Annotated in this window: 53 protein-coding genes and 1 tRNA gene (1 of these 54 only partly in view); 32 read left to right on the plus strand and 22 right to left on the minus strand. The window is 61.8% G+C overall.

The window, feature by feature from the left end; genetic code table 11:
* Positions 1–364, minus strand: partial view of an SIMPL domain-containing protein gene (locus P0Y65_03080; GenBank protein ID WEK05259.1) — the 5' portion only. It extends 359 nt beyond the left edge of the window; 364 of the gene's 723 nt are visible here — the first part of the coding sequence; the start codon lies at positions 362–364; its stop codon lies off the left edge, out of view.
* A 394-nt stretch (positions 365–758) separates the two neighbouring features.
* Here P0Y65_03080 and P0Y65_03085 point away from each other — a divergent pair, with 394 nt between their 5' ends.
* The 4 genes from P0Y65_03085 to P0Y65_03100 all read left to right on the plus strand — a co-directional run bounded on the left by P0Y65_03085 (position 759) and on the right by P0Y65_03100 (position 4133).
* Positions 759–1910 carry a fumarylacetoacetate hydrolase family protein gene (locus P0Y65_03085; GenBank protein ID WEK05260.1) on the plus strand — a complete coding sequence of 384 codons (1152 nt, stop codon included), beginning with the start codon at positions 759–761 and terminating at the stop codon, positions 1908–1910.
* Positions 1911–1937: 27 nt separating this feature from the next.
* Complete coding sequence (locus P0Y65_03090) at positions 1938–3377, plus strand: aldehyde dehydrogenase family protein (protein ID WEK05261.1); 1440 nt, start codon at positions 1938–1940, stop codon at positions 3375–3377.
* 127 nt (positions 3378–3504) lie between these two features.
* A complete protein-coding gene (locus P0Y65_03095) occupies positions 3505–3741 on the plus strand; it encodes a type II toxin-antitoxin system VapB family antitoxin (protein WEK05262.1) in 237 nt (78 codons plus the stop codon).
* Positions 3741–4133 carry a type II toxin-antitoxin system VapC family toxin gene (locus tag P0Y65_03100; GenBank protein ID WEK05263.1) on the plus strand — a complete coding sequence of 131 codons (393 nt, stop codon included), beginning with the start codon at positions 3741–3743 and terminating at the stop codon, positions 4131–4133. The genes P0Y65_03095 and P0Y65_03100 overlap by 1 nt, the downstream gene beginning before the upstream one ends.
* Positions 4134–4139: 6 nt before the next feature.
* On the opposite strand, the gene P0Y65_03105 is transcribed toward P0Y65_03100, so the two are convergent.
* From P0Y65_03105 to P0Y65_03115, 3 genes are read right to left on the minus strand one after another with little or no spacing between them, the layout of a single operon-like run.
* Positions 4140–4559, minus strand: a complete 420-nt coding sequence (locus P0Y65_03105) for a DMT family transporter (protein ID WEK05264.1) — start codon at positions 4557–4559, stop codon at positions 4140–4142.
* Entirely contained in the window at positions 4556–5047 is a 492-nt protein-coding gene (locus tag P0Y65_03110) for a DMT family transporter (protein ID WEK05265.1), read from the minus strand. The genes P0Y65_03105 and P0Y65_03110 overlap by 4 nt, the downstream gene beginning before the upstream one ends.
* An 18-nt stretch (positions 5048–5065) precedes the next feature.
* Positions 5066–6010 (minus strand): AraC family transcriptional regulator, encoded by a 945-nt coding sequence (locus tag P0Y65_03115; protein WEK05266.1) that lies wholly within the window; start codon positions 6008–6010, stop codon positions 5066–5068.
* Between the two features lie 90 nt (positions 6011–6100).
* On the opposite strand from P0Y65_03115, the gene P0Y65_03120 reads away from it, so the two are divergent.
* Both P0Y65_03120 and P0Y65_03125 read left to right on the plus strand, forming a co-directional pair.
* The gene (locus tag P0Y65_03120) at positions 6101–7054 is read left to right on the plus strand and encodes an SDR family NAD(P)-dependent oxidoreductase (GenBank protein WEK05267.1); all 954 of its coding nucleotides are present in this window, start codon (positions 6101–6103) and stop codon (positions 7052–7054) included.
* A gap of 133 nt (positions 7055–7187) precedes the next feature.
* Positions 7188–8813: an MFS transporter gene (locus P0Y65_03125; GenBank protein ID WEK05268.1), complete on the plus strand. Its 1626-nt coding sequence runs from the start codon at positions 7188–7190 to the stop codon at positions 8811–8813.
* 81 nt (positions 8814–8894) lie between these two features.
* On the opposite strand, the gene phoB is transcribed toward P0Y65_03125, so the two are convergent.
* From phoB to P0Y65_03160, 7 genes are all read right to left on the minus strand, one after another.
* The gene (gene phoB, locus P0Y65_03130) at positions 8895–9596 is read right to left on the minus strand and encodes a phosphate regulon transcriptional regulator PhoB (GenBank protein WEK05269.1); all 702 of its coding nucleotides are present in this window, start codon (positions 9594–9596) and stop codon (positions 8895–8897) included.
* A 115-nt stretch (positions 9597–9711) separates the two neighbouring features.
* Positions 9712–10413, minus strand: a complete 702-nt coding sequence (phoU, locus tag P0Y65_03135; GenBank protein WEK05270.1) for a phosphate signaling complex protein PhoU — start codon at positions 10411–10413, stop codon at positions 9712–9714.
* Positions 10414–10429: 16 nt separating this feature from the next.
* Positions 10430–11212, minus strand: a complete 783-nt coding sequence (pstB, locus tag P0Y65_03140) for a phosphate ABC transporter ATP-binding protein PstB (protein ID WEK05271.1) — start codon at positions 11210–11212, stop codon at positions 10430–10432.
* A 68-nt stretch (positions 11213–11280) separates the two neighbouring features.
* A complete protein-coding gene (pstA, locus tag P0Y65_03145) occupies positions 11281–12645 on the minus strand; it encodes a phosphate ABC transporter permease PstA (GenBank protein WEK05272.1) in 1365 nt (454 codons plus the stop codon).
* Entirely contained in the window at positions 12642–14027 is a 1386-nt protein-coding gene (gene pstC, locus P0Y65_03150; GenBank protein ID WEK05273.1) for a phosphate ABC transporter permease subunit PstC, read from the minus strand. The genes pstA and pstC overlap by 4 nt, the downstream gene beginning before the upstream one ends.
* Before the next feature lie 71 nt (positions 14028–14098).
* On the minus strand, positions 14099–15112 hold the full coding sequence (locus tag P0Y65_03155) for a substrate-binding domain-containing protein (GenBank protein ID WEK05274.1): 1014 nt from the start codon (positions 15110–15112) through the stop codon (positions 14099–14101).
* 325 nt (positions 15113–15437) lie between these two features.
* Complete coding sequence (locus P0Y65_03160; protein WEK05275.1) at positions 15438–16193, minus strand: IclR family transcriptional regulator C-terminal domain-containing protein; 756 nt, start codon at positions 16191–16193, stop codon at positions 15438–15440.
* Positions 16194–16319: 126 nt separating this feature from the next.
* Between P0Y65_03160 and P0Y65_03165 the strand changes: the two genes are divergently transcribed.
* The 6 genes from P0Y65_03165 (at position 16320) to P0Y65_03190 (ending at position 21079) form a co-directional block, all read left to right on the plus strand.
* Positions 16320–16395 (plus strand) — tRNA-Ile (locus P0Y65_03165).
* 187 nt (positions 16396–16582) lie between these two features.
* Positions 16583–17680 carry a pyrimidine utilization protein A gene (gene rutA, locus P0Y65_03170; GenBank protein WEK05276.1) on the plus strand — a complete coding sequence of 366 codons (1098 nt, stop codon included), beginning with the start codon at positions 16583–16585 and terminating at the stop codon, positions 17678–17680.
* 53 nt (positions 17681–17733) lie between these two features.
* Positions 17734–18858: a pyrimidine utilization protein A gene (gene rutA / locus P0Y65_03175; protein WEK05277.1), complete on the plus strand. Its 1125-nt coding sequence runs from the start codon at positions 17734–17736 to the stop codon at positions 18856–18858.
* A 31-nt stretch (positions 18859–18889) separates the two neighbouring features.
* Positions 18890–20005, plus strand: coding sequence for a pyrimidine utilization protein A (rutA, locus tag P0Y65_03180; GenBank protein ID WEK05278.1), 1116 nt, complete (start codon positions 18890–18892; stop codon positions 20003–20005).
* A 28-nt stretch (positions 20006–20033) separates the two neighbouring features.
* Positions 20034–20534: a flavin reductase family protein gene (locus tag P0Y65_03185; protein WEK05279.1), complete on the plus strand. Its 501-nt coding sequence runs from the start codon at positions 20034–20036 to the stop codon at positions 20532–20534.
* Positions 20531–21079 (plus strand): cysteine hydrolase, encoded by a 549-nt coding sequence (locus P0Y65_03190; protein ID WEK05280.1) that lies wholly within the window; start codon positions 20531–20533, stop codon positions 21077–21079. The genes P0Y65_03185 and P0Y65_03190 overlap by 4 nt, the downstream gene beginning before the upstream one ends.
* 63 nt (positions 21080–21142) lie before the next feature.
* Here P0Y65_03190 and P0Y65_03195 read toward each other — a convergent pair whose 3' ends face one another.
* On the minus strand, positions 21143–22135 hold the full coding sequence (locus tag P0Y65_03195; protein ID WEK05281.1) for an asparaginase: 993 nt from the start codon (positions 22133–22135) through the stop codon (positions 21143–21145).
* 175 nt (positions 22136–22310) lie between these two features.
* Here P0Y65_03195 and P0Y65_03200 point away from each other — a divergent pair, with 175 nt between their 5' ends.
* The 5 genes from P0Y65_03200 (at position 22311) to P0Y65_03220 (ending at position 27230) form a co-directional block, all read left to right on the plus strand.
* A complete protein-coding gene (locus P0Y65_03200; GenBank protein ID WEK05282.1) occupies positions 22311–22817 on the plus strand; it encodes a flavin reductase in 507 nt (168 codons plus the stop codon).
* Positions 22818–23058: 241 nt separating this feature from the next.
* Positions 23059–24360, plus strand: coding sequence for a PotD/PotF family extracellular solute-binding protein (locus tag P0Y65_03205; GenBank protein WEK05283.1), 1302 nt, complete (start codon positions 23059–23061; stop codon positions 24358–24360).
* Between the two features lie 66 nt (positions 24361–24426).
* On the plus strand, positions 24427–25293 hold the full coding sequence (locus tag P0Y65_03210; protein WEK05284.1) for an ABC transporter permease: 867 nt from the start codon (positions 24427–24429) through the stop codon (positions 25291–25293).
* Positions 25294–25304: 11 nt separating this feature from the next.
* A complete protein-coding gene (locus P0Y65_03215) occupies positions 25305–26144 on the plus strand; it encodes an ABC transporter permease subunit (GenBank protein WEK05285.1) in 840 nt (279 codons plus the stop codon).
* 57 nt (positions 26145–26201) lie between these two features.
* The gene (locus tag P0Y65_03220) at positions 26202–27230 is read left to right on the plus strand and encodes an ABC transporter ATP-binding protein (GenBank protein ID WEK06714.1); all 1029 of its coding nucleotides are present in this window, start codon (positions 26202–26204) and stop codon (positions 27228–27230) included.
* A 136-nt stretch (positions 27231–27366) separates the two neighbouring features.
* Here the strand turns inward: P0Y65_03220 and P0Y65_03225 are convergent, their stop codons facing one another.
* The 5 genes from P0Y65_03225 to P0Y65_03245 form a co-directional block, all read right to left on the minus strand.
* Positions 27367–28296: a LysR substrate-binding domain-containing protein gene (locus tag P0Y65_03225; protein WEK05286.1), complete on the minus strand. Its 930-nt coding sequence runs from the start codon at positions 28294–28296 to the stop codon at positions 27367–27369.
* Between the two features lie 134 nt (positions 28297–28430).
* On the minus strand, positions 28431–29759 hold the full coding sequence (locus tag P0Y65_03230; GenBank protein ID WEK05287.1) for an MFS transporter: 1329 nt from the start codon (positions 29757–29759) through the stop codon (positions 28431–28433).
* 2 nt (positions 29760–29761) lie between these two features.
* Positions 29762–30625 (minus strand): D-N-carbamoylase, encoded by an 864-nt coding sequence (locus P0Y65_03235; protein WEK05288.1) that lies wholly within the window; start codon positions 30623–30625, stop codon positions 29762–29764.
* Positions 30626–30700: 75 nt separating this feature from the next.
* Positions 30701–31387 carry an isochorismatase family protein gene (locus P0Y65_03240; GenBank protein WEK05289.1) on the minus strand — a complete coding sequence of 229 codons (687 nt, stop codon included), beginning with the start codon at positions 31385–31387 and terminating at the stop codon, positions 30701–30703.
* Positions 31388–31479: 92 nt separating this feature from the next.
* Positions 31480–32514 carry a DMT family transporter gene (locus tag P0Y65_03245; protein ID WEK05290.1) on the minus strand — a complete coding sequence of 345 codons (1035 nt, stop codon included), beginning with the start codon at positions 32512–32514 and terminating at the stop codon, positions 31480–31482.
* Between the two features lie 65 nt (positions 32515–32579).
* Between P0Y65_03245 and P0Y65_03250 the strand changes: the two genes are divergently transcribed.
* The 5 genes from P0Y65_03250 (at position 32580) to P0Y65_03270 (ending at position 39271) form a co-directional block, all read left to right on the plus strand.
* Positions 32580–32795, plus strand: a complete 216-nt coding sequence (locus tag P0Y65_03250) for a hypothetical protein (protein ID WEK05291.1) — start codon at positions 32580–32582, stop codon at positions 32793–32795.
* Positions 32792–34099 (plus strand): amidase, encoded by a 1308-nt coding sequence (locus P0Y65_03255; protein ID WEK05292.1) that lies wholly within the window; start codon positions 32792–32794, stop codon positions 34097–34099. Before P0Y65_03250 ends, P0Y65_03255 begins: the two co-directional genes overlap by 4 nt.
* A gap of 8 nt (positions 34100–34107) precedes the next feature.
* Positions 34108–35013, plus strand: a complete 906-nt coding sequence (locus P0Y65_03260; protein WEK05293.1) for a polysaccharide deacetylase family protein — start codon at positions 34108–34110, stop codon at positions 35011–35013.
* Between the two features lie 10 nt (positions 35014–35023).
* Entirely contained in the window at positions 35024–35911 is an 888-nt protein-coding gene (locus tag P0Y65_03265; GenBank protein ID WEK05294.1) for a polysaccharide deacetylase family protein, read from the plus strand.
* A 228-nt stretch (positions 35912–36139) separates the two neighbouring features.
* Positions 36140–39271 carry an EAL domain-containing protein gene (locus P0Y65_03270; protein ID WEK05295.1) on the plus strand — a complete coding sequence of 1044 codons (3132 nt, stop codon included), beginning with the start codon at positions 36140–36142 and terminating at the stop codon, positions 39269–39271.
* Here P0Y65_03270 and P0Y65_03275 read toward each other — a convergent pair.
* On the minus strand, positions 39268–40299 hold the full coding sequence (locus tag P0Y65_03275; GenBank protein WEK05296.1) for a LacI family DNA-binding transcriptional regulator: 1032 nt from the start codon (positions 40297–40299) through the stop codon (positions 39268–39270). The genes P0Y65_03270 and P0Y65_03275 overlap by 4 nt on opposite strands.
* 199 nt (positions 40300–40498) lie before the next feature.
* Between P0Y65_03275 and P0Y65_03280 the strand changes: the two genes are divergently transcribed.
* The 5 genes from P0Y65_03280 to ugpC all read left to right on the plus strand — a co-directional run bounded on the left by P0Y65_03280 (position 40499) and on the right by ugpC (position 47029).
* Positions 40499–42808: a family 78 glycoside hydrolase catalytic domain gene (locus P0Y65_03280; GenBank protein WEK06715.1), complete on the plus strand. Its 2310-nt coding sequence runs from the start codon at positions 40499–40501 to the stop codon at positions 42806–42808.
* Positions 42809–42866: 58 nt separating this feature from the next.
* Entirely contained in the window at positions 42867–44156 is a 1290-nt protein-coding gene (locus P0Y65_03285; GenBank protein WEK05297.1) for an extracellular solute-binding protein, read from the plus strand.
* A 69-nt stretch (positions 44157–44225) separates the two neighbouring features.
* Positions 44226–45116, plus strand: coding sequence for a sugar ABC transporter permease (locus tag P0Y65_03290; protein ID WEK05298.1), 891 nt, complete (start codon positions 44226–44228; stop codon positions 45114–45116).
* Positions 45113–45940, plus strand: coding sequence for a carbohydrate ABC transporter permease (locus P0Y65_03295; GenBank protein WEK05299.1), 828 nt, complete (start codon positions 45113–45115; stop codon positions 45938–45940). Before P0Y65_03290 ends, P0Y65_03295 begins: the two co-directional genes overlap by 4 nt.
* Before the next feature lie 6 nt (positions 45941–45946).
* Positions 45947–47029: a sn-glycerol-3-phosphate ABC transporter ATP-binding protein UgpC gene (gene ugpC / locus P0Y65_03300; protein ID WEK05300.1), complete on the plus strand. Its 1083-nt coding sequence runs from the start codon at positions 45947–45949 to the stop codon at positions 47027–47029.
* 74 nt (positions 47030–47103) lie between these two features.
* Here ugpC and P0Y65_03305 read toward each other — a convergent pair whose 3' ends face one another.
* From P0Y65_03305 to P0Y65_03320, 4 genes are read right to left on the minus strand one after another with little or no spacing between them, the layout of a single operon-like run.
* Entirely contained in the window at positions 47104–48084 is a 981-nt protein-coding gene (locus tag P0Y65_03305; protein WEK05301.1) for a TIM barrel protein, read from the minus strand.
* Positions 48081–49556 carry an FGGY family carbohydrate kinase gene (locus P0Y65_03310; protein ID WEK05302.1) on the minus strand — a complete coding sequence of 492 codons (1476 nt, stop codon included), beginning with the start codon at positions 49554–49556 and terminating at the stop codon, positions 48081–48083. The genes P0Y65_03305 and P0Y65_03310 overlap by 4 nt, the downstream gene beginning before the upstream one ends.
* Complete coding sequence (locus P0Y65_03315) at positions 49553–50509, minus strand: transketolase C-terminal domain-containing protein (GenBank protein ID WEK05303.1); 957 nt, start codon at positions 50507–50509, stop codon at positions 49553–49555. Before P0Y65_03315 ends, P0Y65_03310 begins: the two co-directional genes overlap by 4 nt.
* On the minus strand, positions 50509–51261 hold the full coding sequence (locus P0Y65_03320) for a transketolase (GenBank protein WEK06716.1): 753 nt from the start codon (positions 51259–51261) through the stop codon (positions 50509–50511). Before P0Y65_03320 ends, P0Y65_03315 begins: the two co-directional genes overlap by 1 nt.
* Before the next feature lie 354 nt (positions 51262–51615).
* Between P0Y65_03320 and P0Y65_03325 the strand changes: the two genes are divergently transcribed.
* The 5 genes from P0Y65_03325 to P0Y65_03345 all read left to right on the plus strand — a co-directional run bounded on the left by P0Y65_03325 (position 51616) and on the right by P0Y65_03345 (position 56939).
* Positions 51616–52248, plus strand: a complete 633-nt coding sequence (locus P0Y65_03325) for a DUF2291 domain-containing protein (GenBank protein WEK05304.1) — start codon at positions 51616–51618, stop codon at positions 52246–52248.
* Positions 52245–53762 (plus strand): sugar ABC transporter ATP-binding protein, encoded by a 1518-nt coding sequence (locus P0Y65_03330; GenBank protein WEK05305.1) that lies wholly within the window; start codon positions 52245–52247, stop codon positions 53760–53762. Before P0Y65_03325 ends, P0Y65_03330 begins: the two co-directional genes overlap by 4 nt.
* A gap of 9 nt (positions 53763–53771) precedes the next feature.
* The gene (locus P0Y65_03335; protein WEK05306.1) at positions 53772–54821 is read left to right on the plus strand and encodes an ABC transporter permease; all 1050 of its coding nucleotides are present in this window, start codon (positions 53772–53774) and stop codon (positions 54819–54821) included.
* 29 nt (positions 54822–54850) lie between these two features.
* Positions 54851–55690: a DeoR/GlpR family DNA-binding transcription regulator gene (locus tag P0Y65_03340; GenBank protein WEK05307.1), complete on the plus strand. Its 840-nt coding sequence runs from the start codon at positions 54851–54853 to the stop codon at positions 55688–55690.
* Between the two features lie 307 nt (positions 55691–55997).
* On the plus strand, positions 55998–56939 hold the full coding sequence (locus tag P0Y65_03345) for a D-ribose ABC transporter substrate-binding protein (GenBank protein WEK05308.1): 942 nt from the start codon (positions 55998–56000) through the stop codon (positions 56937–56939).
* The last annotated feature ends 77 nt before the right edge of the window (positions 56940–57016 follow it).

Raw genomic sequence — 57016 nt, forward strand, 5'->3', positions numbered from 1 at the left:
CGGTGACGGTCACGGTGTTGTTGACCTGATAGCCTTCGACCTTGGGCGGCTTGGTATAGCCGTTCTCGTCGCGCTCATCGGTATAGACATAGTTGGGATTGACCGAGAAGCCGGAGGTCTGGATGTCGCGGGCTTCGATGCCCGAGGCCTTGAGCTCGGCAATCAGATCGGCCATGGCGGTAGAATTGGCGTCCAGCGCTTCGCGGGCGGTAGCGCCCTGCGTGGTCACGCCGGAATTGATCTGCGCCATATCGGGCGCGGCCGTCACTTCACCGCGGCCTTCGATCGAGATGCTGCCGGCAAGGGCAGGCATCGAGAGGCTGGCGAGAAGGGCAAAGGGAACGATGGCAGCGAAACGACGCATCTGGAAACTCCTAAATCAGCGGGGCCTGTTTCCCCGTCTATTGCGTCAGTAATGGGGCGTAGCTGAACTGGAGTTGAACAGGGCTGTGGACATCGGTTCACCTTCAACTCTCGGACAAAAGTATGACTTTTGAGGGTTGCGTTGGCCGCTGCCCGTGCGGTACTCACAGACTGAGTTTTGCGGAATGTTTGCTACAGAGCTGCCGCACACTCGGTGTCACCCCGGCCTTGAGCCGGGACCCATCCTGAGATGGTTGACTTGCCGCCAGGTTGTTGTGCTCATCACATCGACCTTGCGGATGCGGCGCGATCTCGAGATGGGCCCCGGCTCAAGGCCGGGGTGACACCGTGGGTGTGGACATTTCCGAGCATGAACACGGTTTGCGGGGGACGGCATGGGCGACAGGCATTATCCAGATGGTCTTCTGCTTGGCCGGGCCCGTGTTCCGGGACATGCCCATCCGCGCGTGGTGACCGTGCGCAACGGTGATCTCTACGATATCACGGTCAAGAGCTTCGCCACCGTGCGCGACATTGCCGAGAGCGGCAGGGCTGCGGACCATGTGCGCGCGGCGGAGGGCATCAAGCTCGGGTCGGCCGATGCGATGCTTGCCAATTCCGTCGCCGGGCAGATCGACCTGGCGCTGCCAAGCCTACTGTCGCCGATCGACCTGCAGGCCATCAAGGCGTCGGGGGTGACCTTCGTCGTTTCCCTGCTCGAACGCGTTATCGAAGAGCAGGCACGGGGCGACAAGTCTCGGGCCGATGCGCTGCGCGGCGAAATCCTTGAGCTGATCGGCACCGATCTCAGCCAGCTGGTGCCGGGCTCGGATGGCGCTATGAAGGTCAAGGCGGCGCTGATCGAGAAGGGCGTGTGGAGCCAGTATCTCGAAGTCGGCATCGGGCCGGACGCGGAAATCTTCACCAAGGGCCAGCCCATGAGCTCGGTGGGCTATGGCGCCGAAGTGGGGCTGCATCCTGTGTCGAGCTGGAACAATCCCGAGCCAGAAGTGGCGCTGCTGGTGACCTCAAAGGGGGAGATCATCGGCGCGACGCTCGGCAATGATGTCAACCTGCGCGATGTGGAAGGCCGTTCGGCGCTGTTGCTGGGCAAGGCCAAGGACAACAATGCTTCGGCATCGCTCGGGCCGTTCATCCGCCTGTTCGATGGCAGCTTTACGCTCGACACGGTCAAGCAATCCGAACTGTCGCTGCGCGTCGAGGGCGAGGATGGCTTCGTGCTCGATGGTCATTCCTCGATGAGCCAGATTTCGCGCACGCCAGAATCACTGGTGGCTGCGACCATCGGCAGCCATCACCAATATCCCGACGGGCTGGTGCTTTACCTCGGCACAATGTTTGCCCCGGTCAAGGACCGCGACGGCGAAGGCAAAGGCTTTACCCACAAGCTGGGCGATGTGGTCGCGATATCGACATCTGATCTGGGCACCCTATCTAACAGGGTGAACCTCTCCACCAAATGTCCGCCCTGGACCTATGGCGCCAGCAGCCTGCTGCGTGACCTGGCCAAGGCCGATTTGCTCTAACTATCTCCCCTTCTGAAAGGCACTAAAATGGCAGAACTGCACAAAAACCTCATCAACGGGGAATGGGTCGGCTCGGACGGCGTGGAAAATATCAACCCGTCCAATACCGCCGAAGTAGTGGGCGTCTACGCCCGCGCCACCGCCGAAGAAACCAAGCAGGCCATTGCCGCGGCCAAGGCGGCTTTCCCGGCCTGGTCGCGTTCGGGCATTCTCGAGCGCCATGCCATTCTCTCCAAGGCCAGCCAGGAAATCCTCGCCCGCAAGGCCGAGCTGGGCGAGCTGCTGAGCCGCGAAGAGGGCAAGACGCTTCCCGAGGGCATTGGCGAAGTGACCCGCGCCGCGCAGATTTTCGACTTTTTCGCTGGTGAAGTGCTGCGCCTAGCTGGCGAAGTGCTGCCGTCGGTGCGTCCCGGCGTCGGCGTCGAAATCACCCGTGAGCCGATCGGCGTCATCGGCATCATCACGCCGTGGAACTTCCCGATCGCCATCCCGACCTGGAAGATCGCCCCGGCCCTGGCCTATGGCAATACGGTCGTGATCAAGCCGGCTGACCTGGTCCCCGGCTCGACCTGGGCGATCGTCGACATTCTCGTCCGTGCCGGCCTGCCCAAGGGCGTGCTGAACCTCGTCATGGGCAAGGGTTCGGTCGTCGGCCAGACCATGCTCGACAGCAAGGACGTCAATGCCGTTTCCTTCACCGGCTCGGTGGGCACCGGCAAGCGCGTCGCTGCCGCCTCGATCGAAGTCGGCCGCAAGTTCCAGCTCGAAATGGGCGGCAAGAACCCCACCATCGTGCTCGACGACGCCGACCTCAAGGTCGCCGTTGAATCGGTTGCCCAGTCTGCCTTCTTCTCGACCGGCCAGCGCTGCACGGCGTCTTCGCGCGTTATCGTCACCGCAGGCATCCACGACGCTTTCGTCGAGGCCCTGGCCGAGCGGACGCGTAACCTGCGCGTCGGCGATGCCCTGGACAAGAATACGGAAATCGGCCCGGTGGTCGATCCGAGCCAGCTCAAGCAGGACACCGACTATATCGAGATCGGCAAGTCCGAAGGCGCCAAGCTGGTGGCCGGCGGCGAACGCGTCAAGGCTGGCACGGAAGGATATTTCCTGCAGCCGACGCTGTTCACCGAAGCGACCAATGAGATGCGCATTTCGCGCGAAGAGATCTTTGGCCCCGTGGCTTCGGTCATCCGCGTCAAGGACTATGAAGAAGCGCTCGCCACGGCCAATGACACCGAATTCGGTCTCTCGGCCGGCATCGTCACCACCTCGCTGAAATACGCTACCCACTTCAAGCGCAACGCGGAAGCGGGCATGGTCATGGTCAACGTTCCGACCGCCGGCGTCGACTTCCACGTTCCCTTCGGCGGCCGCAAGGGCTCGTCCTACGGCCCGCGCGAGCAGGGCAAGTATGCAGCGGAATTCTTCACGGTGGTGAAGACGGCTTATACGGCTGCTGGCTAAAGACCTGCTGGTCCAACAAATTGCGAGGCCCCCGGAGCGATCCGGGGGCCTTTCCTTTGTAACGCCTGCATTCTCTGGATTTCTGAAGCCTGAACGAGTATTCTTCAGGAGCGATGGAGGTCTTGCGATGAACCTGCATGTCCGTGATCCGAGAGCGCTGGAACTGGCGCAAAAGCTGGCCGAGAAGACCGGCGTGTCGGTCGATGAAGCGGTCGTCAGCGCGCTTGAGGCACAGTTGGAGAAGAGGCCTGAGACGCTCACGGAGGCCGCGCATCGAATCTCCGCGGCTTTAAAGGCTGCCGGCAAGCCAGGAGGGCGCGACTGGACCAAAGAAGAGAGGGATCAGATGTGGGGTCACGACTAGTGTTCGTTGACTCATCGGTTCTTATCGCCATTCTTGCTGAGGAGCCTGACAGAGACCATTTCCTTCGGCAATTGGAAGCGGCTGGCGGCGGCGTGACCAGTCCACTCGTGGTTCTCGAGACGACCATGCGGCTATCTTCGATACACCAAGCCGAACCAGCGCGAACGGAGGAAGAGGTTCTCAGTCTTCTTGCGGTTGCCCGCATTGTGCAGTTGCCTATCCTTGAACAGGACGGCTCCGTCGCGATCGAAGCCTTCGGCCGCTATGGCAAGGGGCGTCGTCATCCGGCCCAGCTCAATATGGCTGACTGCATGGCCTATGCCTGTGCCCGCAATCGGGGGCTGAAACTGCTCTACAAGGGCAATGATTTCGCTGCGACCGACATGGTTTGAACCAGTTCAGCGCTTCTGCGTCAGGGCCATTCCCGCGAGGATCAGGACCACACCCAGGGCGCAGGCCCAGAGGGTAAGGGGCGCGCCGCGGAAGAGGTCGAGGGCGACGCCGGAGACCATCTGGCCGCCGATGACCAGCATGGCCGTGTTGATGGCGCCGATGCGGGCGATGAGCCAGGATCCGGAGGCGACGAAAATAACGCCGACCGGGCCGCCGAGCCAGGCCCACCAGGGCGTATTGGCGGCGCCGGGCAGGAAGAGATTGCCCAGGATCAACCCGAGACCGGTGAGGAAGACGAAGCCCACGGCGTGGTTGAAGAAGGAGGCGATCAGCGGGCTGGTGGAAAGGGCGAGGCGGCCGTTGAGCTGGCGGCTGAGGCCGACGAGAATGCCGGCGGCGATGGCATAGGCGATGAAGAGCGTCATGCGACACCGCCGAGGCCAAAGAGGATGATCAGCAGGCTACCGGCGGCGATCAGCGCGACAGCGCCCGCATCGCGCAGGCCGAGCCGGCGTTTTGGCAGGCCGAAGAGGCCCCATTGATCGGCGGCAAGGCCGAAGACGACCTGGCCGGCAAGGCCCAGCGCCAGCGTGCCGCCCAGCGCGAGGGGTGTGTTGACCGTGGTCGAGGTCAACATGACGGTCGCAGCGCCCGAGAGGCCACCGAAATAGGCCCAGAGGGGTGCCTTGCCGACGACCGGCGCATTGCTCGTCTTGAGGCGGGGCCAGAGCAGGGCGAGCAGCAGGATGGCGGCAACGGTGCCAGTACCATGGGCGAGCCAGGAGGCGAACAGCGACCCGCCATGACGGCCAGCCTCGCCATTGAGGAAGACCATCATGGTCAGCAGGCTACCGCTGGCGAAGGCGGCGAGCAGATGCAGCGGATTGGGGCGATGGGCATCAGGACCGGACATGCGGAACCACTCGAATCGTCAGGAAGACGTGGACACTAGCATGCGTGGTGTCGCGTCCATGCCGCGCCGATACTGCCGGGGCGAGAGGTCGGTAACGCGCTTGAAGGCGGTGCTGAACGCGGCTTCGGACTGGTAGCCGACCGAGAGCGCTATCTGGCCAATGCCATCGGCGGTGTGGCGCAGCCGGTCGCGGGCCAGCAGCATCCGCCAGCGGATCAGATAGTCCCCCGCCGACAGGCCGACGACCCTGCGAAACCGCTCGGCAAAGACGGTGCGCGACAGCCCGGCGCGGGCGGCAAGCTCGGCCAGCGTCCAGCTCCGCGCCGGCTCGGCGTGGAGGGCCGATAGCGCCCGGCCGAGATGGCGATCGGCCAGGGCCTGCAGCCAGCTGACTTCGCCGGGGGCGGCTCTTTCGAGGTAGAGCCGCAAGATATGCACCAGCATGAGGTGGGCAAGATGTTCGGACAGCAGCGCGCCGCCGGGACGATGCTGGCGCAGTTCGTCGGTCAGCTGGGTCAGCGACCATTGCAGGACGGAGGCTTCGGGAGAGACGCTGTCGAGCAGCAGAACCGGGGGCAGTGCGGCGAGAAGGGCAGCGCCTTCGCCTTCAAAGGTGAAGCGCCCACCGATCAGGAACAGATCGCCGCCGCCGTTGAAGTTGGCCACGGGGCCGGTCACGTCGCGATAGAGAATGGCGGCTGGCCGGGGCGGCAGCGACGGGTCGCTGGCCAGAGTGAAGGGCAGGCCAAGCGTCAACAGGAAGCAGCTTCCCTGACGGAGGTGATGCCAGGTCTCGCTTCCGTCCATGCGGAGGTAGCACTCTCCATGCATGACGGCGTTGAACTTGATGCCGACATGGCTGGGGAAGCTGAAGCACCAGTCGCCGGCGATGTCGAGGCCGACGCTGATGGCGCTGCGCGGGCGCAGCAGGGCGAGGATATCGGAAAGTGGATCTGTGACCATTCGGGACGATCGCAAAGGAATGCCGAACGCTAGCACATAGATCGGCCGGGTGCGAGGGCCTATGTAGGGGGCAGAACGAAAGGATACGTCATGACCACAGCACAGTCTCCCATTCATTCCGGCTTCGGGATGCGCAGCACGGCCAGCGAGGTGCTGGCGGGTATCGATCTCTCTGGCAAGCTGGCGGTGGTCACGGGCGGCTATTCGGGCATCGGCATCGAGGCGACCCGCGCACTCGCCGGGGCCGGTGCGGACGTCATCGTCCCGGCGCGCCGGGCGCAAGCGGCGGGATTGGCGCTGGGCGGGATTGCGGGCGTCCGTGTTGCCGAAATGGACCTGGCAGATCTCGAGAGCGTGCGCCGCTTTGCCGAGGGCGTGGTGGCGGAAGGCCGGCATGTCGACATGGTGATCGACAGTGCCGGCATCATGGCGACGCCCGAAACCCGGGTCGGCCCGGGCTGGGAGGCGCAGTTCGCCACCAATCACCTGGGGCATTTCGCGCTGATCAACCGGCTGTGGCCGGTATTGAAAGGCGGGGCGCGCGTGGTGTCGGTGTCTTCGGGCGGGCATGGCATTTCCGACATTCGCTGGGACGACCTGCAGTTCGCCACGGGCTATGACAAGTGGCAGGCCTATGGGCAGGCCAAGACCGCCAATGTCCTCTTCGCCGTGGAACTGGACCGCCTCGGCCAGGCGGATGGCGTGCGCGCCTTCGCGCTGCATCCGGGTGGCATCGTGACGCCGCTGCAGCGCCACATGCCGCGCGAGGAGCAGATGGCACTGGGCTGGGTGGATGCAGAGGGCAAAGGCATCAACCCCGATTTCAAGACGCCGGAACAGGGGGCATCGACCATGGTCTGGGCCGCAACATCGCCGCAGCTGGAGGGTCTGGGCGGCGTCTATTGCGAGGATTGCGACATCGCCCCGATTGCCACCGTGCCGGGAGAGTCCGGGGTACGGGCCTATGCCGTTGACGGGGCGAGCGCGCGGCGGCTGTGGGCGATTTCGGCGGAGCTGACCGGCGTCAACGCGTTCGCCGGCTAGATCAGGTCAGACGCCATTTTTCACGGAGAGCCGTCGCGAGGCATCGCGGCGGCTTTTCGCGCATTGCTGCACAGGTGGGCTTGCCACTTCGGGTCATCGAGTCCTAGACAGACCTGGAACGTAAGGAAGTCCGATGACTGAGCGCCCGTCCGTCCTAGCCCCCTTTCGCCACGAGACATTTCGGCTGCTGTGGCTGGCGACACTGGTGTCCAATCTGGGTGGACTGGTGCAGTCGGTGGGTGCCGGCTGGATGATGACGACGCTGACCACGTCGCATAATATGGTGGCGCTGGTGCAGGCGTCGACGACGCTGCCGATCATGGTTTTTTCCATTGCTGCCGGGGCCCTGGCCGATAATTTCGATCGGCGAACGGTGATGATCATCGCCCAGAGTGGCATGATGGTGGTGTCGCTGATACTGGCGGTACTTGCCTTCCTCGGTCTGCTTAACCCGTGGCTATTGCTCACTTTTACCTTCCTGATTGGCTGTGGCACGGCGTTGTTCAATCCGTCGTGGCAGGCGTCGATGGGCGATATCGTGCCGCGCAGCGACCTGCCGGGCGCCATCACGCTCAATGCCATGGGCTTCAACATGATGCGCAGCGTCGGTCCGGCAGTGGGGGGCTTGATCGTGGCGGTCGCGGGTGCGGCGGCGGCCTTTGCAGTCAATGCTTTTTCCTATGTACCCCTGCTGTTTGCGCTCAGCCGCTGGAAACCGGAGCGGGTGCCCAATCGGCTGCCGCGCGAGAATTTCGGCAGCGCCATGTGGGCCGGCATCCGCTATGTGTCGCTGTCGCCAAACCTCACCACAGTGCTGTTGCGCGGCTTCCTGTTCGGCTTTTCGGCCACGGCAATCCTGGCGCTTTTGCCTTCGGTGGCAGCCGATTACGTGGGGGGCGGCGCGTTGGCCTATGGCACGCTGCTGGGCTGTTTCGGGCTCGGGGCGATTGGCGGGGCGTTTCTCAATGGCCGTATTCGCGAGCGGTTCAGTAACGAGATCATCGTGCGGCTGGCCTGCGTGGGTTTTGCGCTGAGCAGTGTGGCGCTGGGCTATAGCCGCGATCCGTTGCTGAGCCATTTTGCGCTCATTCCGGCGGGCGCCTGCTGGGTGCTGGCGCTGAGCCTGTTCAATGTTTCCATCCAGCTGTCGTCACCGCGCTGGGTGGTGGGGCGGGCGCTATCGCTCTATCAGACTGCAACATTTGGCGGCATGGCAGCGGGTAGCTGGATCTGGGGCCTGAGCGCCGATGCGATCGGACCGGACATGGCGCTGGCCATTGCAGGAGCGACCATGCTGGCCTGCGCGCTGGTGGGTTTCCGCCTGCCACTGCCGCAATTCAATGCGCGCGATCTCAATCCTCTCAATACGTTCAACGAGCCGGTGCTCAAGCTCGACCTCCGACCGCGCAGCGGGCCGATCATGGTGATGGTGGACTATCAGATCGATCAGGCGGACATCCCGCAATTTCTGGCGCTGATGCAGGATCGCCGGCATATCCGCATTCGCGACGGGGCGCGGCAATGGGTGCTGCTGCGAGACCTCGAACATCCAGAAACCTGGACCGAGAGCTACCACGTTCCGACCTGGATCGACTATGTGCGGCATAATCTGCGGCGTACCAAGGCGGATGCGGACAATATCGAGCAGTTGCGGGCGCTACATCGCGGGGCCGAACTGCCGCAGGCGCGGCGCTTCATCGAACGGCAGACGGTGCCACTGGATGACGATACGCCGCTGCGCGAAACCCCTGAAGTTTAATCCCCATTTCGGCCGCGCATAACAAGTCATCCCCGCCGGTGCGGGATTGACTTAAATTGATGCCCTCGATTGTTCTCGAGGTCAGGCCACCTGGGCGAAGCGTTCGTCGAAGGCGTAGCCGGCGCCGCGGACGGTGCGGATCGGGTCGGTTTCGCGGCCGCGGTTGATGGCGCGGCGCAGGCGGCCGATATGGACGTCGACCGTGCGTTCGTCGACATAGACGTCATTGCCCCAGACGCCGTCGAGCAATTGCTCACGCGAATAGACGCGGCCAGGGTGGCGCATCAAATATTCGAGCAGGCGATATTCGGTGGGGCCGAGATGGACGTCGCGATTGGCGCGGCGCACGCGGTGGGTGGTGCGATCGAGTTCGAGATCGCCGACCTTGAGGGCGGCGGTGACGAGATTGGGATTGGCGCGGCGCAGCAGGGCGTGGATGCGGGCGACCAGCTCGGGCACGGAGAAGGGCTTGACGATATAGTCGTCAGCGCCGGTCGAGAGGCCGCGGACGCGTTCTTCTTCCTCGCCGCGAGCGGTGAGCATGATGATCGGCACGCGGGCGGTTTCCTCGCGGGCGCGCAGCCGACGGCAGAGTTCGATGCCGGAGATTTCGGGCAGCATCCAGTCAAGAAGGATCAGGTCAGGCAGCTTTTCCTGGATGGCGTGCTGGGCCTCGTCGCCGGTTTCGGCGGTGACGACGCGGAAGCCCTCGGCCTCGAGATTGTAGCGCAGCAGGATGGCGATATCGCCCTCGTCTTCGACAACGAGAATAGTCGCGGGCATAGGCGTGCTCCATCAAACGGCAGTCACGGCTGCCGTCAGTACAATTCAATGAGGACCATCACCCCTGTAATGCCCCCGAGAGGGGATGATGGTCCGGTGCGGGATATTCCAGGCTTTATGCCTTGATCTGGGTGCGGTGCAGATCCTGCTCGTCGGCGGTCAGCTGCTTGCCGGTCTGCAGATAATAGGCCCGTTCGGCAATATTGGTGGCGTGGTCGCCGATGCGTTCCAGGCTCTTGGCGCAGAACAGCAGGTGGGTACAGGCGGTGATGTTGCGCGGATCCTCGAGCATATAGGTCAGGAGTTCGCGGAACAGGGAGGTGTACATGGCGTCGACTTCGTCGTCGCGGTTGCAGACTTCCACGGCAGCAGCAGAATTGCGGCTGGCATAGGCGTCCAGGGCATCCTTGATCTGGCGCAGCACAAGGGCGGTCATGTTCTTGACGCCATTGTAGAAGGTGGGCTGCAGGGTGATGCCTTCGAGCTTGAGCGAGCGGCGGGCCAGCTGCTTGGCCATATCACCGACGCGTTCCAGGTCGGAAGCGACGTGGATCGAGGTGACGATGGCGCGCAGGTCCGATGCCATGGGCTGGCGGCGGGCGATCATCGAGACGGCGGTCTCGTCGATATTGCGCTGCATGTCGTCGATGCGCTGGTCGGCGATGATGGTGACGTCAGCCAGTTCGCGGTCAAGCTTGAGCAGGGACTTGGTCCCGTTGTCGATGGCGACCTCGACCTGACCGCCCATTTCGGCGATCATCTGGGCGAGGGCAACGAGTTCGTCATTGTAGGACGAAACGATATGTTCGGTGGCCATAGTGGTGTCCTGATCCTTAGCCGATACGGCCCATGATATAGTCCTGGGTCTGCTTGTTGACCGGATTGGTGAAGATGTCTTCGGTGACGCCTTCCTCGATCAGATTGCCCAGGTGGAAGAAAGCCGTCTTCTGCGAGACGCGGGCGGCCTGCTGCATGGAGTGGGTAACGATGACGATGGTGTAGTTTTCACGCAGTTCGTCGATCAGTTCCTCGATGATGGCGGTGGCGATCGGATCGAGGGCCGAGCAGGGCTCGTCCATCAGGATGACTTCCGGGCCAACGGCGATGGCGCGGGCGATGCACAGGCGCTGCTGCTGACCGCCGGAGAGACCAGTGCCGGGCTCGGCCAGGCGATCCTTGACCTCTTCGAAAAGGCCGGCCTTGCGGAGCGAGGACACGACGATCTCGTCCAGGTCGGTCTTGGACTTGGCAAGGCCATGGATACGCGGGCCATAGGCGACGTTGTCGTAGATCGACTTGGGGAAGGGATTGGGCTTCTGGAAAACCATGCCGATACGGGCGCGCAGTTCCACGACGTCAAGATCGGGAGCATAGATGTCTTCGCCGTCGAGCTTGATCGTACCGCCGACCTTGGCGCCTTCGATCGTGTCGTTCATGCGATTGATGCAGCGCAGGAAGGTCGACTTGCCGCAGCCCGAAGGTCCGATGAAGGACGTCACGGCACGGTCCGGGATCTGGATCGAGATGCCGTGCAGGGCCTGCTTCTGACCATAGTGGACGGTGACGTCCTTGGCGGTCAGGCGGATGGGGCGTTCGATCGCGTCAGTCGGGTTCATGGCAGTGTTCACAGTCTGCTGAGTCATTTTCACTTTGCCGGCAAGCATATCCATTTGGACTAATCCTTCTAAGCGCGTTTTTCGAGGCGCGTGCGCAGGAAGATTGCGATGGCGTTCAGGGCGATCATGAAGCCGAGCAGCACGAGAATGGCAGCGGATGTGCGGGCTTCAAAGAAGTTGCGGTTTTCATTGCCCTGCCAGAGGTAAATCTGGACGGGGAGGGCGGTAGCCTGATCCACGGGTGTGCCCGGGACGGCGGCGACGAAGGCGTTCATGCCGATCAGCAGGAGCGGGGCGGTTTCACCCAGGGCCTGAGCGACACCGATGATGGTGGCAGTCAGGATCGAGGGGAAAGTGACCGGCAGCACATGGTGGAAGACCATCTGCGTACGGCTCGCGCCCATGCCGAGGGCCGCCTGGCGAAGGGCGGGAGAGACGCCGCGCAGGGCAGCACGGGTGGCGATGATGATAGTGGGCAGGGTCATCAGGGTCAGCACCAGACCACCGGCGAGCGGCGCCGACAGGGGCAGGCGGAACCAGTTGATGAAGACTGCAGCGCCGAGCAGGCCGAAGACGATGGAGGGCACGGCGGCGAGGTTGTTGATGTTGACTTCGATCAGGTCAGTCAGACGCGACTTGGGTGCGAATTCTTCGAGATAGATCGCGCTGCCCACGCCCAACGGCACGGCCAGGATGATGACAATGAGCATCATCCAGAGCGAACCCATGAGGGCGCCGAGAAGACCAGCGGAGGCTGGAGCGGAGCGCGAGTCGACGTTGGTGAACAGCGACCAGGCAAAGCCCTGGGTAATGGTGCCGTTTTCCTCGAATGTATCGATCAGGGCACGGGTCGGCGCGGCCAGCTGCTGCTGGTTGTCACCCAGTTCGCGATTGATATTGCCCTTGACCCAGTTGTCGGCATTTGCCGAGGCGAGGACGTCGACTTCAACGGTCTGGCCAAGCAGGCTGGGGTTGTCGACAAAAATCTGGCGAATGCGGTGACGTGCGTCGGTTTCGGCGATGGTCAACAGCTGGCGGGCATCAATCTCGTAGCCGGCAGGAGCTTCCTGACGGAGCGAGGCCTCGACGATATTGTTCCAGTTGAGCATGGCGACCTGACGCTGCCAGGCCAGGTTGGCGGCGCGGAAGTCGGCATCGGACTGGCCGGCGATGCGGGCCGGTGGTGGATCGAGATTGATGACGGATTCGTCGAAGGTGACCGTCAGGTGCAGGTTGGACTGCGTAAAGGCCGGGATGCCCTTGGCCAGGACGTCGGCAAAGAGAATGGCGACGAAGCCGAGTGCTGCGACGATGGCGACGATACCACAGTTGCGGAAGATGGTTTCGCTCAGGTGGCGGCGACGCAGGCCGGCCCGGATACGCTGGGTGCGCTCGTTAACCGCCGGGGACGGGTTGGTGACTTTGGTGGTCATTCGTACTGCTCCCGGAAGCGGCGGACGATGTAGAGGGCAACGACGTTGAGGCAAAGGGTCATCACAAAGAGGGTGAGACCAAGAGCGAAGGCAACCAAGGACTGGGGGCCGGTGAAATCGGTGTCGCCGGTGAGCTGGTTGACGATGGAGACGGTGATGGTGGAGACCGGCTCGAGCGGATTGCCACGCAGGATGGGCGCATTGCCGGCGGCGAGCACCACGATCATGGTTTCACCGATGGCGCGGCTGACGGCCAGCAGGAAGGCGCCGACGATGCCGGGGAGGGCCGCAGGTAGCAGCACGTTGCGAATGGTTTCGGATTTGGTGGCGCCCAGGCCATAGGCACCATCACGCAGGGTGCGCGGCACCTGGTTGAGGATGTCGTCGCTGAGCGAGGAAATGAAGGGGATGATCATCACGCCCATGACGAGGCCGGCGGTGAGAGCGCTGGTGGCACTGACGGAGAGGCCGACCGCAGAGCCGGTATCGCGCAGGAAGGGGCCCACGGTCACCAGGGCGAAGAAGCCGTAGACGATGGTGGGGATGCCGGCGAGAATTTCGATGATCGGCTTGACCACGGCGCGAACCGTGCGATGGGCATATTGGCTGAGATAGATCGCCGCCATCAGGCCGACAGGGACTGCCACGAGCATGGCGATCAGCGAGATCATCAGGGTGCCCGAGAGCAGGGGCAGTAGGCCATATTGACCAGCATCACCAGTGCCGGTGGACGAGAATTTCGGAGCCCAGACGGTGCCGAAGAAGAAGTCCAGCGGGTTGATGAAGGTGAAGAAACGGAAGGCTTCGGTGACGAGGGAGGCGACGATGCCGACAGTGGTGAGGATGGCCACGGCAGAGCAAGCGAGCAAAGCCAGATTGACGGCACGCTCGACCTCGTTGCGGGCCCGAAGACGCGGCGCAATGCGGCCACGGGCATAGAGCAGTCCGAGGACCCCGAGACCAGCTGCGGCGCCGATCATGATCAGGAAGTTGAGGAGCTGGAAGCGGGCAACGCTTTCACCGGCAGCCTGTTCGAAGGGCTGCAGCTCGCCAGCCACGCCGAAGCCGGAAGCCAGGTCGCGGATGCGCGCCAGCTGGGAATTGAGGCCGGCCTGGTTGAGGTTGGCGATTACGTCAGCCGGAATCTGGGAGACAATGTACCAGCGCTCGACGCCCGGGGAGAAATAGGCCCAGAGAGCCAGAATGAGCAGGGCGGGAAGCAGCGTCCAGATAATGACCAGCGATGCATGATACTGCGGTCGCGAGTGGACCTTGGATGCTGTGGCTGTGCCGCCGACAAGGGCGCGGCTCTTGGTCCATCCGACCTGATAGGCGAAGCCAAGCATGACGATAAGGAGACCGGCTACGATGACGGTGTTCACTTTGGCTGGCTTTCCTTGCTGGCCGCGGAAGAGAGGTGGGGCCGCGCCATTGGCGCAGCCCCGGAATATTCTTACTGCTGGAAGGCAGCGAGGACTTCAGCGGTCTTTTCAGCAGGCTGCGGGATCAGGCCAGCAGCTTCGAGAGCGCCGCCCGAACCCGAAACGCCTTCCGACAGGAAGAACTCGGTGTATTCAGCCAGGCCAGGGATGGTGCCGATGTGCTCGCCCTTGACGTAGAAGAACAGGGGACGCGAAACCGGGTATTCGCCCGAAGCGACGGTTTCCAGCGACGGCGTGATGCCATCGACGGTTGCGACCTTGAGGGTGTCCTTGTTCTGCTCGTAGAAGGAGAGACCGAACACGCCAACGGTGTTGGCATCCGAGGTCAGACGAGCCAGAGTTTCGGTGTAGTCACCGGCGATTTCAACAACCACGTCCTGACGGAAGGTAGTTTCGACGGCTTCGATTTCGTCGTCCGACAGGCCTTCGGGCAGTTCAGCAGCTTCGGCGCCAGGGGTCACGACGCGTTCCTGGAACACTTCGCGGGTGCCGTGGTTCGAGCCGGGGATCGCGAGGGCGATCGGCTGGGCCGGGAGCGACGGGTCGATCTGATCCCAGGTGGTGTAGGGGTTGTCGACGAGTTCGCCATCAACCGGAACCTTGGCGGCGATTGCCTTGAAGACCTGAACCGGGGTCAGGGCGAAATCAGCACCCGAAGCAGAGGAAGCGAAGACGATGCCGTCGAAGCCGAACTGGATTTCGCGGATGTCGCTGACGCCATTGGCGGCGCAAGCTTCGCGCTCGCCGTCACGGATCGGACGCGATGCGTTTGCGATGTCGATGGTGTTTTCGCCAACGCCTTCACAGAACTGGCTGAAGCCGCCGCCGGTGCCGCCCGAGCCAACAACCGGGGTGTTGAATTCGGGGAAGGAAGCGCCGAATTCTTCGGCGACGATCGAGGCGAAGGGGAGAACGGTGGACGAACCAGCGATCTGGATGGTGTCACGCGACTGAGCGAAAGCGGCAGTCGTGCCGAAAGCGGCAAGCGCGATCACGGCGGCACTGGCGTGGAGTGCGATCTTCATAGGGATTTCCCTTTTTCGAATTCAGTTCAAATCTGGCTGGTCGGTCCGGCAGAGAGTTGCCCGGAACCGCCGTTGACGAGGGGGACCATATGAGGCCTCGACGACAGTTTTATTGCTGTTCCGTGACGCGTTTGTGACAGGTTAATACGATGATTTTCATCGCCTATTTACGAAACAAGCGGAATCGCAGGTCGTTATGTGACAGAGAAATGCGACAAGTTTCGACTGGTGCCCGATCCGGCTGGCCAAGGGCGCAGGGTCGGAATCTTCCAGGCTGTGATCGAAAGCCTAGCCGGGCAATGTGACAGTTGTACGAGACTTGCCGCTAGCGGAGTAGCGGGCGGACATCTGCCTGGATCTTGCGCATCAGGGGCAGGAAGTTGGCGATCATATAGGAGGTCGAGGCACGCGCCGATTGGGCACCGATATTGAGTGCGGCAACGATCTGGCCGGAGGCATTGAACAGAGGTACGGCGATCGAGCAGAGGCCAAGCTCAAGTTCTTCGTCGATGACGGCAAAACCCTGGGCGGCGATAACGGCAAGCTCGGTGGTCAGGGCGTCGAGATCAGCCTTGGTCCTTGCGGTATAGACGACGCGGTCGGAGCGTTCGAGAATATCGCGGGCGGCGGTTGGCGACATGGCGGCCAAGAGGATGCGACCCATTGAGGTGCAATATGCGGGCAGGCGAGCGCCGGCGCCCAGATTGATCGACATCACCCGACGATAGGAGGCGCGGGCGATGTAGAGAATTTCGGTGCCATCGAGCACGGCGGCCGAGGAACTTTCGTTGGTCTGGCCGGACAGCTCTTCGAGGAAGGGCTGAATCATGCGGGGCAGGGGCGTGGCGGCAAGATAGGAATGGCCCAGGTTGAGCACGCGGGGCGTCAGGCGAAAGAATTTGCCGTCGTAGCTAGCATAGCCGAGATGGGTCAGCGTCAACAGGCAGCGGCGGGCCGTGGCGCGTTCGAGACCGGTGCGATTGGCGACATCGGTGATCGAGAGGCTCGCGTGTTCCTCATCGAAACACTCGATGACGGAGAGGCCCTTGACCAGGCCATGGATAATGTCGCCTTCGCGCATGCTGGCTCCCGAATGCCTTGCTGGTACTTAGCCGAGCCTGAGGTGGGGCGCGATCAAAATCGCCATGGCCGGCGCGCGAGAATTCCCTCTTGCCAGTGGCTGTCACCCTGCTAAGAGGCGGAGCGTGGGCCTATAGCTCAATGGTTAGAGCCGACCGCTCATAACGGTCTGGTTCCAGGTTCGAGTCCTGGTGGGCCCACCACTTTCCGATTTCCTGTTCGCCGACTTCAATCGGCTCTCGCCCTGCGCCTGCGCGCCGTGAGAAAATCTCAGCGCGCAAAATCGGAATAGTCCATTGGCATTTCCATCGCCACGGTTGAGCATTCCTGCATCAACACGAAGCCTGTGCCTCACAAATGGGCAACGCAGGTCTTGCAGGAGCCGTCGCCATGACCAAAATCGGTGTCTTCATTCCCATCGGCAGCCGCGGCTGGCTGATCTCCACAACGTCGCCCGCGACCTATCCGAGTTTTGATCTCAACCGCACCGTGGTGCAGCGCGCCGAGCATTACGGGCTCGATTTCGCGCTCGCGATGATCAAGCTGCGCGGCTACAACGGCCCCAGCGAATACTGGCAGCACAATCTGGAAAGCTTCACGCTGATGGCTGGCCTTGCCGCCGTCACCAAGAAGATCCAGCTGTTCGCCTCGGTTGCCATGCTGACCATGCCGCCGGCCCTGGTTGCCAGGATGGTCTCGACCATCGATTCGATCGCGCCCGGCCGTATCGGGGTGAACATGGTCACCGGCTGGCAGCCCAAGGAATACCAGCAGATGGGCCTTGAGCTGACGCCCGAGCATTTCGCGCGTCGCTATGACTATGCCACCGAATATGTGCAGATCATGCAGGAGCTGTGGCAGACCGGTACGTCCGACCACAAGGGCGACTTCTTTCAGTATGACGACTGCAAACTGTCGCCGCGTCCCTCGGCCCCGATCCAGATCGTGGGTGCCGGCCAGTCCCCGGCTGGCATGGATTTCGTCGCTCAATATGGCAATTACAATTTCGTGGTTGCCGGTGGCCTCAACCAGACCGATGGCTGCCGCGACGTGGCTGGTCGCGTTGCCGAGGCGGCCAAGAAGCATGGCCGCGACACCGGCGCCTTCCAGCTGATCATGGTGATCGCTGACCGCACCGACGAGCTCGCCTTTGCCAAGTGGGAACACTACAAGACCGGCACCGATATCGAGGCGCTCGAATGGCAGGCCAGCCAGGCCAGTGCAGACACCAAGGCTGGCGCCAATTCGACAGCCGGCCAGCTCAAGCTCGGCGTGCAAAACCCAGAGCCGACCGGCATGACCAAGATCATCGGTTCCTATGAAAATGTCGCGCGCATGCTCGACGAGATCGCTGCCGTTCCCGGCATCAAGGGCCTGATGCTGACCTTTGATGACTTCATCACCGGCATGGAGCAGTTCGGCGAGCATATCCAGCCGCTGATGAAGTCGCGCAATGCCGCGCTCAAGGGTGACCAGGCTGCGGCCTGATTGCCACGGGCGCCTCCGGGCGCCCGTCCACCCAATTTTGATGGAGTGGCCCTATGGTCCAGATCGGCGTTTTCATTCCCATCGGTAGTCGTGGCTGGATCATGTCCACCACGTCGCCGGAGACCTATCCCACCTTCGACCTCAACAAGACCATCTGCCAGCGCGCCGAGCATTACGGGCTCGACTTCGTGCTCTCCATGGTCAAGCTGCGCGGCTATAACGGTCCGTCCGAATTCTGGCAGCACAATCTCGAACCCTTCACGATGATGGCCGGCATTGCCGCAGTCACGCAGAAGATTAAGCTGTATGCGTCCATCGCGCTGCTCACCATGCCGCCGCCGCTGGTCGCCCGCATGGTTTCCACCGTGGACTCGATCGCGCCGGGCCGCTTCGGGGTGAACATCGTCACCGGCTGGCAGCCCAAGGAATACCAGCAGATGGGCTTGTGGCCGGGCGAGGCGCACTTCGCGCAGCGCTACGACTATGCCACTGAATATGTGACTGTGATGAAGGAACTTTGGGAGACCGGTACCTCCAATTTCCAGGGCCAGTTCTTCCAGATGGACGACTGCAAGCTCAGTCCGCGTCCGTCGAGCCATATCGATATTGTCGCCGCCGGCACCTCGGATCGCGGCATGCAATTCGTGGCCGAGCATTGCGACTATAATTTCGTTTCGTCGGGTGGCGGTATCAACGAGCCCGACAAGGCCGGCGCCAATGTGCTGCGCCTCGCCAAGATCGCCGAAACCACCGGGCGCAATGTGCAGGCCTATACCGGAGCGATGATCATCGCCGACCGGACCGACGAACTGGCCTTCGCCAAGTGGGAGCACTACAAGAAGGGCACTGACCACGAGGCCATTGCCTGGGCCCATTCGCAATCGTCGCAGGACAGCAAGGCCGCCGCCAATTCGACCGCCGGCGGCATGGCGGCCCGCACGCTCGAGCAGATGCGCAATCCGGCCGCGGCCCAGCCCAACAATGGCCTGCGCCTGATCGGCTCCTACGAGAATGTCGCCAAGATGCTGGATGTCATGGCGGAAACGCCGGGCCTGGGCGGCATCATGCTGACATTCGACGACTTCATCACCGGCATCGAGCAGTTCGGCCAATATATCCAGCCGCGCATGCGCAGCCGCGCCAAGCCCATTGCCGCCGCCAACCAGAACGCGGCCTGATTTCATCATCGACCAAAGGAGTCTACCAGCCATGGTAAAAATAGGCGTCTTCATCCCGATCGGTAGCCGCGGCTGGCTGATTTCGACCACGTCACCGGAAACCTATCCGACCTTCGACCTCAACAAGACCATCGTGCAGCGCGCCGAGCACTACGGGCTCGATTTCGCCCTCGCGATGATCAAGCTGCGCGGTTACAACGGGCCTTCCGAATACTGGCAGCATAACCTTGAAGCCTTCACCCTGATGGCCGGCATTGCCGCTGTCACCCAGAAGATCAAGCTCTATGCCTCGATTGCGCTGCTGACCCTGCCGCCACCGCTGGCGGCGCGCATGGCCTCCACCATCGACTCCATCGCGCCCGGCCGTTTCGGGGTCAATATCGTGACGGGTTGGCAGCCCAAGGAATACCAGCAGATGGGACTTTGGCCCGGTGATGCACACTTCCGCGACCGCTACGCCTATGCAGAGGAATATGTGAAGGTGATGAAGGAGCTCTGGGAGACCGGTACCTCCAATTTCCAGGGCAAGTATTTCCAGATGGACGACTGCAAGCTGTCGCCGCGTCCGTCCGCCCCGATCGAGATCGTCGCAGCTGGTGCGAGCGATCGCGGCATGCAGTTCGTGGGTGAGCTGTGCGACTATAACTTCGTTGGTGCCGGTGGCGGTATCAACGAGACGGCCAAGTCTGGCGACAACGCCCAGCGCCTGCTCGACGTGACCAAGCCCTATGGGCGCAAGGTCGGTGCCTATACGCTCCTGATGATCATCGCCGATCGCACCGACGAGATGGCCATGGCCAAGTGGGAACACTACAAGGCCGGCACCGATTTCGAGGCGATCGAGTGGATGGGCGAACAGTCCGGTGCGGACAAGAATGCACCCGCCAACTCTACGGCTGGTGGCATGGCGCGGCGCGCCAAGGAAATGCTCGAAAAGCGGGAAACCGCCGAGCCGAACGGCATGCTGAAGCTGATCGGATCCTACGAAAATGTTGCGCGCATGCTGGACGAGATTGCCGAGAAACCCGGCATCGAAGGCATCATGCTGACCTTCGACGATTTCATCATCGGGATGGAGCAGTTCGGTCAGTATATCCAGCCGCTCATGAAGTCGCGCAACGGCAAGACGGTTCAGGCTGCGGCCTGAACCCAAGCCATCGAAATGAGAGACCATCATGTCTGAAGTCATGTCGCCCGAACGGGTTATCGATGTCCGCACCTTCTGGCAGGCGGTTGGCCTGCGTGCCGTGGGGACGGCTATCGTCACCGCCGAGGGCAATGACGGACCGCGTGGTTTCCTCGCGCTTTCAGCGACCCACCTCTGCGCCAGTCCACCGACCATGATGATCTCGGTCGACAAGAATACCTCTGCCGTCTCGGCCATTCTTGAAGGCGGGCACTTTGCCATCAACTATCTCTCGACCGAGCAGGGGGAACTCGCCGGCCCGTTCGGGGGCAAGGGCGAGCTCAAGGGCGCCGATCGCTTCACGCTGGGGTCTTGGACCAAGCTGACGACCGGCGCTCCGGTGCTCGACGGGGCGTCGGGCGTCATCGACTGCGAAGTCGAAGAAACCATCGAGCGTCACGGCACGCTGATCGTGCTGGGCCGGGTCAGGGATTTCGCTGCGACCGAAGGCACGAGCCCAATGGTCTCCTACAAGGGCAAGACCCTGTGACGGAGAAGCGTTCTGCCCTACTGGTGATGGATTTCCAGCATGAGATCGTCGCCGGCCACGATGCGGCTGCGGCCATCGCCAATACGAAGATGGTTCTCGATGCGGCCCGCAAGGCCCGCGTGCCGGTCGCCTATGTGGTGGTGGGCTTTCGGCCGGGTTATCCGGAGGTTTCGGCCAACAACAAGGGTTTTTCCGCGGTCAAGGCAGCCGGCCGGCTGGTCAATCCGAGCGTGATTGACGAACTGGCGCCGATTGAGGGTGAACCGGTGGTCACAAAACACCGCGTCGGCGCGCTCTATGGGACCGACTTGCCGGTTATTCTGTCGGCCTTCGGGGCCAATCATCTCGTGCTCACCGGCATTTCCACCAGCGGCGTCATCCTGTCCACGACCCGCATGGCGGCCGACATGGATTTTGCCGTCACCATCCTGGCCGATTGCGTGGGGGACAATGATCCGGCCGTGCACGACTTCCTGCTGACCAAGATCCTGCCGCGGCAGGCCGAGATCAGCGATTCCGCCAGCTTCATCGCCTCGATCAGTTGAAGGCTTCAAAACCAAAAAAAGCCCCCGGATCTGGTCCGGGGGCTTTCGTCTGTCGGGTCAGTCTCAGTAGGTCTTGAAGATGCGCATGATCTCGCTGCGGTCGCTTGTCACGGTCAGTGCCAGGGCGAGCAGAAGGCGGGCCTTTTGCGGGTTGAGATTGTCGGCGGGAATGAAGCCGAGCTCGAGCAGCCGGGCGCTGTCATGCACCATTCCGCTGCCGGCACGCGTCGATTGCAGCACGATGACGCCGGCCGCAGCAGCGCGCTCGAGTGCCTGAAGCTGACCGGGAGGCGACATGCCGGGCGCGAAGCCAGCCGAGACGATGCCTCGCGCACCAGCGGCGACATAGGCGTCGATGGCTGCGCCATCACCGTCAGTATGGGCATAGGCAATATCGACCCGCGGCAGGGTGTCCATCGTCGCGAGGTCGAATTCGGTATTGGGCGCCGTCTTGCGCTCGGTGCGCCGATAATAGGTGACCGCCGCGCCGTCGACATAGCCGAGCATGCCAAAGTCCGGTGCGCGGAAGGTTTGCAGGCGGTAGGTCGCGGTCTTGGTCACTTCGCGGGCGGCATGGATTTCGTCGTTGAGCAGAACCAGCACGCCACGGCCCAGTGACTCGGGATCGGCCGCCACGCGCACGGCGTTGACAAGGTTCATCGAAGCATCACTGCCCAGGCCACTGAGCGGGCGCTGCGAACCGACGATGACGACGGGGATGGACACTTTGAGTGTCAGGCCGAGGGCATAGGCCGTCTCCTCCAGCGTCGCCGTGCCGTGGCCGATGACAATGCCGGCGAGGTCTTTGGTTTCGGCCATCAGCTTGGAGCAGAGCGCGGAAATTTCCTTCCACTGTGCAAAGCCAATGTTGGGGCTGGGGATATTGGCGAAGGGCACAGCAATGACCTGCGCAACATCCTGAACCTCGGGAACGGCTGCGATGATGTCGCCGGCCGGCAGCATCATCTTGTGGGCGCCGTAGTGCACGATGTCCAATGGGCCAGTGCCGATCGAGGAGATGGTTCCGCCCGTTCCGATGAAGGCTATCTTTCTCATGGGGTGCATTTCCTGCGCGATAGTTGTCGATGCAGGCTAGGCCGCAATGGCAGGGTTCGGCAGTCCAGAAAATCTCATTGAGCAGCGTGAGAAATGGTCAGTTGGCTGAAAAATGAGCTGGGCGGATAGTTTGCCTATGTTCGCTGCATTTCGGGCAGCACGGTAGGAGCGGCTGATGCACAATCAAGACTTCAAACTGGGTATGCGACGGCTTGCGGCAGGCGTGTCACTCATCAGTACAGTCAATAAGGGCGTGCGGCATGGGCTGGTCGCTACGACGGTGAATTCAGTGACGGCTGATCCGCCGACGCTCTTGGTCTGCATCAACAAGACTGCATCGGCTCATGACCATGTGTCAGAGGCAGGTATTTTGTGCGTCAATATCCTGGCCGACGCCCATGAAGAGGTTGCCGGCCGCTTTTCCAGCCCCGTCGATCGCGAGAAGCGGTTTGACCACGATCAGTGGCAGACCCTGCGCACCGGCGCACCTGCCTTGGTAGACGCGATGGTGAGTTTTGACTGCGAAGTGCGCCAAATGGTGCCCTATCAGTCACATACGATTTTCCTGGCCGAAATTGTCTCCGTCGAACTCTGGGCCGAGGCCAATCGCCCGCTGGTCTATCTCGATGGTCGCTATCGCCTGCTGGCGGAACAGCAGCAGGTCTTTTCCGTCGCCAGTTGAACCGGTGACCGGCTGAAAACTTTTGCAACGTCACCTCAGGGTCGACGCCGAGGCGTCGGCTCTCGCTTTTTTCGCATTATTTTCAAACATTTCGGCAGGGCTGCCCTGCGTCTGGCGCAGCCGAAATCTAGCTCTTGCCTACCTGTGAATTTATCTCATTTGTCGGCACAGGAACTTCATTCGAAGCTCACCTCTGGACAAGAGCTGCCAGCCCCAATTGCAGCGTCACCGGAGAAACGAGATGACTGAGATCAAGAAGAAAGGCCTTTCCCGCAGAAGCGTGCTGAAGGGCGCGGCGGCTAGCGTGGGCGCTGCCATCGGTTCTGGCGCCATCACGGGCTTTCCCACATATTGGGCCCAGGCCAGCAAGGACATCACCATCACCCATGTCGGGTCGATCTACACGACCAATCCGACCGTGTCCGAACAGGCCAACAAGGATCTCGGCTTCACCGTCCAGATGCAGACGCTGGACAATACGACCCAGATCAACCGCATGCTGACCCAGCCGGAGACCATCGACGTCGCCGACTTCGGCAATACCAATATGGGTTACTTCAAGAACCGCGGCATCCTGATGCCGATCCCGGTCAGTGAGTACCGCTATTGGGACAAGACGGTGCCGCTGTTCACCCAAGGCACCTATGCCGACGGCAATCCCTATTCCATGCAGGGCTATGCGCCAATCAAGTCGCAATTCTGGGCGGATCAATCCGCGCAAGAATACTCTCTGACGCCGACCGATTGGCTGGTGGGCATCCCGATCATGTACAATGCCGATACGCTCGGCGTGCGCCCGGACCTCGTTCCGCACAAGGTCGAAAGCTGGGGCGACCTGTTCAACTCCGAATTTGCCGGCAAGGTGGCGCTGCAGGATGGTGTCAACGTCGGCGTGCCGGACGCGGCAGTGGCGCTCGAAGCGGCGGGTCTGATGACCTATGTCGACAAGGGCAACATGACCCGCGAGGAAATCGACAAGACCATAGACCTGCTGATCGAGCTCAAGCGCGCCGGCCACTTCCGCTCCTTCTGGACCAATTTCGATCAGTCGGTGCAATTGATGGCATCGGGTGAAGTCGTGCTGCAGTCGATGTTTGCGCCGGCGGTGACCGAAGTGCGCACCCGCGGCATCGAATGCCAATACCTGCCGCTCAAGGAAGGTTCGCGTGGCTGGTATATCTTCCAGTCCGCCATGGCGCATCTGGACGGTGGCGACAAGCTGCGCCGCGACTGCGTCATGGAATACATGAACTGGTGCAACTCGGGCTTCAACGGCGTCTACTTCTCCCGCCAGGGTTTCTACTCCTCGGTTCCCGACCTGATGAAGGAACAGCTCAGCGAGAACGACTATGGCTATTGGTACGAGGGCAAGGCGGCCACGGCCGACATCATCGACCCCTTCGGCAAGGTCATGGAGAAGGCCGGCGCCGTGCGCGACGGCGGTTCGCTCTGGGATCGCATGGGTAATGTCGGCATCTGGAACACGCTGATGGACGAGGACCGCTACCTGGTCCGCCGCTGGCAGGATTTCATGGCTGCCTGATCTGCATCATCTGCCTGGCTCCGGGGCAAGCATGCTCCGGGGCCGCGTCATTCTGGAGCCCCACCGATGACCACCTATGTGTCGCCCCGTGCCGCATCATGGCTGCAAGCCGCACCCTTCGCCCTGATCATGACCTGCCTGGTGCTGATCCCGCTCGGGATCATCGTGGTGGTCAGTTTCATGGACTTCGGCTTTGCCGAGATCATACCCGAATTCTATCTCGGCAACTGGCAGGATGTGCTGCGGTCGAGTCTGACCATCGACACCTATGTCACCGTGTTCCGGCAGCTGGCCTATGTGTGGACCATTACGCTGGTGCTGGGCTTCACGATTTCATACTATCTGATCTTCCACATCCGCTCGAATATATGGCGCGCCATTTTCCTTGCGGCCTGCGCCATTCCATTCTGGACCTCGGGTCCGATCCGCATGATTTCCTGGGTGCCGCTGCTGGGCCGGGAAGGCCTGGTCAACCAGGCGTTGATGGGCGCGGGCCTCATCGACCAGCCGATCTCCTGGCTGCTCTATTCGGAATTTTCGGTCATCGTGGTCTATGTGAACATGCTGACCATGGCCATGGCCGGGCCGATCGCCAATTCGATGGCCAAGATCAGTCCCAGCGTGATCCAGGCGGCCTGGGACCAGGGCGCCACGGAATGGCAGACAATCGTCGAGGTGATCATCCCGTTAATCAAGCCAGGCTTTGTGGTGGGGACCATATTCATCATCACGGCCGTCATGGGCGATGGCTTCCTGGTGCGCGCGATGAGCGGCAATCAGGTCAATACGCCGGCCGTGGCAATCATGAACGAGATCAATGCCTTCCAGTTTCCGCCCGCCGCGGCCAAGTCGGTCGTCCTGCTCGTCGTCGTGTTGACCATGGTGGGACTGCTGCTGCGCTTCGTCGATATCCGCAAAGAACTGGCACGCTAGGAGAGACTGGAATGGGTACCAGGCGCACGACTTCCTTTTACGTCCTGTCGTTTATCTTCGCGGCCTTCCTGCTGTTTCTCTATGGGCCGATGTTCTGCGTCTACCTGTTGTCCTTTCAGGGACCCGATGGGGGCATGAGCTTTCCGATGCGCGGCTTTTCGACGGTCTGGTTCGAGACGCTGTTCACGGCTGGCGGGCGTGGTGTTGGGGACATCCACAATTCCTTCATTCGCTCTCTGCGGCTGGGCGCCATCGTGGCGCTGCTGACCATGCTGATCGGCGTGGCGGTGGGCATGAGCTTCCGGCGCCGTTACCCGGGTGGGAATTTTGTCTTCTACTCGGCAATCATCAGCATGATCGTGCCGGGGATCTTCGTCGGCTTCGGCATCTCGCTGACGCTCAACATGCTCGGGATGCGCCCGCAGTGGTGGTATTCGGGGATCGGCGCGCAGCTCACCTGGTCGCTGCCCTTTGCCATGCTCATCATGTTCATCATCCTGGGGCGCATGGACAAGGCCTTCGAGGAGGCGGCCACCGATCTCGGCGCCACGTCCTTCCAGCGGTTCCAATATGTCATCCTGCCGCTGATCCTGCCTGGCGTCGTCGGAATGTTCATGGCCGGCTTCACCTCGTCCTATGAAGAGGCGGCGCGCGCGGGCCTCAATATCGGCACGGGCAATACGATGCCGATGGAGTTGACGGGCCTACTGGGCGCAGCGACGACCCCGGTGATGTTCGCCGTGGGCACGCTCACCACGCTCTTCATGTTCACCCTGGTCATCGCGACCCTTCTGTTTTCCACCACATTGACCAAGCGGCGCCAGCTCAGGCTTTCCAGCCAGCACGCCTGATCCAGCAAATCCGAGGACCACAGCATGAAAATCGATACCGACTTCAGCGCAAAGAACATGGTCGCCGATGTGGCTGCCGCACCTGCCGACGAGGCTATCAAATACGACGTCGAACTGGTCGCCGTCTCGAAGTCCTATGACGGCGGGGCGCGGGCGGTGGACACGATCTCGCTGCGCATTCCCAAAGCCAGCTATTGCTGCCTGCTCGGGCCTTCGGGGTGTGGCAAGACCACGACCTTGCGCATGCTTGCGGGTCATGAAGATGTGAGTGATGGCGACGTGCTGATCCACAACAGGAACATCACCAATGCCGCGCAGGCCGAGCGTGGCACGTCAATGATGTTCCAGAGCTATGCGCTATTTCCTCATCTCAGCGCGCTCGACAATGTCGCCTTCAGCCTCAAGCTCAAAAAAGTGTCCAAGGCCGAGCGCCACGCAAAGGCGATGGACTATCTCAAGCTTGTGCAGATGGACCATCTGGCGCATCGCATGCCGGCACATCTGTCGGGTGGCCAACAGCAGCGTGTGGCGCTGGCGCGGTCGCTGATCACCCGGCCAAAGGTGCTGCTGCTTGACGAGCCGCTATCGGCGCTCGACCCCTTTCTCCGCGTGCTCATGCGCACCGAGCTCAAGCGGATCCAGACCGAGCTTGGCATCACCTTTGTCCATGTCACCCATAGCCAGGAGGAAGCGCTGGCGCTTAGCGATGTCATGGTAGTGATGAATGCTGGACAGATCCAGCAGGCGGCATCGGCCCGCGATGTGTTCGAAAAGCCGGCCAATGCGTTTGTCGCCAAGTTCATCGGTGGCCACAATGTCATCACCCGCGACGGCAAGACCTTTGCCGTGCGGGCCGACAAATGTCGCCTGGTGGATGTTGCGCCAGGTCCAAGCGTGCCGGCGACCGTGGTGAGCGTGGAATATCAGGGGCCGATCGTGCGCATCAATCTGCGCGGCGCGGGTGGTGAGGATCTTTGCGCTCTGATTTCAGACACGCGCTTCTTCTCGGATCCGCCGTCGGTCGGCGAGCAGGTGGTGCTGTCCTGGACGCGGGATGACGAATGGCCGCTCGAGGCTGCTGCCTGATCCTGCTCATCGAGTTCCTCCTGGCTTGACGCCCACCTGGCCGCCCATGGGCGGCCTTTTTTCTGCCCCTCAAACGAAAAGCGCCCCGTTTTGCGGGGCGCCTTTCCGTTGTTCCTGCGGGGCCGGTCTTGGAGACTCAGGCGGGGACGACAGCGCCTGTTGCCATCGGCTGGGCCACCTGATCGTAGAGCCAGTCCTTGAAGCGGTTGACGATGCCGGGCGCCGTGGGGGCCCAGGGGGAGACGATGAAGTAGGGGCTACGGATGGGATAGGCCTCGCCGATCTGCACCAGCGTGCCAGAGGCCAGCGCCTCCTCGATCAGCAGCGAACGCCCCAGGATGGCGCCGAGGCCGATCTTGGCTGCTTCGATGCTGGGGCTAGCCTGATTGAAGCGGGGGCCCTTGACGATATCGTTGCGGCTGATGCCGAATTCGCGCAAGTAGCGTCCCCAGTCTGGATAGGGACCGTTCTGGTCGACTTCACGGCGATCGATATGGATCAGCGGCACTGCGCGCAGGATGTCGCTTGGATTGTTGCCGTAGCGTGCGGCCAGTTCGGGGGCGCAGACGGGAACAATTTCTTCTTCCATCAGCGGCTCGATGCGGCGGTCGATAGCGGTTTGCCAGTTGCAGATCCAGAGGTCCGCGCCTTCGTTCTCGATTTCCTGCCGGCGAATGAAGGTGGTGATGGTGACGTCAATGTCGGGCGCCTCACCGACGAATTTGCTCATGCGCGGCAACAACCAGTGAGACGCTACGGAAGCCGACGCACCCACCATCAGACGCTGACGCACGTCTTCCGGCTCCTTGAGCGACATCAGGGCCTCATCGATCAGGTCAAGCGCATTGGTGAGCTTGCCGAGGCATGCTCTTGAATCCGCAGTCAATTCCAGACGGCTGTTCTTGCGCAGGAACAGCTTGGTCTGCAGAAAGTCTTCCAGCAACCGGATCTGGTGGCTGACGGCCGTTGGCGTCACGCAAAGTTCGTCCGCCGCACGGACCAGGCTCTTGTAGCGCGCGGCGGCCTCGAAGGCCCGAACCGCGTTAAGAGGGACACGACGTCTCATGATAAGCCTCGCTTGCCTCTCCTCCCGAAAGCCAGCAGACCATGACAATTTTGCTACGACAAGCCTAAATCATAAACAATTTTCGCGACTGGCTAGAAACTGTGCAATCGAGCAATTCTGCGGCAGCGGCCTGCCTATTTGATGCCGCGCTCGGCGGTATCAAGCTGTGCTTCTGCAAGCTCTGGCTCATCCTGCGGTGCCACGAATTCGGAATAGGTGCCCGAGCTGCGGTGCTTGAGCAGATAGGCATAGGCAAGACCGATTCCCAGGCAACAGAGCAGGCCATTGCCCAGCACCGCCCAGCCCACGCCAAAGGCGGAAGCGGCAGCGCCGGTCAGGAGGGGGCCGATGGGAGAGGGGATCAGCAGGCTGATCATGCTGACCAGGCGTCCGCGCATTTCGGGTGGCGCTCGCAGTTGCAGCAGCGTGTTGACCGAGGCGGAGAAGGTGACCGCCGAGGCGCCGACGGCCACGAACAGGATGGCCGACAGCGGCAGGCTGCTGGAGAAACTGATCGCCACCAGCACGATGCCGAAACAGGTGCCGGCTAGCAGGATGCGGCGGGTGGATGGAGCGCCGCGGGTCGTCATCACCAGCGCGGCGAGGAAGGAGCCGGTGCCGAGGCAGGAGTTGAGCACGCCGAAGGCGGCCGCATCGGCATGCACCAGATAGGTGGAGATCAGAGGCACCATGGTGGTGAAGTTCTGGCCGAAGAGGCCGATGAAGGCCGTGGCAATCAGCAGGAAAAGGATGGTGGGAGTGCGCCGCGCGTAGCCGATCCCCTCGCGCACCTGTAGCAGGAGCGGCTGCTTGCCCGATTTGCGTTGCGGCTGGAATTCGTCCCGGCGCAACATGGCCAGGGCTGTAACGGCGGCGACGAAAGTCAGCGCGTTGATGAGATAGGCGATGCCGACGCCAAGCGCGGCAATAACCAGTCCACCCAGAGCCGGTCCGATGATGCGGCCGAGGTTTTGCGCCAGCGAGCCCATGGCGATGGCATTGGGCAGATGGCTGACCGGCACCAGCTCGCTGATGAAGGTCTGGCGCAAAGGCGCGTCCAGGGCGTTGATGATGCCCAGCGTGACCGCCAGAATATAGATGTGCCAGATCTGGATGTGGCCAGTGAGGCAGAGGACGCCCAGCACCGCTGCCTGCAGTCCGCCCATGGACATGGTGGCGAACATTAGCTTCTGCCGCGGAAAGCGGTCGGCCATGGCGCCACCGATCAGCGAGAAGACGAAGATCGGCAGGAATTGCAGCGAGGTGACGATGGCAAGGGCGACGGGCGAATTGGTCAGGTTGAGCACCAGCCAGGCCTGCGCCGTCAACTGCATCCAGGTGCCGGGCACGGAGATGGCCGTGCCGGTGAAATAGATGCGGAAGTTACGGATACCCAGCGCCTTGGGTACGCGCATGCGCGTCTTGACGGCTTTCGCCGGTCCCGGTGGCGCCATCTGGTTCATCGTCAACGCGCTTCGGTCAGGACATAGTCGGCGGGGCGACGGTTGCGCTCAAAGGCCCAGCGCTCGCGCACCCTGGCCTGTCTTTCGAGATCAATCTCGGCCAGCACCACTTCGTCGTGATTGCTCTTGGCGCGGGCGAGGACCTTGCCCTCGGCGCTGACGACGAAGGAGTGGCCGATAAAGCGCACGCCGTTTTCCTTGCCCGCCTTGCCGGCGGCTATGATTGTGGTTCCGGTGTAATAGGCGCCGGCAGTGATGGCGAGATCGGAAGCCTTGCGGGCCTGAGCTAGCGTATTGCCGGCCATGACGGGCGTGTTGTAGCCGACGGCGATGACATCGGCACCGTTGATTGACAGGGAGCGATAGGCTTCGGGGAAGCGGCGGTCGTAGCAGATCAGACCGCCGATCTTGATGTCACCGACGTCATAGACGCCGAAACCGAGATTGCCTGGCTTGAAGTAGCGCTTCTCCAGGATGGTCATCTTGGCATCGGGCCTGGGCTCGATTTCGCCAGGGATGTGCATCTTGCGGAATGTGCCGGCGTGGTTGCCGCCGCGGTGCATAAAGGCCATGGAATTGAAAAGGTCGCCGCCGCTGCGCTCGGCATAGGGGACGACCAGCGACATGTTGTGCTTCTGGCCTCGGGCCATGATGGTTGCCAGCGCAGCCTGATTTTCGGCTTCGCTTACCCAGGCGTCGAGATTGCTGTGCACTTCGGCCGCGAAATAGGGTGTAAGCGCCAGTTCGGGCAAGACGCCGAGTGTCACGCCAGCATCGGCGGCCTCGTCAATCAATGCCAGGATGCGATCGGTGGTTTCGGCAATGGAGGCGCCGGCGGGCCCCATCTGCAAGGCAGCAACAAGCATGGTGACGACTTTCAGGGTATGAGAAATCGCGCCCGCGCTGACGCGAGCCGCGAAATGCTGGCGATGCCGAGAGGATCAGGCGGCCTGAGCTTCCGCCTTGGCTGGGCCAATGATGTCGAGCGCCTTTTCGGTATCGATCACGTCGCAGATCTTGAACGCCATGTCGAAGAGCGCTGCTGCGTGGGATAGTTCGATACGGTCGAACACGGCCTCCTCGATGACGCTCATCTTGTAGCCATGGGCTTCGCCATCGACGCAGGTTGCGCGGACGCAGCCACTGGTGCTGTTGCCGCCCACCAGCAGACCGTCAACGCCGAGATTGCGCAGGATCAGGGGGAGGTTGGTCATGACAAAGCAGCTCGGGGTCTGCTTTTCGACCAAGTATTCACCGTCCTGCATGGCCACTTCGACCGGGATTTCCGACTTGGAATTGAGGTGGCTGAAATTGTTTGACGGATCGGAAGCGGGCAGGCCGGTATAGTCGTAAAAGACATGCTTGGAGTAGATGACCGGGACGCCAGCAGCGCGGGCGGCGGCCAGGAGCTTCTGCTGATAGGGCACGGACTTCCAGGCGTGTGGGCCGCAGGCGCCCGAATATTCGTCGAGCTGCTCGTAGATCGGCTTGTCGTGACCCATAGCCGTGGTCTGCATGTCGATCAGCAGCAGGGCGACCTTGTTTCCGGGGCCATGTGGCGTGCGCGGCTTGCGTGCGGCCATAACCTTCTTGTCGTCTTCCGTCAGAAATGCGTCCCATACGGCCATAACGAGGTCTCCATCCATTTTGCTGATTTGACGCTAACCCTGGCCTAATTGGCTCGCCAGTGGGGATTTCTTCCGCTCTGGATGAGAAATGTTCACGCCCTGGCGCGGCGCATCCAACTGGCAAGGCGCCCGTCCATGACGAGCAGGCCGGCCACGACAATGACCATGCCGAGAGCCTGGATGGGCTGCAGCGTCTCGCCCAGCAGGGCCCAGCCGAGCACGAGCGCAACGATCGGGGAAATATAGGTATTGGTGGCGAAATTGGTCGCGCCGACCCTGGGCAGCATCCAGTACATGATCTGGAAATTGAGGGCCGTGGGGAACAGTCCCAGCGCCACCCAGGCCCACCAGGTCGAGACATTGGCAACGCTTGGTAGGCCATCGATCAGAAGGGCCGCGGGCAGGGCACCCAGCGCAGCGCCGGTCATGGCGAAGGTCATGATGACCTGTGGGTCGGTACCGGCAAAGCTACGTGTCACGTTGAAGGAAATGGCAAAGATTAGCGTGCCGCAGAGGCACAGCGCAATGCCGAGCAACTGACCCTCCTCGCTACCGGTGAGCGATGGCAGGGCCAGCACAACCGCGCCGACAAGCCCGATGCCGGCGCCGATTGCCATGGTGCGCGTGGCCCGCGGACCGCCCGGCCAGGCATGTGACACGGCCAGCGTCGCGATCGGCAGGAGCAGGTTGATGATCGCGACAATGCCTGTCGACACATAGCGCTGGCTGATCGGCATCAGCACGAAGGGCAGGGCGTAGCTGAAGAGGCCGAGGAGGCAGAGCTTGAGCATGGTTGAGCGGTCGCGCGGCAAGGCTTTTCGCGACAGCAGCAGCAATGTCCAGCAGGCGAGGGCCGCCACCAGCGACCGTCCGGCGGCAATGGTCAGCGGGCTCACTTCCTCCAGCACAATGGCGATGAGCAGGAAGGAACTACCGAAAAGGCAGCCGACGAGGATGACGAGAGCCCAGTCGCGAAGTGTCATGTGGCCTGGCGGATAGGGTTTGGAGACAGCCAAGACTGTCAGCCCCGCCGGCACGCGGGAAACGAGAATAAGTCCGAGCCGGCATGAGCCTAGCTCATCGTCGGCGCCGCAAGCGCGCTCATTGGCCGGCTGAGAAATGGTCATTGGCGCTGCCGCGCCGCATCGACCCACACTGCCGACAGTCGATCACAAAAATCCGGAGAATGCCCGTGCGGCTCAAGCCTCCAGTCTCCTTCGAGGAGGCCTACAACTACCTCTCGCAGAATGCGGTGCTTGTCTGGGGCGATGCCAGCGCCGCGCGCATGGAGCCGCAACTGCAGTCCATCGCCAAGGCCATGGCCGTGGTCGGCGCCCTCGATATTCCCGACGAGGTCGAGCCGCTGTTTGGCGAGAATATCGACATCGACCTGGAGGCGTTGTCATGAGCGACGTCATCGATCTCACCACCAGTGAAATGGCCAGCCGCATTGCCGACAAGACCCTCGATCCCGTCGAGGCAGTGACCGGCCTGCTCGAACGGATCGACGCCCGCGAGCCGGAGGTGCGCGCCTGGGCCTATGTGGACCGAGATGTCGCTCTGGCGGATGCCAAGGCCATGGCTGCCGAAGCAAGGGCCGGCAAGCTGCGCGGACCGCTGCATGGCGTACCGATCGGCATCAAGGATGTCTTCCACGCCAAGGGCATGCCGACACTGGCCAATTCCAAGACCATGGACCCCTCCGCCACCTACGAAGACAGTGGTGTGGTGGCGGCGCTGAAAAAGGCCGGCGCGATCATCCTGGGCAAATGCGAAACCGTCGAATTTGCCGGCATGGGAATTCCGCCGGAATCGCGCAATCCGTGGAACCTGCAGCATACCGGCGGCGGCTCGAGCTCGGGCTCGGGCGTTGCCGTGGGCGCCCGCATGGTGCCGGCGACGATCGGCACCCAGACCGGCGGCTCCAATCTGCGGCCGGCCTCCTACAATGGCATCGCGGGGCTCAAGCCCAGCTATGGCGCCTTCGCCCGTACGGGCCTGCTGCCGGTGTCCTGGTCGCTCGATCATCCTGGCCTGATCACGCGGTCGGCCAGTGACCTCGACCTGATCTACCGCGCCATTGCGCGTGCACCCAAGCCGGCATTTGCAGCCCCGGAGAGCTGGAAGTTCGGCATTCTGCGCGATTTCTTCTTCGAGACTTCGGCAGACGATACGGTGACGGTGGTCAATGGTGCCATCGATCGTCTCAGCAATAGCGGCATTGCGCTTGCAGAGACGCGGCTGCCGTCGCTGTTTTCGGCGCATGCCTCAATCCATCATCTCATCATGAGCACCGAGATGGCGGTTTATCACGCGCCACGCATGGACAAGCATGCCGACACCATGTCCGAGCGCCACATGACGTTGTCACAGGCCTTCTCGCTGGTGCCGGCCGGCTATTATCTCCAGGCATTGCGAGCGCGTCGCATGCTGCGCGATGCGATGATGCCGCTGTTTGCTGCCCATCATGTACTGGTCATGCCGACCACGCCGGCTCCGGCGCCAGAAGGGCTAGAAAGCACCGGCAACGCTTCGCTGCTGACGCCATGGAGCCTGCTCGGCTTTCCGGCAGCCACTGTGCCCTGCGGCCTTGCCGACAACGGCCTGCCGCTGGGCCTGCAGATCGTTGGCCCGCCGGGCCGTGACGATCTCGTCATCCAGGCGGCCATTGCTGCCGAAGCCGTGCTCGGCCGCCTCGACCTTCCAGCGTGAGAAACCCCATGTCCGATCTGAACCGCTATCCCTATTCTGCCATCATCGATCGGCCGCCGCTGACCCTGCCGGGCAATGCCCGCATCGCGGTCTTCATCGTGCCCAATGTCGAATATCTCGAATGGCTGCCGCCGCCCAATCCGCTGCGCAGCCCCTATCCCAGCGCCGCCCCCAATATCGGGGCCTTCCAGGCCCGCGACTATGGCAATCGTGTTGCCCTCTGGCGCCTGTTCGAGCTGTTTGATGACCTCGATATCAAGACCACGGCCTCGGTCAATGCTGCGGTCTTCGAGCATCATCCGCTGATCGCGGAGGAAATGGCCAGGCGGAACTGGGACTACCAGTCGCATGGGCTCTACAACACGCGCTTCGCCTTCGGCATGGACGAAGCCATGGAGCGCGAGATGATCGACGAGGTCATTTCCATCGTCCGCAAGGCGACCGGCAAGACGATCAGCGGCTGGCTCGGGCCGGCGCTGACCACGACGGCGCGCACGCCTGACCTATTGGCAGAGGCCGGCGTCAAATACTGGGCCGACATGTTCCATGACGACGAGCCGACTGAGGTCAATGTCTCCTCCGGCAAGCTCATCACCTTGCCCTATAGTTTCGAGGTCAATTCCGGTGTGGCGCTGGGTGGCCAAGCCCAGACGGCTGAGGCTTTCGGGCGCTTTATCACCGATCAGTTCGACATGCTGTATGAGGAGGGTGCCACGGCGCCCAAGGTCATGGCGATCTGCCTTCATCCCTTTGCGGTGGCGGCGCCGTCGCGCATCAAATACCTGCGCAAGGCCCTAGAGCACATTCTGGGCCATAGCGGCGTCTGGCAGGCCACGGCCGGCGACATTGCAGACTGGTATTATGCCAATCACTTCGGCAAGCGCCTGGCGCCCGCCGCCTCGGTTGCAGCGTAAGGAGACGGCCGTGACTGAACTAGCCCCGAACTACAACAGCCGCTCGATCAATCCTGTCACGCAGATGGACCATGACCTCTATGGTTTTTCCGCGCTGCCGCAGCGCAAGAAACTGCAGTGGCCCAATGGCGCCAGTGTCGCCATGGCCGTGGTGGTCAACGTCGACTATGGCGATCTCGCCATCAATCCGATGAACCTGGTCGGTTTCACCCATCGCGACTACGGCACGCGTGTCGGTGTGTTTCGCTTGATGGGCATTCTCGACGCTCTGGATATCAAGGCGAGCATGCCGATCAGCGACGTGCTGCTAACGCGGACGCCACGGGTGGTGGAAGAGGCGCGCAAGCGCCGCTGGGAACTGGTCGGGCATGGCGCCAAGGTCACTCAAGCGGTGAGTTCGGCCATGAGCGAGGCCGATGAACGCACCTATCTCGAAGGCTCGCTGGCGACGATCCGCCAGACGACCGGCACGGCGCCGCGTGGCTGGCTGGGGCCCGGCAATAGCGAGTCTGCTCGCACCGTCAAGCTGCTGGCCGAGCTGGGTTATGACTATACGCTGGACTGGGGCAATGACGATCAGCCCTATGACTTCAGCGTGCCGCAGGGACGCCTGTCAGCGGTGCCCTACAGCGTCGAAACCTCCGATGCTGCGGTCATCCAGGCACAGAGTCACACACCTTGGGAGTATGCCGCGGCGCTGGAAGACCATCTCGAAACCCTGATTGCCGATGGCGAAAAGTCCGGAATGGTGATGACACTGGGGCTGCAGGCCAATGTGTCGGGTCAGCCTCTACGCGCGAAATACATCCGCAGCTTTCTCGAGCAGGCCAAGGCAAGCGGCAAAGTGTGGTTCGCGACGGCATCCGAGATCGTCGACGCCTATCGCGACCAAATTTGAGAGGCCAACCGATCGATCGCGACTGGTTCGGCTTGGAAAACCACTCCTCTCGGAATTCCTTGGGATATTAATTCGGGTCTTATCAGTCTCTTACCGATTGCAGGACTAGATTTACGTGCTGGTCTGAGGGCTGGGCAGGGACGGCGTGTCTCGCGCCCGGCGCTGGCAAGCCGGAATGCAGAAGCATTCTGTTGAAGCAGATGACTTCGCACAGGGCTTGCAGCGCAAATGACGACAGTTTTCACCACGCTCTTTTTCGAGCACGACTTGTGGCTGGTTAGCCTCGCTGCTGCCGTCTGCGCCGTGTCGTCCTTTGCTGGAATTGCGCTGGTTGATCGGGCGCGCAGGATTGTCGGGTCGCGCCGGGCTATCTGGATCGCTGTCGCGGCGCTGGCTGTGGGGTTTGGCATCTGGTCGACCCATTTCATTGCCATGCTGGCCTATCGGCCTGACTTTGCCATTGGCTATGAGCCGCTGGGGACATTTTCGTCCTTGCTGATCGCCATTGTTGCCAGCGGCGTCGGCTTTGCCATGGCCGCTTACGGGACCAATGGCGCGGATCGTCTGCTGGGTGGCATTGTCGTGGGCCTCGGCATCACCGCCATGCACTATACCGGGATGAGCGCGATCGAGGTCGGCGGCGTCATCGGTTGGGACGTGGGCCTGGTGAACCTCTCCCTGTTGTTCGCAGCCGGGCTTGCGGCAATGGCGGTGATGGTGGGTGCCATCAATTCATCCCTGAGGGTCCGCTTCGGGGCGTCGGCGCTTCTGACGCTGTCGATCGTTTCGCTGCACTTCACGGCGATGGGTGCCGTTGACCTCAGCAATTGCTACGCCATTGCTTCGCTTGATGCATTGCACACGGGATGGGTGGCGACAGGCGTGGCGCTCAGCAGTGCCTTTATCCTCGGCGCTGCGCTGTTGGCATTGTTGCTCGACACAAGGGATGTGCAACGCCGGATGATGGAGTCGATGCGCCTGCACAGCCTGGCAGATGCGGCCATGGAGGGCCTCGTCATCGTGCGTGATGGCATTATCGGCGGTGCCAATGCCAGCTTTGCCATGTTGGTCGGTGCGGATCGCGAGGCGCTACTGGAGACCCCGGTCGAGCGCTATTTTTCGATCGAGATGCTGGAAAAGGCTCGTCAAGAACCGGGGCAGTTTTTTTACACGACGTTGCAGGCAGCTGATGGGCTCGCTGTCGATGTTGAACTGGTTAGCCAGCAAGCGGAACTGGAGGGCGGCACAACCGAGGTGCTGGCCATTCGCGACATTCGCGATCGGCTGGCGCAGGAAGCCGAAAGCGAACGGGCGCGCGCGGAAACTCGTGAAAGCGAGAAGCGCTTTGGCATGTTGGTTCAATCGATCACCGACTACGCCATCTATATGCTCGATCCCAATGGCCTGGTGGCAAGCTGGAATGCTGGCGCGGTGCGCAACAAAGGCTATTCCGCGCAGGAAATCATAGGCCAGTCGTTCGCGAAATTCTTCAGCATGGAGGACCAGGCTGCGGGCCTGCCCGAACTGGCAATTGCCGAAGCGCGGGAGAAGGGCAAGTTCCAGACGGAGGGTTGGCGCTATCGCAAGGACGGCTCGCGATTCTGGGCCCAGGTGATGATCGAAGCCATCCGCGATGATGAAGGCGCGCTCGTCGGTTTCGTCAAGATCACGCGCGATATCACCCGTCAGCATGAAGACGCCCAGCAGATCGAGACGGCCAAGCGCAATCTGGAGCTGTCTCTGGCGCATATGAGCCAGGGACTAGCGCTGTTTGACGCCAATGAGCGGATCGTTGTGGCCAATGGCCAGCTCAAGGATATTCTCGGCATTCCTGCGAATGTCGGGGTGAACGGGTTTGGCCTGCATGACCTGGCAAAGTTTCTGACTGGCGAGGCGACAGTCGACCCGAACCTTCTGGATGAGGCCTATGCATTGCATAGACGGTTGATCGCCGGCGAAGACAACGGCGAGATCGTCCAGGATTTCCCTGGCGGCAAGTCGATCCGCATCGTGCATCGTGATGCCGGTGACGGTGCATGGGTTTCGACTTTCGAGGACATTTCGGAACGCAAGCAGTCGGAACGCCAGATCCACTTCATGGCGCATCATGATGGCCTGACGGGCCTGCCTAATCGCGGCAGTTTCACCAATCATCTGCAGACGACGCTTGATCGGGCTGGGGATGGCCAGCGCGTGGCCGTGCTGGGCATCGACCTCGACCGCTTCAAGGAGGTCAACGACCAGTTGGGCCATGGCGTGGGTGACACGGTGCTCAAAAGCTATGCGGACCGCATTTCGAGCTCGCTGCAGGATGGTGAATTCACGGCACGCTTTGGTGGCGACGAATTCGCCGCCTTCAAGACATTCCGCACTGATGCCGAACTCTTTGCCTTTATCGAGCGGCTGGAAGCTGCAGTGGAGCGTCGGTTCCAGATCGATCGCAACGAAGTCTCGATCGGCGCCAGCATCGGCATCGCCGTCTATCCCGACGACGGCGGGTCGGCGGAGAAACTGATCAGCAATGCCGACATGGCGATGTATCGCGCCAAGGGCAATTTGACCGAGCGCTTCTGCTTTTACGAGTCCGACATGGACGAGGCCGCTCGCGACCGACGGATTCTGGCCCGCGATCTGTGGGACGCGGTGGCCAAAGACCAACTCCTGTTGAATTTCCAGGTACAGAAGTCGGTGCAGACGGGACAGACGATCGGCTACGAGGCGCTGCTGCGCTGGCAGCATCCCGAGCGCGGCCTGGTGCCGCCAATGGACTTCATCCCGATTGCCGAAGAGTGCGGTGCCATCCTGTCGATCGGCGATTGGGTGCTCCGAATGGCTTGCCTCGAGGCGGTGCACTGGGACGACAGCATCAAGCTGGCGGTGAATATCTCGCCGGTTCAGCTTAGCAGCGCAAATCTGGTGGAAATGGTCGAACTGGCACTGACCGTTTCCGGGCTCGATCCATGGCGTCTCGAGCTGGAAGTCACCGAGAGCGCGATTATCGGCGATAAAGCGCGGGCGCTCAACACGCTGCGGCAGATCAAGGAACTGGGCGTTACCATCGCCATCGACGATTTCGGCACCGGCTATTCCTCGCTCGAGACCCTGCGGGCCTTCCCCTTCGACAAGATCAAGCTCGATCGCAGCTTCATGTCGGAAGTGGAAACCAGCAAGCAGGCCAAGGCCGTCGTGCGCGCCATTCTCGAACTGGGCCGCGGTCTTGAAGTGCCGGTATTGGCCGAGGGCGTCGAAACGCCCGAACAGCTCGATTTCCTGCTGGCAGAGGGCTGCGATGAAGCGCAGGGTTATTATCTGGGCCGGCCGCAGATCATCGACCGCGATACGGTGCGCAAGGCCAGCTAGTCCGCGTTAGTGATGCGCCGGCGTGAACTGTTGCGGCCGACGATGCGCGGCGTGACGATGAACTGCTCGCTCTCGCTGCGTCCCTCGACACGTTCGATGAGCAATCGTGCAGCCTGCAGTCCCAGCAGTTCGCCGGACTGATCCACGCTGGTCAGCCGGTTCTGGGCGAAGTCGCAGAACATGGTGTTGTCATAGCCGACAATGGCCACGTCATCGGGGACGCGCAGGCCCATTTCATTGGCCACGCTGATGGCCTCGAAGGCCATGAGGTCGGTCCAGCAGAAGATGGCCTCGGGCCGCTCGGGACTTTCCAGCAGGCGGCGAATGGCCAGTTGCACATCGCGGGTCACTTGCGTGGAGCGCACGATATTGACCGCGTCGCCGCAGCCCTGGTCGATCATCTCCATGCGGTAGCCCAACTCGCGCTGGCGGACCACGGATGATGGCTGATTGGTCAGGCTGAACATGGCGATCTTGCGGAAGTCATTTCCTACCAGGTGGCGGACCACCAGGCGGGCACCGAGCTGATCGTTATTGTTGACGGTATCGAAGGGCAGGGTGCCTTCCTCATCGTGGTGGCCGATTGCAACAAGCGGCTTGCGCTGCGCGATGTCGATCAGCGTCTCGCGGGCCTCGTTTGGGCCGATCAGGATGATGCCGTCCATCTGTCGATCGATCATCGCTTCGGTCAGGGGCTGTACCGTAATGCCAATGCCCTGCATGGCCTGATATTGCGTTCGTTCCAGCGCCGAATTCACGCCGGCAAAGATGTCGCCGAAGAAAGGATTGCGCATGTCGGGGAAGATCAGGCCGAGCGTATAGGTGCGGCCGCGCATGCCGCGAGCCGAGGCCAGCGGGCGGTAATTGAGCTTGTCCATGGAGTGGCGCACCTTGGCGCGCAGCGCGTCGCTGACGCCATAGGCATCGCGCAGGACCTTGGAAACCGCGGCAACGGACACACCCGCATCCAGCGCGACTTCGCGAATGGTCACGCGCTGATCACGGGCCGGCGTCTTGGCGTCATTCATGCTGCTTCCCTCAACTGCAACCGTCTTGTCACATATTTTAGCGGCTGCCTATTGCCAACGGATCAAAAATGTAGAACGCTACACGTAGAACAGTTTACAACTGGCATACCAGTTTCTATGGGAGGATGTTCGCGTGTCAGACGCAGTAGTATTTCATGACGCCAAGGGTAAGTTGTCGCGTGCCGCCTGGTCAGCCGAGATGGTGCGCCCCCAGAGCGATCGTGGTGTCGGCACGCCTGCCTCTTTCCTCCGCAAGAGTTTTTCCATCGATGCCATCAAGGGCGATGAGACGCTGCGCATCAGCGCGCTGGGTCTCTACATCTGCTTCATCAACGGTAAGCGTGTTGGCAGGGACATCCTGACGCCCGGCTGGACCAGCTATGACGTGCGGCTGAGCTATCAGACCTATGCTGTGTCTGACCTGCTGGTGGCAGGCGAGAACACGATCGAGATCTGGCTGGCGGATGGCTGGCTGCGGTCGCAATTGATGTGGGGCAAGTTTCCGATCCACAACACCTATGGCGAGCAGACCGCTGCCATTGCGGAACTGCGTTCGGGCGATGAGCTGGTGCTTGTCACCGATGGCTCCTGGCAGAGCGGCGAGTTGCCGATCCGCAAGTCGGGCATCTATTTCGGCGAGATCTACGACGCCCGCCTTTCGGCAGAGGTGAGCGATGGCAGCGAGGCGATCAGCTTCGACGTCTCGCGCCTTGTCGCGCATGAAACGACGCCTGTCCGCGAGCTGGATGTGCTGCAGCCGGTCAAGCAATGGACCGATGCCGAAGGTCGTGTGGTCTATGACTTCGCGCAGAATGTGGGCGGCTATATCGCCTATCGCGTGCGGGGCGAAGCGGGCACCAAGGTCAGTGTCGAACATGCCGAAGTGCTCGACAAGGACGGCAATTTCTACAACGTCAATTATCGCACGGCCGAGGCCCGCACCGAATATACGCTGGCCGGGCAGGGCGAGGAGACGTACCGTCCGCATTTCACGTTCCATGGCTTCCGCTATGCCCGCATCACCATTGAGGGCAAGGCCGAGGTCAGCGGCGTGATATCGGTGCCGATCAGTTCGGTGACCGAGGTCAAGTCGGGCTTTACTTCCGGCAACAAGCTGGTGGACCGGCTGTTCCTCAATACGGTCTGGTCGCAGCGTGGCAATTTTATCGAAGTGCCGACCGACTGCCCGCAGCGCGATGAGCGCCTGGGCTGGACCGGCGACGCCCAGGTGTTTGCCGGCACGGCCATGTATCTGGCCGAAGCACAGGGCTTCTTCCAGAAGTGGATGCGCGACCTGATGGTCGATCAGCGCGCCGACGGCGCGGTGCCGCATGTGGTGCCAGATCCGACGCGCCTGCAGCCTGAGCATTATCCGGGCTTTTATGGCTCGACCGGCTGGGGTGACGCCGTCTATGTCGTGCCGTGGCAGCTCTACCTGCACTATGGCGACACCGACTTTCTGGCCGAAGCTTTGCCGGCAATGATCAAATGGGTCGATTTCGTCTGGTCGATCAGCGATGGCCCGATTGTCTCGCCGCCGCGCGAATGGGGTGATCGAGGCTTCTCCTTTGGCGACTGGCTGCAGCCCAAAGGACCGAGCGCCAAGCCGTTGCCAACCATTGGCGACGATGCTGCCGCGACGATCTATCTACATATCGCTGCCAAGTCGGTGGCCGAGATCGCGCGTATCGTTGGTGATACTGCGACGGCTCAACGCCTTGCGACCATGGCCGAACAGGTCAGGATCGCTTTTGCCAGCGAGTTCATCACGGCCTCGGGGCGCCTGGCCTATGATGACCAGACATCCTATGCGCTCGCCATCGTGCATGACCTGATCCCGGCGGAGAAGCTTGCGGCGGCGACCCGATATTTCAAGGGCACGATCGACCGTGCGGACCGCCGCATCGGCACTGGATTCATCGGGACGCCGGCGCTGCTGCCAGCACTGGTCAAGGTGGGTGAGTGGGGCCTCGTCAGCGACGTGTTTCTGCAGGAAGAAGTCCCGGGCTGGCTCTATCAGGTCAAGATGGGCGCAACCACGATCTGGGAGCGCTGGGACGCCATCCAGGCCGATGGCTCGATCTACAATCCGCAGATGAACTCATACAACCACTATGCCTATGGCGCCGTTTGCCAGTGGCTGCTCGAAGGGGTCGCCGGCTTCCGGCCGGACGAGAAGGATCCGGCCTTCAAGACGGTGATCTTCGAGCCGATCGTCCTGCCCGAGCTGTCGCCGGTCAAGGCCCACCACGATAGTCCGGCCGGGCTGATCCGGGCGGAATGGGCGATCGAAGGCGAGGCGGTGCGCTACGAGATCGAAGTGCCGCAGGGCAGTGTTGGTGTGTTGCGCCTGGCCGAAAGCTATCGCGATGCCACGCTCGACGGGCAGCCGATTGCAGCCGGCGGCGATCAGGCGCTTACTGCTGGCAGGCATGTGGTTCATTTCAACTACACCGCACCAAAGCGCGAGGAGCGCCACAAGTCGCTGGTGAACGCCAACACGCCATAAGACGCAGATTTCGAGTGTTTTGACCTGCCCGCATGACGGGCCTACTGGGAGGTAGACTATGACGAAGACCAGACTTTTCGCCCTGATGGGGACCAGCGTGCTGGGCATGATGCTGACGGCCAATGCCGTCAATGCCCAGCAGTCCGGCTACCTGTCGTTCCTGATCGACAACGGCCCGCAGTCGGTGGCCGTGGCCGAGGCCTGGGTGGCTGCCTATACCGAGCAGAATCCCGATGTGACCATCGACATCGAAGTGCGTCCCGGTGGCGGTGAAGGCGACAATATCGTCAAGACGCGCCTGGCGACCGGCGCGATGGCGGACGTGTTCTTCTACAATTCCGGCTCGCTGTTCCAGGCGATCAATCCGGTGCAGAACCTGCTGCCGGTGACCAACGAGGCCTGGCAGGAAGGCATCCAGGACAGCTTCAAGACCGTCGTTTCGGCTGGCGGGGAAGTCTATGGCACGCCTTTCGCTCCGGCCATGGGCGGCGGCATCTTCTACAACAAGCCGATCTACGAAGAGCTTGGTCTCGAAATCCCCAAGAGCTGGGACGAGTTCATGGCCAATAACGAGAAGATCAAAGCGGCCGGCAAGGTTGCCGTGATCCAGACCTATGGCGAAAGCTGGACCAGCCAGCTGTTCGTCCTGGCCGATTTCTTCAACGTCCTGGCTGCCGAACCCGACTTCGCCGAGAAGTTCACCACCAATGAAGCCAAGTTCGCGACCAGCCCGGCTGCCGTAAAGGGCTTCGACCGTCTTCAAGATGTGTTCGAGGCCGGCTATCTCAATGCCGACTTTGGCGCGGCGACCTATCCCGATGGTATCCGCATGGTGGCCACCGGCGAAGGTGCGCATTATCCCATGCTGACCTTCGGCATTGGTGCCATTGCCGAAACCCAGCCGGATCATCTGCAGGATGTCGGTTTCTTTGCCCAGCCGGGCGACAGCGCCGACAGCAATGGCCTGACCACCTGGATGCCGGACTCGGTCTATATCGCCAAGACCACGGCAAGCCCGGATCTGGCCAAGGATTTTGTCGGCTTCATCGGCTCGCCGGCCGGTTGCGATATTCGCAATGAAGCCGTCGGCGCTACCGGTCCCTATATGATCGCCGGTTGCGAACTGCCTGCCGACGTGCCGCCGGCCGTGTCCGACATGCTGCCCTATTTCCAGGAAGGCGGTCAGAACGCTCCGGCGCTCGAATTCCTGTCGCCGATCAAGGGCCCGGCCCTCGAGCAGATCACCGTCGAAGTCGGTTCGGGCATCCGTCCGGCAGCAGAAGGTGCCGCGCTTTATGATGAAGACGTGCGCAAGCAGGCTCAGCAGCTTGGCCTCGAAGGCTGGTAATCGTCTCTGACCATGCAGAGGCTTCGGAGGGTTTGCTCTCCGAAGCCACAACGCATTACGAGGTTTTCCATGACAGCTGCCGCTGTTCCCGCGATGAAGGCCCGGCGCCGGTCGCTCTATCCTGGCTGGTTCTATGCTCCCGCAGCGGCCATCTATGCCGTGCTGTTCCTGGCGCCGACCTTTGCGTCGCTCTATTTCAGCCTGACGCGATGGACGCTGTTTGACTCCGTCTTCATCGGCTTCGAGAATTTCGCGCAGTTCTTCCGCGAGCCTTTCCTGATCCAGGGCCTGGTCAATACCGTCATCTATGCGGTGATCACCTCGGGTCTCAAGGTCGTGCTCGGCATGCTACTGGCGCTGATGCTGACCAGTCAGATCGTGGCGCGCGGCTATCTGCGCTCGGTGATCTTTTTTCCGGTGCTGGTGTCGACCGTCGGCGTGGGCATGACCTTTACCGTGCTGATGCATCCCACGGTCGGCATGATCAACCAGGGTCTTGCAACGCTCGGTATTCAGGGACCGGGCTGGCTGGTCGATCCCAAGCTGGCGCTGTTTTCGGTGGCGCTGGTCGATGTGTGGAAGGGCGTGGGACTGGCCACGGTCATCTATATCGCTGGTCTCGTGGCGATCCCCAAGGACTACTATGAGGCTGCACGCATTGACGGTGCGACGAGCCTACAGAATTTCTTCTATGTGACGCTGCCGCTGAGCCGTCCGGCGACGGCGACTGTCATCACGCTGAGTTTCATTGGCGGCTTGCGTACGTTCGATCTCATCTGGGCCATGACCAAGGGCGGACCCGGCTTTGCCTCCGATACCGTCGCCTCTGTGATCTACAAGCAGTATCAGGCTGGTTTTTATGGCCTGTCGACGGCCGGCAATGTGGTGCTCTTCGTGCTGATCGCCGTGCTGGTCGTGCCGCTGACCATGTTCCTCAATCGCAAGCAGGGTCACGAATGAAGTCCCGCAAATCGATCATCGGCGGCGCGGCCGCCATCGCGGCCACTTTCGTGGTCTTTGTTATCCCCTTTCTGTTCATCATCCTGATGGCGTTCAAGGATCGCCAGCAGTCGGCGTTGCGCGACTTCTCCTGGCCAGCCGGCTTTCACCTCTGGGACAATATTGTCGAAGTGGTGAAGACGCGAAACTGGATGATGATCACCGCTTTCATCAATTCGTCGCTGATCACCGTGGTCAGCGTGACGCTGCTGATCGTCTTTGCGGCCATGGTTGGTTTCGTGCTGGCGCGGCGCAAGACGCGCTTCAACGGGCTGATCGAGTTCCTGATCCTGGCCGGGCTGATGATCCCCCCAGCCGTGGTGCCGACGATCTGGCTGCTGCAGGGGCTGAAGCTTTTCGGCACGCTGCATGGCATGATCCTGATCGAAGTGGCGTATAATCTGCCCTTCTCGATCATCCTCTATCGCGCCTTCATCGCCACCATTCCGCGTGAGCTGGACGAGGCGGCGGTGATCGACGGGGCGCGGCCGCTGGACGTGTTTTTCCGCGTGGTGCTGCCGCTGCTGTGGCCGGTGACCGTGACCAATATCGTGGTGCAGTCGGTGGGCATTTTCAACGATTTCACCAATCCGCTCTACTATCTGCCGGGCAATGCCAATGCGACCGTGCAGCTGACGCTCTATAATTTCCAGAGCCAGTTCAGCACCAGCTATAATCTGCTCTTCACCAATATCCTGCTGATCACCATTCCGCCGCTGATCGTCTTCCTGTTCTTCAACAGGCAGATCGTAGCGGGAATGACCGCAGGCGCCGTCAAAGGATAGTCGACCATGGCCGGACTGGAACTGAAATCGCTCCACAAGAGCTATGGCGAAGTGGAGGTCATCAAGGGCGTTGACCTGTCGGTCGAGCACGGCGAGTTCGTCGTCTTCGTCGGACCTTCGGGTTGTGGCAAGTCCACCTTGCTGCGCATGATTGCCGGGCTGGAAGATATCACCGGCGGTGAGCTCTATATCGCCGATAAGCTTTGCAACGCTGTCGAGCCGCGCGATCGCGGCATTGCGATGGTGTTCCAGAATTATGCGCTCTATCCGCATATGACGGTTTACGACAATGTGGGCTTTGGACTGAAGCTCGCACGGACGCCCAAGGAGGTGCGCGACAAGAAGATCCGCGACGCTGCGCGCATCCTGCAGATGGAACATCTGCTCGAGCGCAAGCCAAGCCAGTTGTCGGGCGGTCAGCGTCAGCGCGTTGCCATTGGCCGCGCTATTGTGCGGCAGCCGGAGGTTTTCCTGTTTGACGAACCGCTGAGCAATCTTGATGCGGCGTTGCGCGTTGACATGCGCATGGAACTTTCCAAGCTACATGCCGACCTCGGTGCGACGATGATCTATGTGACGCATGACCAGGTCGAGGCCATGACTCTGGCCGACAAGATCGTCGTGCTCAATGGTGGCGTGGTGCAGCAGGTGGGGTCGCCCATCGAGCTCTACCAGCGACCGGCAAACCTCTTCGTAGCTGGCTTTATCGGCTCGCCGAAGATGAATTTCATGACGGTGCAGGTGGATAGTATCGCTGCCGATGGCGTGACGATCTCGGGCAAGGATCTGGCACCGATCGTCGTCGCTGCGGACGGAGCCGGGCTCAAGGCAGGGGACAGCGTGACGCTGGGCATTCGCCCGCATGCGCTGACCATTCCCTCGACCGGGAGCGTTGTCGGCAAGATCCAGCTGGTGGAGCGCCTGGGCAATGAAACCAATGTCAATCTGGCGCTGGCCACCGGCATTTCATGGCTGGCGGTGCTGGATGGCGATCACGAGCTGACCGTCGGGCAGACGCTGCCGCTGGCTTTTGATGCGAAGAATGCGATCATCTTCGATGCCGAGGGCAAGGCACGCCATCCGGCATAACCTGATGTTTCGTTGTCTCATCAATAATTAAGGGCGCCTTCCGGCGCCCTTTTTCGATGTCGGCAATGTCGATCTCAGAAGGAGGTGAACAGGGCCTTCTGGGCGATCTTGAGCGCGCCGATGGCGTCATGGCGGCTCTGGGCTTCGCGGAGCGCGTCGATATCGAGCTTGTCGAGGCCACGACCGGCGGCCTTGAGGAAATCGATGGCATGGGTGGCCGTGGCAACGCTATCCTCGCGGAAGGGGAACTGGTCGAGCTGCCAGACGCCCTCCCAATTGTTCTTCTTGAGCACGTAGAAGAACTCGAACAGCTCGATGGGATGGAGCGAGCCGGCCACCAGATCATCGTCCCAGGAGCGGTAGTTGTCGTTCACATCCATGCCGAAGAGACGCCCATAATCGATGGCGAGCTGGGCGGAATCGGCGGCTGACTCACCGCCCATGATGGCGTGACCGAAATCGAGCAGGATGCCGATATTGGGCAGGCCGATCTTCTCGATGCCCAGGATCGTCCGGGCGACCGAGCCAAAACTCATGCGCACGCGCGGCTCGCGCGGCTTGTATTCGATGACGAATTTTAGGTCCGGGTTTTCGCTTGCCAGCTGGCCGACGCCATCGAGCGAGCGCTGCCACTGGGTGGAATAATCAACCTGGAAAGGATAGTCCCAGCCATCCTGACCGGGCCAGAGCTTTACATAGTCCGCCTTGTGGAAGCGGACGACATCGCAGGCGGCCGTAACCAGTTCATGCGCCTTGCGTCGGATTCCGGCGTCGGGATTGGTGAAGGCACCCTTGACGAAGTCGCGGGTGTAGATCTCGGGCGTGATGCCGATGACGCCCAGATTGTTGCGATCAAGCGCCGTCTTGATCTGGTCGTTGGAATATTCGCCGCCGAAATAGGGCCAGTTGAGGTCGACGACCGAGAGATCCTTGACCTGGCCGGCAATATCGATGGCCTCGATGATATTGCGTGGTGCGCCGTAGCCGTCGGTGGCGTAGCGGTCGAGATAGGTGGCGAAGTGCCAGATGCCGGCGCCGTAACGCTGGGTGCTCATAGGTTTCCTCCGTTATGTGTCGTCAGTGTTTGGGTGATGGCCGTGCGCCAGCGCTCTTGATGCGCGGCGCGGTCCTTCTCGGCCATTTTGGGTGTGTGGCGGCCGGCCGCCGGCACCGGCGTCATGTCGATGCCGAGACCGGAATAGGCGAGGGCGGCAGCGCCGAGGGCGCTCACCTCCGGGGCGGCGGCGGTGACGACGGAACGGCCCAGGATATCGGCCTGGAATTGCATCAGGAATGGATTGCGCGAAGCGCCACCGTCGGCGCGCAGTTCGGCCATGGGCGCGCCCATATCCTGCTCCATGGCGTTGAAAACGTCGCTGACCTGGAAGGCGATGGCTTCCAGCGCAGCGCGGGCGAGATGGGCGGGCCTGGTGCCCAGCGCCAGACCGGTGACGGTGCCGCGCGCTTCGGCGCGCCAATAGGGGGCACCCATGCCAACGAGCGCCGGCACAAAGGCGGCACCATTGCTGTCTCCAACACTTTCGGCTAGCGCTGAGAGGGCTGCGGCGTCACTCAGGCCGAGCAGTTCGGCCATGAAGGCGGCGGCCTGGCCGGAGACGGAGATATTGCCTTCAAGCGCGTGAACGGGTTTGCCGTTCTGGCTCCAGGCGATGGTGCTGGAAATGCCGTGTTTCGACAGGACGCGGGTGGGCGTCAGCGTCATCAGCGAGGTGCCGGTGCCGTAGGTCGCCTTGACCGTGCCGGGCGCACGGACGCCGTGTCCGAAAAGGGCGGCATGGGAGTCGCCGATCATGGCGTGAATGGGAATGCCGGCGAGCGGGCCGGTCGCGACGTGGCCGAAATCGGAATCCGATGACCGCACATCAGCCAACAGGGACAGGGGCACGTCAAAGAGGCGCGCCAGCTCGCTGTCCCATTGCAGGGTTTCGGTATTGAACAGCTGTGTACGCGAGGCGTTGGAATGGTCGGTGGCGTGGACGGCGCCCGCGGTCAGGTGCCACAACAGCCAGCTATCGACGGTGCCGGCGCGCAATTCGCCGCGCTCGGCGCGTTCGCGGGCGCCGGGCATATTGTCGAGCAGCCAGGCTATCTTGCCGGCGGGGAAGAGCGGATCGAGCGCCAGACCAGTACACCCCTCGATCAGAGCGGCATGACCGCCGTCGCGCAAAGCATCGCATTTTGGAGCGGAGCGGCGGCATTGCCAGATGACGCAGGGACCGATGGGCTCGCCACTGGCGGCGTCCCAGACCACGATGGATTCGCGCTGATTGGAAATGGCGACGGCGAGGATTTCCGCGCCATTGGCCCTGGCGACCACGTCATCGATGACCTTGTTGACGCCCTTGACCAATTCGTCGGCCGATTGCTCGGCCCAGCCAGGCTGGGGATAGGTCACGACATTGGGCACGGAGGCCTGATGGTGGACGCGGCCATCGGCCGAGACCAGTAGTGCCTTGGTATTGGTCGTGCCCTGATCGATGGCGAGGACGAGGCCGGCCGAGGTCATTTCTTGCGCGCGGCGGTCTGGCGGACCGCGTCGGCGATGCCAGTTTCGGTCAGGCCGAAATGCTCCATCAGGAACTCTGCCGAACCGGTAGGGACGAAGCCGGGGAAGCCAAGGATGCGCATGGGGACCGGGTCGTTAGCCGTGACCACTTCGGCCACTGCGCCGCCGAGGCCGCCGCGGATATTGCCTTCTTCCACGGTAACGATGGCGCCGGTTTCGGCTGCGGCAAGAATGGCGGCTTCATCGAGCGGGCTGATGGTCGCCATGTTGACGACGCGGGTGGAAATGCCTTCGGCGGCCAGGGTTTTTGCTGCCGCGATAGCGCGATGCACCATGGTGCCATTGGCGATGATGGTGGCGTCCGTGCCCTCGACCAGCGTCTCGGCCTTGCCGATCTCGAAGCTGGCGGCGCTGCGGTCCAGGGCCGGCACCGGCATGCGGCTGACGCGGACATAAACAGGCCCGTCAAGGGCAGCAGCGGCGCGGATGGCCTGTTCGGTCTGCCAGGGATCGGCCGGGACGATGATGGTGAGATTGGTGAGGAGGCGCAACCAGGCCATGTCCTCGATGGAATGATGGGTCGGGCCAAGCTCGCCATAGGCGACGCCAGAGGACTGGCCAATCAGCTTCACATTGACATTGGAATAGGCAATGTCAGCCTTGATCTGTTCGAGCGAGCGGGCCGTCAAGAAGCAGGACGCAGCAGAGACGAAGGGTATCTTGCCGCCATTGGCAAGGCCAGCGCCGACGGCGACCACGGTCTGTTCCGCTATGCCGACGTTGACCATGCGCTCGGGCCATTTTTTCTTGAAGCCGCCGAGCTTGGACGAGCCGACGCTGTCGCTGACCACGGTAACGATGCGGCTATCGGCTTCGGCCAGGGATTCAATGGTGGCGGCAAAGCTGTCGCGGCAGTCGAACATACCGGCTTTGTTGGGGGCTGCAGCGCTCATCAGACCAGTTCCGCCATGGCTAGTTCGTATTGTTCCTTGGTCGGCACGCCGTGGTGCCAGGCGACATTGTCATGCATGAAGCTGACGCCCTTGCCCTTGAAGGTATTGGCGATGACGCAGAGCGGCTTGCCGCGGCCCTTGGGGGAGGCAGACAGCACGTCCAGCAATTGCTGGTGATCGTGGCCATCCACGCTTTCGACATGCCAGCCGAAGGCGCGCCACTTGTCATCGAGCGGGTCGAGCGAGGCCGTTTCCTCGGTGCGCGCGCCTTGCTGCAGGCGGTTGCGGTCGATGATCAGCGTCAGGTTTTCCAGCTTGCGATGGCCAGCGGTAAGGGCGGCCTCCCAGTTGCTGCCTTCCTGCAATTCGCCGTCGCCAGTCAAAACGAAGGTGCGGAAATCCTTGCTATCGATTTGTCCGGCAATGGCAATGCCCAAGGCAACCGGCAGGCCATGGCCAAGCGGGCCGGTATTGGTTTCGACGCCGGGCAGGTAGTTGCGATTGGGGTGGCCGTTGAGCTTGCTCAGTGGCTCCATATAGGTCTTGAGGTCGGCTTCGGGGAAATAACCGGCTGCGGCCAGGACGGAATAGAAAGCGCCGGTGCAGTGGCCCTTGCTCATGACGAAGCGATCTCGGGCCGGGTCGTTCGGCTTGGCCGGATCGTAACGCATGACGCCGAAGTAGAGGGTGGCCAGGGTGTCGGTGGCGCTGAAGTCGCCGCCGGGGTGACCCTGCTGGGCTTCATAGACCATCTGAAAACTGCGGCGGCGGATCCAGAGCGCCTTTTCTGCAATGGTAGCAACGGTATCGTTGCGGCGATCGGGGGCGGTGAGGGACACTTGCTTTTCCTGTCGCACGGGGTGCGGAAGCCATTCGGCTGTGTTGGTGGCAAGCTAGCGCCAACGGAAATCACCCGCAATGAGAAAATTTGCGATTTCTGCGGATTTTCATAACGCACTGATACGCTTCGGAATATCGCGCATTATCAAGCCGTAGGCAATTTGTTTGAGCATTGACACTGGTCTGTTTTCTGCTCACAAGGATGAAATCGCAAAAAATCGCAATGAACCGAATGGTCGTGCTGATGCGAGACGAGGAGTTTATCGATGTTCAATCGGCGCCTGGCCTGTCTGGTCCTGGCAATTGCCGCAGCTTGGCCGCTGGCGGGCTGCAAAATCGTGGCTATTGCCGACCAGAATGCGGCTGAACCGGCGGGTTTTGATGCCGCGGCCTATGCCGATGGGATCTGGACGTCCCAAGTGCTGCCGCATTTCAGCGCCTCTGCGCGGCCGGTTGTCGATGTCGTTCCGGCGATTGTAGGCGACCTGGCGGAGGCGGGGAAAACTTTCGGTTATCGCGCCGGTGAGGGATCGCCGTGGAGCTTTATCGTTTCCGGATCCGGCACGGTGGCGGCGAAGAATACGGAGTCGCGGGCGGGGACGCTGGAGGTGACGGTCGAGGGGCTATCTGAGCCGGTGGTGCTGCAGATCGGGCCGGTGATCCGGGGCAATGCGGTGCGTGATGCGCTGCCCTTCGTTGCTTTCAAGGATTTCACCAACCAGATCGAATATGCCAATGCCGGCAAGGCGTTGACGGCACTGGCACTGGTGGGCTTTGCGGACAATGTCGAGGCGATTGCAGCGGGCGATACAGTCAATTTCACCGGCTCGATCAGCATGGCAGGTGCGTCGGACAAGGTGCTGGTGACGCCGGTGGTGCTGGAAAAGGCTGCGCCATGAGCGGGGTGGTCCTGAGTGCTCGTGCCATCACCAAAGCCTTTCCGGGCACCGTGGCTCTGCAGGATGTCGATTTCGACGTGCATGAAGGCGCGGTCAATGTGCTGATCGGCGAGAATGGCGCGGGCAAGTCGACGCTGATGAAGATCCTGGCCGGGGTGGAACGGCCGACGCTGGGCACGATCATCATGGCTGGTGAGAAGGTCAGTTTCTCGTCGATCCGCGATGCGGGCAGCAAGGGCATTGGCATCGTGTTCCAGGAGCTCAATCTCTGTCCGAACATGAGCGTGACGGAAAATATTTTTCTCGGACGCGACATCACACGGGCGGGGTTTCATATCGACCGGGCGGCGCAGAAGGCGCGGACAGCTGAACTGCTGAAGCGGCTGGAGCATGAAATCGACCCCGATGCGCTGGTGGCGGACCTGATGATTGGCCAGCAGCAGATCGTCGAGATTGCCAAGGCGTTGGCCGAGGATGCGCGTATCCTGATCATGGACGAGCCGACATCGGCGCTGTCGGCCTCGGAAGTGGAAGTGCTATTCAAGGTGATTGGCGAGCTCAAGCGTGCCGGGGTCGCGATCATCTATATCTCGCATCGGCTGGAGGAGCTGATCCGCATCGGTGATCATTTCACCGTGCTGCGCGATGGGCGGTTGGCGGCGACGGCGCGGCGCGAGCAGGTCAGCATTCCCTGGATCATCGAGAAGATGCTGGGCGCCGGCGAGGTGGTGGCGAAGCGCCCACCAGCGGCGCCGGCTGGTCCGGCAATCCTCGAAGTCAGCAAGCTTTCGCTGCCGCGGCGCGGGGCGGGGCTGGCAGTGGATGATGTGTCGGTGTCGTTCCGCACGGGTGAAATCACCGCCATTTACGGGCTGCTTGGAGCCGGGCGCACGGAACTGTTCGAAAGCCTTTATGGGCTGCGGGCGGGTGCCCGGGGATCGGTCAGGCTCGACGGGCGCGAGTTGGCGGGGCACTCGGTCAATCGCCGGATGAAAGAAGGATTGTTGCTGGTGCCGGAGGATCGGCAGCGCGACGGGCTGGTGCAGAATTTGAGCGTCGGCGGCAATCTGGGGCTGGCCAGCCTGCGGCGGTTCACGCGTTTCCTGTCGATCTCGAAATCGGCAGAAAAGCCGCTGCTGCAAGAGGTTATCAGCCAGCTTCACATCAAGACATCCAGTGCCGATGCGCCGATCACCTCGCTGTCGGGTGGCAATCAGCAGAAGGTGGTGATCGGCAAGAGCCTGCTTACCGAGCCGCGCGTGCTGCTGCTCGACGAGCCCAGCCGCGGCATCGATATCGGCGCCAAGGCGGAGGTGTTTTCGACCATGCGCGACCTGGCCGACAGCGGGCTCGCCATTGTCTACACGACCTCCGATCTCAAGGAGACCCACGCCGTGGCCGACCGCATCCTGGTTATGGCCTATGGCCGGATCACCGCCGACCTGCGCGCCGAAGAGGCGACCGACGAGGCGCTGGTGCGCGCTTCCACAACCAAACTCGAATCCGCTGCCTGAGGGGCCAAGATGTCCATTGCAACTGCGACTGCCAAAGCTGGCCCGACCGGCAATCAATCGGCCCTGATGCTGATCCTGAAATTGCGGACGTTCATCGCGCTTATCGTGGTGACGCTGTTCTTTGCCTTCATGGCGCCGAACTTCGTGTCGGTGGCCAATGCGGTGATCATTTCCAAGCATGTGGCGATCAACGCGATCCTGGCCATCGGCATGACCTATGTGATCCTGACCGGGGGCATCGATCTTTCGGTGGGCTCGATCGTGGGGCTGACCGGCATGGTGGCGGGTGGGCTCCTGGTGCATGGCATGCCGCTGCCGATGTTGGGCGTGGTGATCTATCCCAATGTTGTGGAAGTCATCCTGATTGCTTTGGCGGTGGGCACAGCGATCGGCGCGGTCAATGGATTTCTCATAACCAAGCTACAGGTGGCGCCGTTTATTGCAACACTGGGAACGCTTTATGTAGCGCGTGGCGCGGCGTTGCTACTGTCGGGCGGGGCGACTTTTTCCAACCTGGTCGGCAAGCCGGAGCTGGAAAACCAGGGCTATCCGATCATCGGTTCGGGCAATGTGCTGGGCGTTCCGGTGTCGGTTCTGATCCTCGTCGTGATGGCGCTGATCGCGGCCTATGTGGCGCAGCGCACGCCGTTTGGCCGCAAGGTCTATGCGGTGGGTGGCAACGAGCGGGCGGCGGCGCTGAGCGGGGTGCGGGTCGATCGGGTCAAGATCGCGGTCTATATGATTTCCGGATTCTGTGCGGCGGTGGTGGGGCTGATCGTCTCGTCGCAGCTGGTGGCGTCGCATCCGGCGAGTGGGGAAACCTTCGAGCTCAATGCCATCGCAGCGGCGGTGCTGGGCGGGACTTCTCTGAGCGGTGGCAGGGGTTTGATCGGCGGGACGATCATCGGCGCCTTTGTCATCGGCGTGCTCAGCGATGGGCTGGTGATGATGGGCGTTTCCGAATTCTGGCAGATGGTGATCAAAGGACTTGTGATTATCGCCGCCGTCGTGCTCGATCAGTTGCAACGCAGGCTTGCCGCCAACACTCGTCAGGGCTAGCAATCAGGTTTACCCGAGGAGTCAAGGATTTGGCCGAGACCAAGCCAGCAGGCGAGACCAGGCGCAAGGGGCGCAAGCCCCAGGCGGATGCATCGCGACAGAACCTGCTGGCCGAACCGCGGCGGATGAAAATTCTTGAGTGGCTGCAAGAGGAAGGCAGTGCGCGGGTGCGCGATCTGTCGGTGGCCTTTGCGGTATCGGAAGCGACGATCCGGCAGGATCTCGAGCGGCTGGACAATGATGGTTTCGTGGTGCGCGAGCATGGCGGGGCGTATCTGAAATCGGTGCCGGCGCAGGTGCAGTCGATGTCGCTGCAGCACCTGTCCAACATGGACAGCAAGAAGAAAATAGGCCGTGCTGCCGCGGGTTTAGTGCATAATGGCGAGACCATTATCCTCGACTCCGGATCGACGACGACCGAGATCGCCAACAACCTGACCGGGCATGACGGGCTCAATGTCATCACCAATGCGATCAATATTGCGCTGACGCTGGGGGCATTGCCGTCGATGCAGGTGCATCTGTCGGGCGGGCTGTTCAAGGCGCCGACGCTTTCGGTGACCGGGGAAAAATCGGGTGACTTTTTCGAGGGCATATTTGCCGAGAAACTGTTCCTGGCGACGGCAGCGGTGTCCTTCGAGGCTGGGCTGACTTTTCCGGCGATGGCAGACCTTTACGTCAAGCGCGCCATGATCAAGGCGGCTTCCAAGGTCTATCTCGTGGCCGACAGTACAAAAATCGGCCGGACGTCGTTTTCCTCGCTCGGCTCGATCGATCTGATCGGCGGCTTCATCACCGATGATGGCATTCGCGACGAAGATCGGGCAGAATTCGAGCGGCGCGGCATAGAGGTCATTATCGCCAAATAGGCGGTCTGATCCCCGCCAGCATGCTGGACGACTTCTCGCGATCCGGCTGCCGGACGGCTGGTTTTGCCGTCGCACCAGTGTCGATCCATGGTCACCAACCCCGCTATTGGCTAGCAGACTGTTAGCATCGAGTGTCACCTCCGGGCGAGATGCGTGAATCGCGCTCGTCTGGGGCCAAAGCATGTCGAGACGAATTGACTCTTTGTGCTTCCTTTGCAATCTTCAATAAACGCAAAAAATACGAAGCAGCCGAAAAGGCCGTGATTGCGAACCGACCCTGAGGAGCGGGGTCAAATGGAGGACGAAAATGAGAATAGTGCAGACACTCGCCGCATTGGCGTTGGGTGCAATGGCTGGCGTCGCGCTGGCCATGCCGGCGCAGGCGGAAGGCCTCGTGGTGATCATCACCCCGAGCCATGACAATCCCTTCTTCAAGGCCGAGGCGGAAGGCGCCCAGGCCAAGGCCGAAGAGCTGGGCTATACGACCCAGGTCTATTCGCATGACGACGATGCCAACAAGCAGAACGAGCTGATCGACTCTGCCATTGCGGCCGGCGCCAAGGCGATCATCCTCGACAATGCCGGTGCCGATGCTTCGGTCGCGGCCGTACAGAAGGCCAAGGACGCAGGCATCCCGAGCTTCCTGATCGACCGCGAAATCAATGCTACCGGCGTTGCCGTGGCGCAGATCGTGTCGAACAACTATCAGGGTGCAACGCTGGGTGCCGAGAAGTTCGTCGAAGCCATGGGCGAGGCGGGCAATTATGTCGAGCTGACGGGCAAGGAATCCGACACCAATGCCGGTATCCGCTCGTCGGGCTACCACGATGTGATCGACCAGTATCCGGACCTCGTGATGGTGGCGCAGCAGTCGGCCAACTGGAGCCAGACCGAAGCCTTCACCAAGATGGAGTCGATCCTGCAGGCCAACCCGGACGTCAAGGGCGTGATTGCCGGCAATGACACCATGGCCATGGGTGCCCTGGCAGCGCTGGAAGCGGCAGGCCGCAGCGACGTGATCGTCGTCGGCTTCGACGGGTCCAACGATGTGCGTGACGCCATCACCTCGGGCAAGATCACGGCCACCGTGCTGCAGCCGGCCTATCGCCAGGCCCAGTGGGCGGTGGAGCTGGCCGACAAGTATCTCAAGGACGGTTCCACGGGGCTGGACGAGAAGATTTCCATGGACTGCGTGCTGATCGACGAGACCAATGCCGGCCAGCTGGAGACCTTTGCGCTGGCTGAATGATTGTTGACCACGAATATTGAAGGCCGGGCGAGAGCCCGGCCTGAGTTTTTTATCAGGGTACCCCCACCTAACCTCCC

Source organism: Candidatus Devosia phytovorans (assembly GCA_029202405.1).
GTDB lineage: Bacteria > Pseudomonadota > Alphaproteobacteria > Rhizobiales > Devosiaceae > Devosia > Devosia phytovorans.

Bases quoted from the DNA above. Each gene is read 5' to 3' on its own strand.
- P0Y65_03270 (WEK05295.1), top strand. From the start codon at position 36,140: ATGACGACAGTTTTCACCACGCTCTTTTTCGAGCACGACTTGTGGCTG.
- P0Y65_03285 (WEK05297.1), top strand. From the start codon at position 42,867: ATGACGAAGACCAGACTTTTCGCCCTGATGGGGACCAGCGTGCTGGGC.
- P0Y65_03235 (WEK05288.1), bottom strand. From the start codon at position 30,625: ATGCTTGTTGCTGCCTTGCAGATGGGGCCCGCCGGCGCCTCCATTGCC.
- P0Y65_03125 (WEK05268.1), top strand. From the start codon at position 7,188: ATGACTGAGCGCCCGTCCGTCCTAGCCCCCTTTCGCCACGAGACATTT.
- P0Y65_03325 (WEK05304.1), top strand. From the start codon at position 51,616: ATGTTCAATCGGCGCCTGGCCTGTCTGGTCCTGGCAATTGCCGCAGCT.
- P0Y65_03310 (WEK05302.1), bottom strand. From the start codon at position 49,556: ATGACCTCGGCCGGCCTCGTCCTCGCCATCGATCAGGGCACGACCAAT.
- ugpC (WEK05300.1), top strand. From the start codon at position 45,947: ATGGCCGGACTGGAACTGAAATCGCTCCACAAGAGCTATGGCGAAGTG.
- P0Y65_03330 (WEK05305.1), top strand. From the start codon at position 52,245: ATGAGCGGGGTGGTCCTGAGTGCTCGTGCCATCACCAAAGCCTTTCCG.
- P0Y65_03240 (WEK05289.1), bottom strand. From the start codon at position 31,387: ATGGCCGTATGGGACGCATTTCTGACGGAAGACGACAAGAAGGTTATG.
- phoU (WEK05270.1), bottom strand. From the start codon at position 10,413: ATGGCCACCGAACATATCGTTTCGTCCTACAATGACGAACTCGTTGCC.
- P0Y65_03210 (WEK05284.1), top strand. From the start codon at position 24,427: ATGACCACCTATGTGTCGCCCCGTGCCGCATCATGGCTGCAAGCCGCA.
- P0Y65_03290 (WEK05298.1), top strand. From the start codon at position 44,226: ATGACAGCTGCCGCTGTTCCCGCGATGAAGGCCCGGCGCCGGTCGCTC.
- P0Y65_03315 (WEK05303.1), bottom strand. From the start codon at position 50,509: ATGAGCGCTGCAGCCCCCAACAAAGCCGGTATGTTCGACTGCCGCGAC.
- P0Y65_03280 (WEK06715.1), top strand. From the start codon at position 40,499: ATGGTGCGCCCCCAGAGCGATCGTGGTGTCGGCACGCCTGCCTCTTTC.
- pstA (WEK05272.1), bottom strand. From the start codon at position 12,645: ATGACCACCAAAGTCACCAACCCGTCCCCGGCGGTTAACGAGCGCACC.
- P0Y65_03195 (WEK05281.1), bottom strand. From the start codon at position 22,135: ATGAGAAAGATAGCCTTCATCGGAACGGGCGGAACCATCTCCTCGATC.
- P0Y65_03110 (WEK05265.1), bottom strand. From the start codon at position 5,047: ATGTCCGGTCCTGATGCCCATCGCCCCAATCCGCTGCATCTGCTCGCC.
- P0Y65_03260 (WEK05293.1), top strand. From the start codon at position 34,108: ATGTCCGATCTGAACCGCTATCCCTATTCTGCCATCATCGATCGGCCG.
- rutA (WEK05277.1), top strand. From the start codon at position 17,734: ATGGTCCAGATCGGCGTTTTCATTCCCATCGGTAGTCGTGGCTGGATC.
- P0Y65_03275 (WEK05296.1), bottom strand. From the start codon at position 40,299: ATGAATGACGCCAAGACGCCGGCCCGTGATCAGCGCGTGACCATTCGC.
- P0Y65_03225 (WEK05286.1), bottom strand. From the start codon at position 28,296: ATGAGACGTCGTGTCCCTCTTAACGCGGTTCGGGCCTTCGAGGCCGCC.
- P0Y65_03305 (WEK05301.1), bottom strand. From the start codon at position 48,084: ATGAGCACCCAGCGTTACGGCGCCGGCATCTGGCACTTCGCCACCTAT.
- P0Y65_03345 (WEK05308.1), top strand. From the start codon at position 55,998: ATGAGAATAGTGCAGACACTCGCCGCATTGGCGTTGGGTGCAATGGCT.
- P0Y65_03220 (WEK06714.1), top strand. From the start codon at position 26,202: ATGGTCGCCGATGTGGCTGCCGCACCTGCCGACGAGGCTATCAAATAC.
- rutA (WEK05278.1), top strand. From the start codon at position 18,890: ATGGTAAAAATAGGCGTCTTCATCCCGATCGGTAGCCGCGGCTGGCTG.
- P0Y65_03155 (WEK05274.1), bottom strand. From the start codon at position 15,112: ATGAAGATCGCACTCCACGCCAGTGCCGCCGTGATCGCGCTTGCCGCT.
- P0Y65_03335 (WEK05306.1), top strand. From the start codon at position 53,772: ATGTCCATTGCAACTGCGACTGCCAAAGCTGGCCCGACCGGCAATCAA.
- P0Y65_03215 (WEK05285.1), top strand. From the start codon at position 25,305: ATGGGTACCAGGCGCACGACTTCCTTTTACGTCCTGTCGTTTATCTTC.
- P0Y65_03255 (WEK05292.1), top strand. From the start codon at position 32,792: ATGAGCGACGTCATCGATCTCACCACCAGTGAAATGGCCAGCCGCATT.
- rutA (WEK05276.1), top strand. From the start codon at position 16,583: ATGACCAAAATCGGTGTCTTCATTCCCATCGGCAGCCGCGGCTGGCTG.
- P0Y65_03090 (WEK05261.1), top strand. From the start codon at position 1,938: ATGGCAGAACTGCACAAAAACCTCATCAACGGGGAATGGGTCGGCTCG.
- P0Y65_03185 (WEK05279.1), top strand. From the start codon at position 20,034: ATGTCTGAAGTCATGTCGCCCGAACGGGTTATCGATGTCCGCACCTTC.
- P0Y65_03230 (WEK05287.1), bottom strand. From the start codon at position 29,759: ATGAACCAGATGGCGCCACCGGGACCGGCGAAAGCCGTCAAGACGCGC.
- P0Y65_03120 (WEK05267.1), top strand. From the start codon at position 6,101: ATGACCACAGCACAGTCTCCCATTCATTCCGGCTTCGGGATGCGCAGC.
- P0Y65_03095 (WEK05262.1), top strand. From the start codon at position 3,505: ATGAACCTGCATGTCCGTGATCCGAGAGCGCTGGAACTGGCGCAAAAG.
- pstB (WEK05271.1), bottom strand. From the start codon at position 11,212: ATGAACCCGACTGACGCGATCGAACGCCCCATCCGCCTGACCGCCAAG.
- P0Y65_03245 (WEK05290.1), bottom strand. From the start codon at position 32,514: ATGACCATTTCTCAGCCGGCCAATGAGCGCGCTTGCGGCGCCGACGAT.
- P0Y65_03205 (WEK05283.1), top strand. From the start codon at position 23,059: ATGACTGAGATCAAGAAGAAAGGCCTTTCCCGCAGAAGCGTGCTGAAG.
- P0Y65_03085 (WEK05260.1), top strand. From the start codon at position 759: ATGGGCGACAGGCATTATCCAGATGGTCTTCTGCTTGGCCGGGCCCGT.
- P0Y65_03160 (WEK05275.1), bottom strand. From the start codon at position 16,193: ATGCGCGAAGGCGACATTATCCATGGCCTGGTCAAGGGCCTCTCCGTC.
- P0Y65_03295 (WEK05299.1), top strand. From the start codon at position 45,113: ATGAAGTCCCGCAAATCGATCATCGGCGGCGCGGCCGCCATCGCGGCC.
- P0Y65_03115 (WEK05266.1), bottom strand. From the start codon at position 6,010: ATGGTCACAGATCCACTTTCCGATATCCTCGCCCTGCTGCGCCCGCGC.
- phoB (WEK05269.1), bottom strand. From the start codon at position 9,596: ATGCCCGCGACTATTCTCGTTGTCGAAGACGAGGGCGATATCGCCATC.
- P0Y65_03320 (WEK06716.1), bottom strand. From the start codon at position 51,261: ATGGTCTATGAAGCCCAGCAGGGTCACCCCGGCGGCGACTTCAGCGCC.
- P0Y65_03200 (WEK05282.1), top strand. From the start codon at position 22,311: ATGCACAATCAAGACTTCAAACTGGGTATGCGACGGCTTGCGGCAGGC.
- P0Y65_03105 (WEK05264.1), bottom strand. From the start codon at position 4,559: ATGACGCTCTTCATCGCCTATGCCATCGCCGCCGGCATTCTCGTCGGC.